The sequence below is a fragment of the Microbacterium ulmi genome, assembly GCF_011759705.1.
GTDB classification, from domain to species: domain Bacteria; phylum Actinomycetota; class Actinomycetes; order Actinomycetales; family Microbacteriaceae; genus Microbacterium; species Microbacterium ulmi.
Map to the genome: position 1 here is coordinate 2,288,175 of NZ_JAAOZF010000001.1, position 54,279 is coordinate 2,342,453.

A 54,279-nucleotide genomic window follows, 5' to 3' on the forward strand; every position below is an offset into this window, starting at 1 on the left:
CGAGCCGGCCAGGTATGCGCTGGAGGGGTCGATCGCGGTCACGGGGTCGCTCGTGCAGTGGCTGCGCGACAACCTCGGCATCATCCGGCGATCCGAGGAGGTCGAGGCGCTCGCCGAGACCGTGCCCGATGCGGGCGGCGCGTACTTCGTCCCGGCGTTCTCCGGTCTGTTCGCGCCGTACTGGCGACCCGATGCGCGCGGCGCACTCGTGGGCATGACGCGCTTCGTCAACCGTGCGCACATCGCGCGCGCGGCGCTCGAGTCGACGGCGTTCCAGACGCGCGACGTCATCGAGGCCGTCGTCGCCGACACGGGTCGCGCCCTCTCGGAGCTGCGCGTCGACGGTGGGATGACGCGCGACGACCTCCTCATGCGGTTCCAGGCCGACATCCTGGGCCTTCCCGTGGTGCGCCCCGAGGTCGTCGAGACGACGGCGCTCGGAGCGGCGTACGCGGCGGGACTCGCGACGGGGGTGTGGAGCGGGCGCGACGAGCTGCGGACGCACTGGCGCGAGGACGTGCGCTTCGAGCCCCGGATGCCGCAGGACGAGCGCGAGCGCCGCTACCGGCTGTGGAAGAAGGCCGTGTCGAAGTCGCTCGACTGGGTCGACGACGACGCCCGCATCCTCGCAGGCACCGCCGAGGAGTAGGACTCCACCGCGACCGCGCGGCCGCGCGGACAGGCCACGGCTGCGGCGCGGCTACTTCAGCAGTCGCGAGAGCCGCCGGTCGGCGAGGATCTTCCCGCCCGTCTGGCACGTCGGGCAGTACTCGAGCGAGTTGTCGGCGAAGAAGACGCTGCGCACGGTGTCTCCGCAGACCGGGCACGCCTCGCCGCGGCGCCCGTGCACCTGCATCCCGCGCCGCTTGGCGTCCTTGAGGTCGGCGGGAGGCTTGCCGGATGCCGCGGCCACCGCCTCGGCGAGCGTCGCCGTCAGGGCGGCGAAGAGCCGGTCGACATCGGCATCCGTCAGGTTCGACGCGAGCGCGTACGGCGACATCCTGGCCGCGTGCAGGATCTCGTCGGAGTACGCGTTGCCGACTCCGGCGATGATCGTCTGGTCGCGGAGCACCCCCTTGATCTGCGTGCGACGACCCGCGAGCAGCCCTGCGAAGGTCTCGCGTGCGAACCCCGGGTCGAGGGGATCGGGGCCGAGCCGCGCGATCCCGGGCACGTCCTGGGGGAGGCGCACGACGTACACGGCGAGAGACTTCTTCGTGCCGGCTTCGGTGAGGTCGAACCCCGAGCCGTCGCTCAAGGCGACCCGCAGCGCGATCGGGGTCTTGCCCGGCCTGATGAGCGTCGTCGGCAGCTGGTCGTAGAAACGGAGCCACCCGGCCTTCGCGAGGTGGAACACGAGATGCGGACCCGACGTCGTCAGGTCGATGAACTTCCCGTGCCGTGCGGCCCCCGTGATCGTCGCGCCCTTGAGAGAGTCGATCGGAGGGTCGTACGTCTTCAGCGCCGCGATGTTCGCGACCGATGCGCGCGTGATCTCGAGACCCGTCACGCGTTCCCGGAGGAACTCGACGAGCCCCTGCACCTCGGGCATCTCGGGCATGCAGTCATCCTGCCATGCCCCGCCCACGTGCGGACGGGGTCGCACGAGAGGCGAAGCCTCCGCGAGCGACCCGTGCGCGCACGGACTCCGGTCAGTCCCCGAGCACGGGCCAGGGCTGCGGCCGCCGGTCGTCGGTCGCCAGCAGTGCGGCGCTCCATCCGTCGTCGCGGCGGCTCTGCCCGACGAGCGCCTGCCGTCGCAGACCTTCGTACCGGAAGCCGAGAGTGCGTGCGGCGCGCGCCGACGCCTCGTTGCCGACGACGGCGTGCCACTCGATGCGTGCGAGGCCCAGCCCGTCGGCGGCGAAGCCCCAGTCGAGAACCGGGGCGGAGGCCTCTGTCACGATGCCTCGCCCGCGCGCCCCGCGCGAGATCCAGTAGCCGAGCTCGCCGCTGCCGCGCCCGTCGAGCCGGTAGAGCCCGATCATCCCGGCGAGAGCGTCGCCGTGGCGGATCGCCCAGGTGGCGTGCGCGCCGGAGGTCCAGTCCGCCGCGACCTTCTCGACGAACTCCTCGGCGTGCCGATGCTCGTAGGGCGAGGGGACCGTCGTGAAGCGCTGGATGGCGGCATCCTGGCATGCCTCGAAGATCGCGTCGACATCGGCCGCGACGGGCCGCGAGAGCTCGAGCCTGGTCGTGCGCAGGATGACGGGTTCCACTCCACCACCGTAGCCGCGTCGCCGCGTACGGACCTCCGGCCCGGATGAGCCCCGGCCCGGATGCCGCGCCGCCGCGCGCTTCGCGGCATCCCGGTCGCGAGACGACGGCGGAGCAGCCCGATCACGCCCGACGACGGTGCCGGATCAGGCCCGGCGGAGCAGCCCGACCCTGTCGTAGACGTCGGCGAGGGTGCGGGTCGCGACGGCCTCGGCTCGCGCGGCGTTCGCCGCGAGCACGCGGTCGAGCTCGGCAGGGTCGGACAGCAGCGCGAGCGCGCGCTCGCGGACGGGCCCGAACTCGGCGACGACGACCTCGGCGAGGCCCTTCTTGAAGTCGCCGTAGCCGCGGCCCGCGTACTCGTCCTCGATCGAGGGGATCTGGCGGCCCGTCAGGGCGGCGTAGATCACGAGGAGGTTCGAGACGCCCGGCTTTTCCTCGCGGTCGTACCGCACGGAGCCCTCCGAGTCGGTCACGGCGCGCATGACCTTCTTCGCCGACACGGCCGGATCGTCGAGGAGCCACAGCACGCCGGCATCCGACTCCGCCGACTTCGACATCTTGGCCGTCGGGTTCTGCAGGTCGTAGATGCGGGCCGTGTCCTGCTGGATGACGGGCATCGGCACCGTGAACGTCGTGCCGTAGCGCGAGTTGAAGCGCTCCGCGAGGTCGCGCGTGAGCTCGACGTGCTGCTTCTGGTCGTCGCCGACGGGCACGATGTCGGCCTGGTACAGCAGGATGTCGGCCGCCATCAGGACGGGGTACGTGAACAGCCCGACCGACGTGGCGTCGGCGCCGTAGCGCTGCGACTTGTCCTTGAACTGCGTCATACGGCCCGCCTCGCCGAAGCCCGTGATCGTCGACAGGATCCACGACAGCTCTGCGTGCGCGGGGACGTGCGACTGCACGTACAGCGTCGACTTGGACGGCTCGATCCCCGCCGCGATGTACTGCGCGGCCGTGCGCCTCGTCTTCTCGCGAAGCTCGGCGGGGTCGTTCGGCTGTGTGAGCGCATGGAGGTCGACGACGGAGAAGAACGCGTCGTACGCCTCCTGCAGGTCGCGCCACTGCATGAGCGCCCCGATGTAGTTGCCGATCTGCAGGGAATCGGCCGAGGGCTGCATGCCGGAGTACAGGCGCGGTTTGCTCATCCGTCAAGTCTATTGAGCGGATGCCGGTGCCTCGTCCGCGCGATCGGCTGCGCGCACGATCGGCCGCTCAGCCGCCGAGGGCGTATTCGGCCACGACGGGGGCATGGTCGCTCCAGCGCGTGTCCCACGACGGGGCCCGCACGACGCGGTAGTCCGTCACGCGCGCGGCGAGCGCAGGCGTCGCCAGGTGGTAGTCGATGCGCCACCCGGTGTCGTTGTCGAACGCCTTGCCGCGGTTCGACCACCACGTGTACGGACCGTCGACCTCGCCCGCGAAGCGGCGGCCCACGTCGACCCAGCCGAGCCCTCGGCCCGTCGTGCCGTCGGCGCCCGTCACGTCGACGCCGGCGTCGCCGAGGAAGCGGTCGAAGTACGCGCGCTCGCGGGGGAGGAAGCCGGCCTTCTTGACATTGCCCCGCCAGTTGCGGATGTCGAGCTCGCGGTGCCCGACGTTGAGGTCGCCCATGATGAGCGCGAGCGGGCTCTCGGCCGCGAGCCGCGGCATCCGCTCCTCCATCGCGTCGAGGAAGGCGTACTTGGCGACCTGCTTGGGGGTGCCGGCCTCGCCCGTCGGCACGTAGGCGGAGACGATCGCGATGCGCTCGCCGTCGACGTCGAAGTCGACCTCGATCCAGCGGCCCGCCGAGTCGAGGGCGTCGTCGCCGAGGACGCGGCGCACCTCGACCCCGTCGTCGCGCGACGCGACGGCGACGCCCGCACGACCCTTCGCGAGCGCCTCGTCGTTGACGAAGGTCCAGTCCGGCAGTGCGGCTCGCAGCTCGGCCTCGGTCGCGCGCACCTCCTGCAGCGCCATGATGTCGACGCCGGCGTCGGCGAGCCATTCGAGCATTCCCTTGCGGGCGGCGGCGCGGATGCCGTTGACGTTGACGGAGGCGATGCGGACGGAGCGAGACACGACCGCCAGCCTAGCCGCGGCATCCGACACCTACTCGAAGAGGGACCCCTTCCGAACCGGTGCCGTCTGGAGCGTCGCCTCCACCTGCGCGAGCTCGTCCTCGGCGTCGCGCACGGCCCGCTCGGCGCTCCAGCGGCGGTACCACGGTGCCGCGTCGCGCGCCTCCTGCGCCGTGCGCACCCGGACATGGGCCGCCGTCACGAGCGCGCGGTGCTCGGCCGCGAGCCGCTCCGCTTCGCTCACCGCCGCGATCGGGATGTCGCGATCGCGCGCGGCGACGGCGATCCACGACGCGGCGACCAGGATGACGATGCCGATGAGGCGGAACCACAGGAGGAATCCCACGAGCACCGAGAACGTCGCCAGCAGCGGGTTCGAGGGCGTGTAGAGGAAGAGCAGGCCGACGCCGACCTGCAGGACGGCGATCGCCGCGCCGCCGAGGAGGGAGCCCGGCCAGATCGTCCGCCACGTGAGGGTCGTGCCGGTGAGGAAGCGGAACAGGCCCGCGAGGGCCGCGGAGTTGATCGCGAAGGCGACGGCGAACGACAGGAGCTTGATGAGCACCTGGAACCAGAACGACCGGTCCGTGAGACCGAGGACCGTCAGGACGAAGTCGAGGGCGCCGCTCGCGGTGTAGCCGAGCAGCGCGCCGAGCACCAGCGCGACCCCGAACGCGAGGGCGGCGACGAAGTCCCGGGTCTTCAGGATGAAGTAGTTGCGCCGGTCGAAGGGCAGGCCGAAGATGTCTCGCACCGCCCGCCGCGTGAACGTGACGAACCCGATCGCGGTCCAGATCGCGACGACGAAGGCGATGGCACCCGTGATGGCGAGCACGCCGCTGCTGCCGGTCGCGACCGCCGTCACCTGGTCTGGATGGACGAGCCCGTCGTCGCTGATGAGCCCCGGGATGTAGCGGTTGATGAGGTCGATGAGGCCGGTGATGGCAGCCTCGCTCGCGCCGAGCCAGATCCCGACCGCCGCGAACGCGAAGTAGATGACGGCGAAGATCGCGAACAGCGACTGGTAGCTGATGCTCGCGGCGAGCAGGAACCCGTTGTGCTGCAGGAAGTGCCGCCACACCCGGATGGGGAACCACGCGAGCGTCTTCTGCGTGATCTCGGTCGCGAGCACGATCGGCGCGTCGAACCGTTCGCGGAGGGCGAGCTGCGTCGCCTCCCAGCGCTCGCGGAGCGTCTCCTCCTCCGCACGTGCCGCTGCGGCCTCGTCGCGCGGCTTGCGCGCCTCTCCCGGGCTCTGGCTCACGGTCACAGATTAGCGATGTGCGGATGCCGCTTCCCGCCGCGGCTCACCCTGCGCGGCCGAGCGGAACCTCGGAACGACGAACAGCGCCGCCGCGAGCACGACTGCGGGGACGAGGAACGCGGGTCCGAGGCCGGACCGGTCGGCGAGGAGGCCGACGACGACGGCGCCGAGGATCGCGCCGGCGTAGTTGAAGATATTGACGCGCGCGATGACCTGGTCGCTGTGCTCGGGGGAGAGCTCCCCGGCCGCGCCGAAGGTCACGGGCACGAGCACGCCGACGGCGACGCCCGCGAGGGCGAACCCGGCGATCGCGACCGCCGTGAAGGGCAGCGTCGCCACGACGAGGCACCCGGCGACCGAGACGATCGTCGCGATGGTCACGAGACGTCGCCTGCTCATGACGACCAGCAGGCGGTCGGTGGCGAGCCTCGTCGCGAGAATGCACGCCTGGTACACGGCGTAGCCGAGCGGCGCGAGTGCGGGCAGGGCCGCCAGGTCGTCCTGGAGATAGACGGCGCTCCAGGTGCTGACGGCCGAGTCGACGACGAAGACCGCAAGGATCACGAGGCCGAACGCGAGGATGCCGGCACGCGGGAGGTTCGCGCGCTCGGCCGCGGGAAGCGCCGCCTCGACGGGGCGGTCGGCCGCGAACAGGCGCGAGCCGACGGCCGCCACGACGAGTGCCGGGACGGCGGCCGTCGCGATGGCGACGCCCGCCGCCGTGGCGGACGCGGCGACGAGAGACACGAGCAGGGCGCCCGCGATCGCGGCGGCCGTGTACGTCGCGAAGAACCCGCCGATGATGGGGCGTCCGTAGGCGCGCTGCACCGTGATGGCCTGCATCGCCTGCGAGGCGTCGACGCACCCGAGCCCCACGCCGTACAGCGCGAACACCACCGCGAACGCGGTGAGGGGCGTGGGCACGGCGATGAGGGGGAGCGCCGCCGCCTGCACCGCGAGGCCGAGCACGAGGGCCGCGCGGCTCCCGAAGCGCACGGCCACGGCGTTCGCGACGACGGAGCCGACCGCCGCCATCACGCACACGCCGAGCACGATGAGCGAGACGACCGTGTCGTCGACGTGCTGTCGCTCCTTGAGCGCCGGCAGCGACGTGACGACGACCGCGTAGCCGATCGCCTGCGCAGCGTACGAGGCGCTGACGCAGAGGCGGGCTCGCCGAGGCATCCGTCCTTCGGAGGTGCTGGTCTCGCTCCGTCGCGAGGCGGTCGTCACGGGCGCGGGCTCAGCGTCCGCCGCGCAGGACGGCCTGCTTGACCTCGGCGATCGCCTTCGTGACCTCGATGCCCCGGGGGCACGCCTCCGTGCAGTTGAAGGTCGTGCGGCAGCGCCACACGCCTTCCTTGTCGTTGAGGATGTCGAGTCGCACGTCGCCCGCATCGTCGCGCGAGTCGAAGATGAAGCGGTGCGCGTTGACGATCGCGGCGGGGCCGAAGTACTGGCCGTCGGTCCAGAAGACGGGGCACGACGACGTGCACGCGGCGCACAGGATGCACTTCGTCGTGTCGTCGAAGATCTCGCGATCCTTGATCGACTGGATGCGCTCCTTGCCCTCCGGCGGCGTCGAGCTCGCGATCAGGAAGGGCTGCACCTCGCGGTAGGAGGCGAAGAACGGCTCCATGTCGACGATGAGGTCCTTCTCGAGCGGAAGGCCCTTGATCGCCTCGACGTAGATCGGCTGCGAGATGTCGAGGTCCTTGATGAGGGTCTTGCACGCGAGCCGGTTGCGGCCGTTGATGCGCATCGCGTCGGACCCGCAGATGCCGTGCGCGCACGAGCGCCGGAACGACAGCGAGCCGTCGACCTCCCACTTGATCTTGTGCAGGGCGTCGAGCACGCGGTCGGTCGAGAACAGCTCGACGTCGTAGTCCACCCAGCGCGGCTCCTCGTCGACCTCGGGGTCGAAGCGGCGGATGATGAAGGTGACGAGGAACGACTGGATGCCGGTGTCCGCGGTCTCCTCGACGGCGGCTTCCTCCACGGCGACGAGCGTCGACATCCCTAGTACTTCCTCTCCATCGGCTGATACCGCGTGACGACGACGGGCTTCCAGTCGAGCCGGATGTGGTCCTCGGGGTGCGAGGAGTGCGCGTCGCCGGACAGGTACGCCATCGTGTGCTGCATGTAGTTCTCGTCGTCGCGCTTGGGGAAGTCGTCGCGCATGTGGCCGCCTCGGCTCTCCTTGCGGTTGCGGGCCGTCACGACCACGACCTCCGCGAGGTCGAGGAGGAAGCCGAGCTCGACCGCCTCGAGCAGGTCGGTGTTGTACCGCTTGCCCTTGTCGTCGACGTGCACGTTGCGATACCGCTCACGCAGGTCTGCGATGACGTCCATGACCTCGCCCAGCGACTGGTCGGTGCGGAACACCTGCGCCTTGCGGTCCATCTCGTCCTGCAGCGTCTTGCGCAGCACCGCGATGCGCTCGGTGCCCTGGTTGGCGCGCAGGCCCTCGATGAGCTCGCGGACCTCCTTCGAGGGGTCGTCGGGGAGCGGGACGAACTCCGCGGTCTTGACGTACTCGACCGCGTTGCGGCCGGCGCGCTTGCCGAACACGTTGATGTCGAGCAGCGAGTTGGTGCCGAGGCGGTTCGAGCCGTGCACCGAGACGCACGCGCACTCGCCGGCCGCGTACAGGCCCGGGACGACGGTCGTGTTGTCGCTGAGGACCTCCGCGTCGTTGTTCGTGGGGATGCCGCCCATCGCGTAGTGCGCCGTCGGCATGACAGGCACGGGCTCGACGACGGGATCCACGCCGAGATATGTGCGGGCGAACTCGGTGATGTCGGGGAGCTTCGTCTCGAGCACCTCCGCGCCCAGGTGCGTGCAGTCCAGCAGCACGTAGTCGCGGTGGGGACCCGCGCCGCGGCCCTCCGCGACCTCCTGGACCATGCATCGGCTCACGATGTCGCGGGGAGCGAGGTCTTTGATCGTGGGCGCGTAGCGCTCCATGAAGCGCTCGCCGCTCACGTTGCGAAGGATCGCGCCCTCGCCTCGTGCGCCCTCCGTGAGCAGGATGCCGAGCCCCGCGAGACCCGTCGGGTGGAACTGGAAGAACTCCATGTCCTCCAGCGGCAGGCCCTTGCGCCAGATGATCCCCACGCCGTCGCCCGTGAGCGTGTGGGCGTTCGAGGTGGTCTTGAAGATCTTGCCGAAGCCGCCCGTCGCGAAGATGACGGCCTTGGACTGGAAGACGTGCAGGTCGCCCGTCGCGAGCTCGTAGGCGACGACGCCGGCGACCTGGGTGGAGCCGTCCTCGGCCGTGACCGTGATCAGGTCGAGGACGTAGAACTCGTTGAAGAAGTTGATGCCGAGCTTGACGCAGTTCTGGAAGAGCGTCTGCAGGATCATGTGGCCGGTGCGGTCGGCCGCGTAGCACGCGCGGCGGACGGGCGTCTTGCCGTGGTCGGCCGTGTGGCCGCCGAAGCGGCGCTGGTCGATCTTGCCCTCGGGCGTGCGGTTGAAGGGCAGGCCCATGTTCTCGAGGTCGATGACGGCGTCGATCGCCTCTTTCGCGAGGATCTCGGCGGCATCCTGGTCGACGAGGTAGTCGCCTCCCTTGACGGTGTCGAAGGTGTGCCACTCCCACGAGTCCTCTTCGACGTTCGCGAGGGCCGCCGCCATGCCGCCCTGCGCCGCGCCCGTGTGCGAGCGTGTCGGGTACAGCTTGGAGATGACGGCGGTCTTGGCCCCGGGGCCCGCCTCGATCGCCGCGCGCATGCCGGCTCCGCCGGCACCCACGATGACGATGTCGAACTGGTGGTAGTGGACGCCGTCCTTGACGTAGCTGTCGCTGGTCTGAGTGCTCACGCGTGGATGCCTTCGGTCTCTGTCGTCTTCGTGTCCGGGTCGCTCGTCACGGCGCGCAGATCCCGATGATGAGGTCGGATGCCGTGTCGGGGTCGAACCCGAGACACGCGTCGAACGTGAAGACGACGAGCGTGCCGAGCACGATGAGGAATCCCGCGGCGAGCCACAGCGCCCACACGAGCACGCGGCGCGCGGTGCCGTGCGTGACGTAGTCGTTGACGATCGTGCGCATGCCGTTGGCGCCGTGGATGAGGGCGAGCCACAGCATCAGCACGTCCCACCACTGCCAGAACGGGGTGGCGTACTTGCCTGCGACGAAGGCGAAGTCGATGCCGTGGATGCCCTCGCCGACCAGGAGGTTGACGAAGAGGTGTCCGAAGATGAGGATCACCAGCAGCACGCCCGAGACGCGCATATAGATCCAGCCCCACTTCTCGAGGTTGGGACCCTTGCGGCGGGCAGCCGAGTGCGGCGCGCGGGGATCGGCGATGACGCTGGTCATGTCAGTTGCCACCTCCGAACGCGAGCATGAGGTGACGCGGTGCGAAGCCCGCCATCGTGACGACCCACACGGCCAGGACGCCCCACCACAGCTGGCGCTGGTGACGCGTCGCCCACGGCCAGATGTCGACCGAGATGATGCGCAGCCCGTTGAACGCGTGGTAGGCGATCGCGGCCACGAGCACGACCTCGCCGAGCGCCATGATCGGGTTCTTGTACGTGCCGATGACGGCGTCGTACGCCCCGGGCGCGACGCGGATCAGCGCCGTGTCGAGCACGTGCACGAGGAGGAAGAAGAAGATCGCGACGCCCGTGATGCGGTGCAGGACCCACGACCACATGCCTTCGCGACCGCGGTAGAGCGTTCCCCGCGGGGCTCTCGACGTGGTCTCCGACACCGACGGTGTGACGCGTGCTGGTGCAGACACGTTCCGTCCTCCCTGATTCGAACACATGGCCCGCCGGAGCCTCTCCGAAGAGGGGGGAGGCGGCGGAACCGGCGTCATGCGGGCGCCTCGCCCATCCTATTCCCGTCGTCGCGCACGGGGCGATTAGGCCAGCCTAAGTATCTCGATGTCAAGAGAAATCATGGTGCCGGACGTGCGCGGATACTCTGGAGCCATGGCCCACTCCGTTCCGGACTTCTACGCCGTCATCCCCGCCGGAGGGATCGGCAGCCGCCTCTGGCCGCTGTCGCGCGCAGACGCGCCGAAGTTCCTCCACGACCTCACGGGATCGGGCCGCTCGCTCCTGCGCGACACGTGGGATCGGCTCGAGCCGCTCGCGGGCCCCGACCGGATCTCGGTCGTGACGGGGCGCGCGCACCGTGCGGCCGTCGAGCGCGAGCTGCCCGGCATCCCCGACAGGAACGTCTTCCTCGAGTCCGAGCCGCGGGACTCGACCGCCGCGATCGGCCTCGCCGCCGCGATCCTGTCCCGGCGCGAGCCCGACGTCATCATCGGCTCGTTCGCGGCCGATCACGTCATCCGCGGCACGCAGGTGTTCGAGTGGGCCGTGCAGCAGGCCGTCGCCGTCGCGCGGGAGGGGTACATCTGCACGATCGGCATCCCGCCCATCGAGCCCTCGATCGGCTTCGGCTACATCAAGAAGGCGGGGGAGCTCGTCGTGACAGGCGCTCCCGAGGCCGCCCTCGTCGAGCGGTTCGTCGAGAAGCCCGACCTCGAGACCGCGCGCACATACGTCGCGGACCGCTCGTACCTGTGGAACGCCGGCATGTTCATCTCGCGTGCGGACGTGCTGCTCGCCGAGATCGCCGCGAGCCAGCCGGAGCTGCACGCGGGGCTCATGGAGCTCGCCGAGGCGTGGGACGACAGGGAGGCCCGCGGTCCCGTGGTCGATCGCGTGTGGCCGACGCTCACCAAGATCGCGATCGACTACTCGGTCGCCGAGCCCGCCGCGGGGAAGGGCCGGCTCGCCGTCATCCCGGGTCACTTCGACTGGGACGACGTCGGCGACTTCGCGAGCCTCGCGAAGCTCAACTCGGGCGGCCGGCTCAACGACCTCGCGATCCTCGGCGAGAACGCGCGGATCCTGTCGGATGCCGCGAGCGGCATCGTCGTGAGCCAGACGAAGCGCATCATCAGCCTCATCGGCGTCAAGGACATCGTCGTCGTCGACACGGAGGACGCGCTCCTGGTCACGACGAGCGAGCATGCGCAGCGCGTCAAGGGAGTCGTGGACGCGCTCAAGCTGTCAGGCCGAGGCGAGGTCCTCTGAGCAACATGCGAATCGAAGCATCCACATAACGGCACTGTTGCGTCTTTGTAACCATTCGCCGCAGCATGCGGTTTCCGAGTGCGACGAGGGCGCCGCACTCTGTACGTTCTACAGTGCCCCCGCGAAGTCCGCGGGGTCTCCTGCTTTTGGAGGCGTGAGTTGACTATCACCACCACCAAGAAGCTCGTGGGAATCACTGCTGCTGCCGGGCTGCTCATCGCCCTGTCCGGCTGCGGCGCCGCCCCCGAGACATCTGCAACCGACGGAGGCGGCGGCGCCGCCGACGGCTTCCTGCCCTGCATCGTCTCCGACGACGGCGGCTGGAACGACAAGTCGTTCAACCAGTCCGCGAAGGCGGGCCTCGACAAGGCCGCCGCAGAGCTCGGCGTCGAGTCGATCGACGTCGAGTCCGCATCGGCCAACGACTACGCGCCGAACCTCGAGAACCTCGTCGCCGAAGGCTGCACCTTCATCGTCGCGGTCGGGTTCAAGCTCGCCGCCGACACGGTCGCGTCGGCCAAGGCCAACCCCGAGATCAACTACGCGATCATCGACGACTGGGCCGACATCGACGGAGACGGCGAGACGGACGCCCCGAACATCAAGCCGCTCCTGTTCGACACGGTCCAGGCCGCCTACCTGGGCGGCTACGCGGCGGCCTCGTGGTCGGCCGCCTCGGGCACGAACAAGGTCGGCACGTTCGGCGGCCTGCAGATCCCGCCCGTCACGATCTTCATGGACGGCTTCATCGACGGCGTCCAGAAGTACAACGAGGACAAGGGCGCGAGCGTCGCCACCTTCGGCTGGGATGTCGCAGGACAGACCGGTGCGTTCACCGGCGGCTTCACCGCCAACGACACGGCGCGCCAGACGGCCCAGGGCATCCTCGACCAGGGTGTCGACGTCATCCTCCCCGTCGGCGGCCCGATCTTCCAGAGCGCCGCTGCCGCGATCAAGGACGGCGGCAAGGACATCGCACTCATGGGCGTCGACTCCGACCTCGTCGAGACCTCGCCCGACATCGCGGACCTCGTGTTCGTGTCGATCCTCAAGCGCATCGACAACGCCGTGTACGCGGCCGCGATGGACGCCGGCGCGGGCAACTTCGACCCGACGCCCTACGTCGGAACGCTCGAGAACGAGGGCGTCGGACTCTCGTCGTTCCACAGCTTCGAGGACCGTCTGCCCGCCGGTCTGACCGACGAGCTCGACGCTCTGCGCGAGCAGATCATCGACGGCTCGCTCGAGGTCACCTCGCCCAGCTCGCCGTAAGGCGCGCCGGGTTCCGGTCGCGGCCGGGGACGCTTCGGCGTCTCCGGCCGCGTTCCTTTCTGGTCCCTGACCTTTGTGGATAGTGTGCTCACTATGAAGCTCGAGCTCCGTGGAATCACGAAGCGTTTCGGCAGCCTTGTCGCGAACGATCACATCGATCTCGTGGTCCAGCCGGGGGAGGTGCACGCGCTCCTCGGCGAGAACGGCGCAGGCAAGTCGACGCTCATGAACGTGCTCTACGGCCTGTACCAGGCCGACGAGGGAGAGATCGTCCTGGACGACGTGGTCCAGAACTTCCGGGGCCCCGGCGACGCCATGGCCGCCGGCATCGGCATGGTCCACCAGCACTTCATGCTCATCCCCGTCTTCACGGTGGCCGAGAACGTCATGCTCGGGCACGAGGACACCACCTCGCTCGGCGCCCTCGACCTCGCGAAGGCCCGCGCGCACGTGCGGGCCGTCGCCGACCGGTTCGGGTTCGAGGTCGACCCCGACGCGATCGTGGGCGACCTGCCCGTCGGCGTGCAGCAGCGCGTCGAGATCATCAAGGCGCTCTCGCGCGACGCGAAGGTGCTCGTGTTCGACGAGCCGACGGCGGTGCTCACGCCCCAGGAGACCGACGAGCTCATGGGCATCATGCGCCAGCTGCGCGACCAGGGCACCTCGATCGTGTTCATCACCCACAAGCTGCGCGAGGTCCGCGCGATCGCCGACAAGATCACCGTCATCCGCCTCGGGCGGGTCGTCGGCGAGGCGAGCCCCTCCGCGTCGAGCGCGGAGCTCGCCTCGCTCATGGTCGGCCGCGCCGTCGAGCTGACCGTGCACAAGGGCCCTCCTCAGCTCGGCGAGGGCGGACTCGTCGTGCGCGACCTCCGCGTGCTGACGCCCGCAGGCGCCGTCGTGGTGGACGGCGTGAGCTTCGACGTGAGACCCGGTGAGGTGCTCGCGATCGCGGGAGTCCAGGGCAACGGTCAGACCGAGCTCACGGAGGCCCTCATCGGCCTCCAGGACAGGGTCACCGGCTCCATCATCCTCGAGGGCACGGAGCTCGTCGGCACGAGCGTGCGCGGCGTGCTCGACGAGGGCGTCGGCTTCGTCCCCGAGGATCGCACGGAGGACGGGCTCGTGGGCTCGTTCACGGTCGCCGAGAACCTGATCCTCGACCGCTCGTCCGACTCGGCGTTCTCCCGCTTCGGCACGATCGATCGCGGAGTCCTCGAGGAGTTCGCGAGAGCGCGCATCGAGGAGTTCGACATCCGCACGCAGGGTCCGTCCAGCCGTGCAGGCGCGCTGTCGGGCGGCAATCAGCAGAAGGTCGTCATCGCCCGCGAGCTCACCCGAGAGCTGCGGCTGCTCATCGCGTCGCAGCCGACCCGCGGCGTCGACGTCGGCTCGATCGAGTTCATCCACAAGCGCATCGTCGAGACGCGGGATGCCGGCATCCCGGTGGTCGTGATCAGCACCGAGCTCGACGAGGTGGCGGCGCTGGCCGACCGGATCGCGGTCATGTACCGCGGCGGGATCGTCGGCATCGTCCCCGGCGACACGTCGCGCGACGTCCTCGGCCTCATGATGGCCGGCGAGCACCCGACGGAGGACGCAGCATGACCGATCGCTCGGACGACGGGCTGCCCCCCGAGCAGCTCCCGCCGGTGTCCGGCCCGCTGACGGGGCAGGACGCCGCGCCCGCTCCGGCACCGGCACCGGCACCGGCAGACGAGATCCCGCCGCCGCCGCGGTCGAACCAGATCATGCGCGAGATCCTCCGAGGCAGCGTCGTCACGACGATCCTCGCCATCGTGCTCGCGATGGTGGTCGGCGGCATCCTGATCGCCGTCACGAACCCTCGCGTGCAGGAGACGGCGGGGTGGTTCTTCGCCCGGCCGGCCGACTTTTTCGGTGCCGTGTGGGATGCCGTGTTCGGGGCGTACGAGGCCCTGTTCCGCGGGTCGATCTTCAACGAGCGGGCCAACGGGTTCGCGGTGCAGATCCGGCCGCTGACGAACACGCTCGGATTCGCGGCTCCTCTCATCGCGGCGGGCCTCGGCGTCGCGCTCGCGTTCCGCGTGGGCCTGTTCAACATCGGCGCGCGCGGCCAGATGCTCATCGCGTGCGCGGCCACTGCGCTGTTCACCTTCAGCTTCGACCTCCCCGCTGCGATCCACCTGCCGCTCGCCGTGCTCGTCGGCATCGCCGGCGGCGCGCTGTGGGGCGGCCTCGCAGGCCTGCTGAAGGCCCGCACGGGCGCACATGAGGTCATCCTGACGATCATGCTCAACTACGTCGCGTTCTACCTCGTGACGTGGATGGTGCGCACGCAGGGGCTCCTGCAGCGGCCGGGGTCGAACCAGCCGATCTCGATGGCGACGCCCGCCAGCGCACAGTTCCCCTCCCTGTTCGGACCGCAGTTCCCGCTGCTGAACTGGGGCTTCGTCGTCGTGATCCTCGCGACGCTGTTCGTCTGGTGGCTCATCGAGCGGTCGAGCCTCGGCTTCCGCATGCGGGCCGTCGGCGAGAACCCCCATGCGGCACGCGCTGCGGGCATCAGCGTCTCGCGCATGTACGTCTACGCCATGCTGTTCGCGGGCGGGCTCGCCGGCCTCGCAGGCATGAACCAGGTGCTGGGGTCCGTCACGAGCGGCTTCGACGGCCTCATCGACGCGGGAATCGGCTTCGACGCGATCACGGTCGCGCTCCTGGGCCGCAGCCGCGCATGGGGGACCTTCGTCGCGGGGCTCCTGTTCGGCGCGCTCAAGGCGGGCTCGTTCACGATGCAGGCGTCGCAGGGCATCCCGGTCGACATCGTGCTCGTCGTGCAGTCCCTCATCGTCCTGTTCATCGCGGCACCGCCCCTCGTGCGCACGATCTTCTTCCTGCCCAAGGACGAGTCCGAGAAGTCGGCCAGGGCGCGAGCCCGCGCGGCGAAGAAGGCGGTGGCGTGATGTCGACCCTGGCTCCCGAGGTCGCCCCCGACGGCACGATCCACCTCGCGACGGTCAAGACGCGGCACTGGAAGGTCGCGGTGACCCTCGGCATCGTGACGATCGGGCTGGGCCTGCTGTTCCTGCTCGTTCCGCGCAGCGGCACGAGCAGGTTCCGCCTGAGCGACGCGACCGCCGCGATCGGCCTCGGCGATGTCGAGGTCCCCACGGCGTCGACGTCGTGGATCGTGTGGGTGCTGCTCGTCCTGCTGACGGCGTGGGCGCTGTGGGATGCCTGGTCCTACCGGGCGACGGGCCTGTGGCTGCCGATCGTCTATGCGGTGCTGGCGATGTTCGCGTTCCTCACGTGGGCCGCGGCAGGCGGGCTCGTGCCCGTGCCGGGGCTGCTGTTCGGCGCCGTGTCGCTGTCCGTGCCCCTCGTCTTCGGCGCGATGGGCGGCGTCATCGGCGAGCGCGTCGGCGTCGTCAACGTCGCGATCGAAGGACAGCTCCTGCTCGGGGCGTTCACGGCCGTCATTCTGTCGAGCCTCACCGACAACCCGTTCGCCGGCCTCATCGGCGCCATGATCGGCGGCATGTTCGTCGCGTTCATCCTCGCGGCGTTCTCGATCAAGTACCTCGTCGACCAGGTCATCGTCGGTGTCGTGCTGAACGTGCTCGTGACGGGTCTGACGGGCTTCCTCTTCGGCGTCCTGCTCGCCCCCAACCAGTCGGCGCTCAACAACGCGACCCGCTTCACGCGCATCAAGATCCCCCTGCTGGGCGACATCCCGATCATCGGCCCCGTCCTGTTCAACCAGACGTTCATCGGATACCTCATGTACGTCACGGTCGCCGTCGTCGCGTGGGCGCTGTACCGCTCGCGCTGGGGCCTGCGGCTGCGGTCTGTGGGGGAGCACCCGCAGGCGGCAGACACGGTCGGGATCAAGGTCAACCCGACGCGGTTCTGGAACGTCCTGCTCGCGGGTGCCATCGCGGGGATCGGCGGTGCGTACTTCACGCTCGTCTCGGTGCCGCAGTTCACGAGGGAGATGACCGCGGGGCTCGGCTTCATCGCCCTCGCGGCCGTCATCTTCGGCCGGTGGGATCCCGTGCGCGCGGCGCTCGCGGCTCTCCTGTTCGGGTTCGCGACGAACCTGCAGAACCTCCTGACAGTGCTGAAGACCCCGATCCCGAGCGAGTTCATGCTCATGCTCCCGTACGTCGTCACGATCCTCGCGGTCGCGGGCTTCGCGGGGCAGATCCGCGGCCCCGCGGCGGCGGGGAAGCCGTACCTGAAGGGATGACGATGCCGACGCGCCGCGGGACGCGCGCCGCGGCATCCGACCCCGCCGAACCGCACAGACGAAAGGGCCGCTCGTGACCGACATCGACTGGGACGAGCTGCGTGCCGTCGCGACCGAGGCGATGCATCGCGCCTACGCGCCGTACTCGCGGTTCAAGGTGGGGGCAGCGGCCCTCGTGTCGGACGGGCGCATCGTGCAGGGCTGCAACGTCGAGAACGCGTCGTACGGCGTGACGCTCTGCGCCGAGTGCGGACTCGTGTCCGACCTCGCGATGTCGGGCGGCGGGCAGCTCGTCGCGTTCGTGTGCGTCAACGGCAAGGGCGAGACGATCATGCCGTGCGGCCGCTGCCGCCAGCTGCTGTACGAGTTCGCCATCCCCGGCATGCTGCTCGAGACGGTGTCGGGCATCCGCACGATCGACGAGGTGCTGCCCGATGCCTTCGGCCCGCGGGATCTCGAGGAGGCGGCTCGATGAGCGACGACCAGGCGACCGGCATCGAGCCGTTCGACGCCGTGGACGTCATCCGCGCCAAGCGCGACGGCGGGGCCGTCGCCGAGGCCCCGCTGCGCTGGATGATCGACGCGTACACCCGCGGATACGTGACCGACTCGCAGATGGCCGCCTTCGCGATGGCCGTGCTCCTGAACGGCATGGAGCGCGACGAGATCCGCGTCATGACCGACGCGATGATCGCGTCGGGGGAGCGGATGAGCTTCGCGGGGCTGGGCAAGCGCACCGTCGACAAGCACTCGACGGGTGGCGTGGGCGACAAGATCACGCTGCCGCTCGCCCCGCTCGTCGCAGCGTTCGGCGTCGCGGTGCCGCAGCTGTCGGGTCGCGGCCTCGGCCACACGGGCGGCACGCTCGACAAGCTCGAGGCGATCCCCGGATGGCGCGCGGCGCTGTCCAACGACGAGATGTTCACCCAGCTGCGCGACGTCGGCGCCGTCATCTGCGCGGCGGGATCCGGGCTCGCGCCCGCAGACAAGAAGCTCTACGCCCTGCGCGATGTCACGGGGACGGTCGAGGCGATCCCGCTCATCGCCTCGAGCATCATGTCGAAGAAGATCGCGGAGGGCACGGACTCCCTCGTCCTCGACGTCAAGTTCGGCTCAGGCGCCTTCATGAAGGACGTCGACCTCGCCCGCGAGCTCGCGCGCACGATGGTCGCGCTCGGCACGGACTCCGGCGTCTCGACGACGGCGCTGCTCACGAACATGAGCACGCCCCTCGGGCTCGCGATCGGCAACGCGAATGAGGTGCGCGAGGCCGTCGAGGTGCTCGCGGGAGGAGGCCCGGCCGACATCGTCGAGCTCACGGTCGCGCTCGCCCGCGAGATGCTGACGCTCGCCGGACAGCCCGACGCCGACGTCGACGCGGCACTCCGGGACGGCAGGGCGATGGACGTGTGGCGCGCCATGGTGCGGGCGCAGGACGGGGATCCGGATGCGCCCCTCCCCAAGCCGCGAGAGACCCACACTGTCTTCGCCGACGCGGCGGGAATCGTCACGCGCATGGATGCGCTTCCCTTCGGCGTCGCCGCCTGGCGGCTCGGAGCGGGGCGTGCGCGCCCGCAGGATCCCGTCGTCCATTCGGCGGGCGTCGACCTCCACGCCAAGCCGGGCGATAGGGTTGCGGTTGGTCAGCCGCTGTTCACCTTGTCGGCGGAGGATGGGTCACGGTTCGCCCGCGCGATCGAGGCCCTCGAGGGCGCATGGGAGATCGGGGCGGAGGCCCCGGCATCCGTCCCCCTCGTGCTCGAGCGCATCACGGCCTGAGCAGGCCCCCACGACCGCACGCCATCACGACCTCTCGACCTCGAGGAGCCCCGACATGCCCATCGATCAGCACGGCGACGCGGTCGTCCAGGGAGTCTCGATCCGGAGCCTGCCGAAAGTCTCGCTCCACGACCACCTCGACGGCGGCGTGCGGCCCGCGACGATCATCGAGCTCGCGGACCGTATCGGCCTCGAGGTGCCCTCGACGGACGCGGACGACCTCGCCGACTGGTTCGCCGAGAAGAGCGACTCGGGCTCGCTCGTCGAGTACCTCAAGACGTTCGACCTCACGACGGCAGTCATGCAGACCGCCGACGGACTGCGTCGCGTCGCACGCGAGTTCGTCGAGGATCTCGCGGCAGACGGCGTGATCTACGGCGAGGTCCGCTGGGCCCCCGAGCAGCACGTGACGGCCGGCCTCTCGCTGGAGGAGGCGGTCGAGGCCGTGCAGGAGGGCATCGAGGAGGGCGAGGACGCCGCGGAGCGTTCGGGCCGCGACATCCGCGTCGGTCAGCTCATCACCGCGATGCGTCACACCGACCGGTCGCTCGAGATCGCACGCCTCGCCGTCGCGTTCCGCAACAACGGCGCCGTCGGCTTCGACATCGCCGGGCCCGAGGAGGGGTTCCCGCCGTCGAACCACCGCGCGGCGTTCGACTACCTCGCGTCGGAGTTCTTCCCCACGACGGTGCACGCGGGCGAAGCGGCCGGCCTCGACTCGATCCGTTCGGCGCTCATCGACGGGCGCGCGCTGCGCCTGGGGCACGGCGTGCGGATCGCAGAGGATCTCGACGTCGTCTCGCGCTCGGGCGAGGAGGTGCTCGTGCAGTTCGGCGACCTCGCGCGGTGGGTGCGCGACCGTGAGATCCCGCTCGAGCTCTCGCCGTCGTCGAACCTGCAGACGGGCGCGATCGAGCGATGGGGGACGACGCTCGAAGACCACCCGTTCGACCTGCTCTATCAGCTCGGCTTCTCTGTCACGGTCAACGTCGACAACCGCACGATGAGCCGCACCTCGCTCACCCGCGAGCTGGCCCTCCTCGCCGAGACGTTCGAGTACGACCTCGACGACCTCGAGGCGTTCCAGCTCAACGCCGCGGCGGGCGCGTTCCTGCCGATCGAGGAGCGCGAAGAGCTCATCGAGCTCATCGCCGACGGCTTCGAGCGGTAGGCCGCCCCTGCGCGGCGCCGCGCCGGGCCGGGCCGGCAGAACTCCACGGATCGCTCGCGATCAGCGCCGCGATCGGCGCCGGTCACCCGCGGGTCGGGTCGATCGTGTGGAGTTCTGCGGCGTGCCATGCGAGAGAACCGACTTCATGGTCTCCAGAACACGCTCCGTGCGGTACAGAATGTCCTCGGCGATGGGGCGCACAGTCGTATAGCCGAGTGCCGCGGCAGCAAGATCCCGAGCGCGGTCGCGCTTCTGCGCATCCCACCCTTTGTGGTAGGCCCTGCTGTCGCACTCGACGATGAGCCAGCCGTTCACGACGAAGTCCACACGACCGACCCCCGGGATCCGCACCTGCAGCTCGACGTCCGCGCCGAGACCGCGCAGGATCAGCCGCATGAGGCTCTCCGCCCCCGACTCGCTGCGTCTGTCGAGCAGCGGGCGCAGCGCGCGATAGCGGCGCGGCAGCATCGCGAAGACCGCGGCCAGGCCGTCCTCGTCGACGAGCCCGAGGTGCCACGCGCTGTCGAGGGTCGCCACGGCATCGCGGGCGCCCTGGCAGCGGCTCGCCTGCGCGAGCGCTTCGACCACCGTCGTGGACAAGTGCTCGCGCGACCGACCCGTCGGACGCCAGTGGGCGACGACCCCGTTGGGTCGCGGAGGCAGCCGAGCCGTCGCGGGGGTGAACTGCAGATGCGGCCCGGAGGTCTCGCGGACGAAGACGCCGAGGGTGCTCAACAGGGACACGCAGTCGAGGCGCCCGCCGAGCAGGCCCGCCCGCACGAGCTCCGGGTGCATGTCGGAGCGGACATACCGGCCGTTCCGCAGGCGGACGAGCCTGCCTGCGGAGACGAGCCTGGTCACCTGATGGCGCGTGAGCCCGAGCCTTCTCAGGTCGTCGGGGCTGAGAAAGGCCGCGGGGAGGATCTGCGACGCGAAGCGAGTGGAGTCGTCCATCCCCTCACCCAAAGCGCGGCCGACGGCGCCTTCGCACTCGCCCGGCCGGGATGTGGATGCGGCAAGCTCCGAGGGGAGGAGGGGAGGAGCAGGCACCGCGGTGCCCGCGCTCTGCTCGGTCTGCAGAACTCCACGGAGATGGCGCTACACGCCGCGGACACGCCGGGCGGAGCGCGTGTCGAGCGCAGAGATGTGGAGTTCTGCCGACGTCGCTGCAACGCCCCCCGGGGCGCCCGGGGGTCAGCGTGCGAGCTCGGCCTGCCGCTCCTCGACGATCGCCTGCACCCGGGGGAACAGCGGATGCTCCGGCTCGAGACCCGTGACGGATGCCGTGAAGGCCGCGGCATCCTGCTCCCGCAGCTGCGCCTGCAGCTGCACCGCCTGTTCGTCCTCGGCGTCCTCGAACGCGAGCGCGGCTCCCATCGCGGCGACGAGTGCATCGACGGAGAGCCCGCGCTCGGCCGCCTCGGCCGCGGGGCCGACGAACCGCTCGTGGCGGGACAGCTTGCGCAGCGGCTGGCGTCCGACGCGCCACACCGTGTCGGGGAGCGCCGGGTTGCGGAAGCGGCCGAGGATCGTCGCGCGGTAGCCCGCGAGCTCACCCGGGTCGAGGCCGTGCTTGGCCGCGAGCAGCGCGGAGGTCTCTTCGAGGGTCGCGGCGACCCCGGCGGCGATCGTGGGGTCGGCGAGGGCATCCGAGATGCGCTCGATCCCCGCGCGTGCGCCGAAGTAGGCCGTCGTGGCGTGCCCCGTGTTGACGGTGAAGAGCTTGCGCTCGATGTACGGCGCGAGGTCGTCGACGAAGTGCGCGCCGGGGATGATCGGCGGGTCGTCGCCGAACGGCGGCCGCTCGATCGCCCACTCGAAGAACGGCTCGACCGTGACGTCGACGCCCGCGCCCTCGGGCTGCCCCGGCACGATGCGGTCGACCGCGGTGTTGGCGAAGACGGCGCGGGACGACAGCGCATCCCACGCGTCGCCCGCGAGCGCCGTGATCTCGTCCCGCAGGATGTCGGTCGCGTTGATGGCGTTCTCGCACGCCATGATCTGCAGCGGGGGAGAGGACGGGTCGCGCAGCGCGAGCGCCGCGACGACCGGCGGTGCGACGAACTTCAGGATCGTCGGGCCGACGGCCGTCGTGACGACGTTGGCGCCGGCGATCTCGTCGATGAGCTCGTCGGGGTGCTCCGCGCTGTTGATGGCGCGGAAGCCCGTCACGACGGTGTCGCCCCCGCCGTCGCCGACCGCGTGCACCGTGTAGGAGGAGGCGCCGTTGATCGCGTCGACGAGCGGGGCCGCGACATCGGAGAACACGAGCTCGTAGCCCCCCTCGTGCAGGAGGAGCCCGACGAATCCGCGCCCGATGTTGCCGGCGCCGAAGTGGACGGCCTTCATGAGTCGTTGACGGTCGACAGGATGGTGAACAGCTCCTCCGGCGACTGCGCCGACTTGAGCGTCGCGACCTCGTCCTCGTCCGAGAACAGCAGCGCGATCTGCGACAGGATCTCGAGGTGCTCGTCGCCCTTGCCCGCGATGCCGATGACGAAGGTCACGGGATTTCCGTCCCAGTCGACTCCGCCGTCGTACCGCACGACCGAGAGCGCCGACGAGAGGATCGTCTCCTTCGTCTCGTTCGTGCCGTGCGGGATCGCGAGCTCATTGCCCATGTAGGTCGAGACCGTCTGCTCGCGCTGCTGCATCGCGTCGAAGTAGGCGCTCGTGACGGCGCCGGCCGCCTCGAGGATGTCGGCTGCCTCCTTCATCGCGTCTTCGCGGCTGACGCTGCCGGGGTGGATGCGCACCTGACCGATCTGGAGGACCTCGCGTGCCATGTTCTGCGCCTTTCTCTTGTCAACGGATGCCGGTGCCTGCGCCGGCTCGTGGAGCCGTCCGGCCGAGGCCACAGGGCCGGGGGCATCTCGCCGGCCCGGCCCTGCAGCGGTATGAGGGGCTACGCGCCGCCGTGATGCTGCTCGCGCACCAGGTCGACCACTTCGTCGTACTTCGGCGAGTTCATGAAGTTGTCGACCGACACGTGGATCGCGTTCGGCGCCTGTCCTCGCGCGCGGTCCGTCAGCTGGTTCTGCGTGATGATCAGGTCGGCCGTGGCATCCAGGTTCGCGATCGCCTTGTTGACGACCGTCACGCCTTCGATGCCCGCCTTCTTGATCTTGTTGCGCAGGACGCTGGCCCCCATCGCCGACGAGCCCATGCCCGCGTCGCACGCGAACACGATGTTGTTCACCTGCTTGCCGGTGAGGACGGATGCCGCTCCCACCCCCGCGGCTGCGACGTCGTCGACCGACTCAGAGCGGAGCCCCGCCAGTGCGGCGGACGACTTCCCCTTGTTGGCCTCCGTCTGGCTCACCGCGGACTCGAACGTGTCGAGACCGGCCTCCTCCGCCGCGAGGTCGCGCTTGCGCGAGGCCCGCAGGATGATCGACGCGATGACGAAGGTGACGGCGGCCGACAGGACGACGGACAGGATGACGGCGACGTAGCTGTCTCTCGCCGTCTGGAAGAGCACCGCGAAGATGCTGCCCGGAGCCGCCGGGGCGACCAGCCCGCCGCCCAGGAGCATGTTCGTCGTGACACCGGTCATGCCGCCCGCGATGAGCGCGAGGATCAGGATCGGCTTCATGAGCGCGTACGGGAAGTACACCTCGTGGATGCCGCCGAGGAACTGGATGACGGCGGCGCCGGGTGCCGACGCTCGCGCTGCGCCGATGCCGAAGATCGTGAAGGCGAGGAGCAGCCCGACGCCGGGGCCGGGGTTGGCCTCGAGGAGGAACAGGATCGACTTGCCCTCCTCCGCCGCCTGCTGCGTCCCGAGGGGCGTGAGCACCCCGTGGTTGATCGCGTTGTTCAGGAAGAACACCTTCGCCGGCTCGATCAGGATGCTCGTGAGCGGGAGCAGGTTCGTCTCGACGAGCCACTTCACGGCGTTGCCGAGCACGGTCATGATGCCGTTGACGAGCCATGCGACGGGGTAGAACCCCACGACGACCATCACGAAGCCCCAGATGCCGGCCGAGAACATGTTGACGAGCATCTCGAAGCCGGCCTTGATCCTGCCGTCCCAGAGACGGTCGAGCCACTTCATCGTGTAGGCCGCGAGCGGACCCATGATCATCGCGCCGATGAACATGTGGATCTGGCCGAGCTGGTTGTCGGCGGGCTGCGTCTCGTTGAACTGCGCGATCAGCAGATCGGAGCCGGCGATCGCACCGAGGACCGCGATCGCGCCGACGACCCCGCCCCGGACCCCGTAGACCATGTGTCCCGCCGTGTAGGCGATGAGGATCGGCAGGAGGTAATGGATCATCGGGCCGACGAGCGTCGCGAGATCCGCGTTCGGGGTCCACCCCACGGGGATGAAGAACGCGGTGATGATGCCCCACGCGATGAGCGCGGGGATGTTCGGCATGATCATGCCGGAGAGGAACGTGCCGAATCGCTGCACCGCGACTCGTGTGCCACGTCCCTGCGTGGGTGTCGACGCCGTTGTCATGAGGCGGTCTCCTTTTCTCGGGTCGCGGCGGCTCGCGCCGCCGCTCGTGCCCCGGCCGCGTCATCCGCGGTGAGGGCGGCTTCGGCGATGACTCGTGCATCGTCGAGCGTGTATTCCAGCAGGGACGCCCGCACGTCGGCGAGCGCCGTCGGCGCCATCGACAGGCTCGTCGCGCCGAGGCCCACGAGCACGACGGCGAGCAGCGGGTCGGCCGCGGCCTCGCCGCAGATGCCCACGGGCTTGCCGTTGACGCGCCCCGCGTCGCCGACCTCGCGGATGAGCCGCAGAACGGCGGGATGCCACGGATCCTGGAACGACGCGACCGACCCGAGCAGGCGGTCGGCGGCGAGCGTGTACTGCGTCAGGTCGTTCGTGCCGATCGAGGCGAAGTCCGCGATCGCGAGCACGCGGTCGGCCATGAGGGCCGACGACGGCACCTCGACCATGACGCCGGCGGTCTTGATGCCGTAGTCGCGCGCGAGCGCCGTGAAGTACTCGGTCTCCTCGACGGTCGAGACCATAGGCGCCATGACCCACAGGTCGGCGTCGGTCGCGGCATCCGCCTGTGCGAGAGCCGTCAGCTGCTCACGGAGGATGTCCTCGCTCGCGCGCAGCGCGCGCAGGCCCCGCAGCCCCAGGGCGGGGTTCTCCTCGTGCGCGTCGTTGAGGAAGGCGAGCGGCTTGTCGGCGCCCGCATCGAGCGCCCGCACGACGACCTTCTTGCCCGGGAACGTCTGGAGCAGCTCGGTGTACGCCTCGCGCTGCTGCTCGACCGTCGGCGCCTGGTGTGCGCTCAGGAAGAGGAACTCCGTGCGGAACAGGCCGACGCCCTCCGCGCCGAGCTCGACCGCCTCGGCCGCCCCGCCGGGCTTGCCGAGGTTGGCGAGCAGGGGCACGGGGGTGCCGTCGGCGAGTGCGCCGGGCGTCAGGGGAGCGGATGCCGCGGCCGCGCGCGCGGCCGCGCGGTTCGACGCGCGATCGAGCTCTTCGGCTGTCGGCCGGGTCGTCACGACGCCGGCGGCGGCATCCACGATCACCGTCTCGCCGTCGACGAGCTCCTTCGCCGCGGCTGCGCCCACGACCGCGACGATCGACTTCTCGCGCGCGAGGATCGCCGTGTGCGAGGTCGGGCCGCCCTCCGTCGTCACGAGCGCGAGGACCTTGTCGAGATCGAGCAGCGCCGTGTCGGCGGGGGCGAGGTCCTTCGCGACGAGGACGAAGGGATGCCCTGGGTCGGGCACACCTGGAGCGGGCACGCCGCGCAGGTGTGCGATGACCCGCTGCGCGACGTCGTCGAGGTCGGCGGCGCGCTCGCCGAGGTAGCCGCCCATCGCGGTGAGCTGGTCGCGGAACGACGCGAACGCGTCGAACACGGCCCATTCGCCCGTCCTGCCCTGTGCGACGCGGGACTCGACCTCGGCCTCGAGCGTCGGGTCCTCCGCCATCATGGCCTGCGCCTCGAGGACGTCGCGTGCCGCTCCTCCCGCCTGCGCCCCCCGCGCCTCCAGCTCGCGCGCGACGACGCCGACGGCCTCGCGCACGCGCGCCGTCTCGTCCTCCGGGGCGAGGCTGCTCGGGGCGTCGCTCGGGGCGGGCAGGGGCTCCGACATCCGTGCGACGGGTCCCTGCGCGACCCCGAGGCCGATGCCGACTCCACGCACCTCGCTCATCTCAGCCCTCCGCGTCGTGGTCGGTCGCCAGCAGCTCGGCGAGAACGTCCAGGACCTCTTCTGCGCCGTCGCCGTCCGCCGTGAGCGTGACGTAGTCGCCCTGCTCGATCCCGAGCGAGATGACGCCGAGGATGCTCGCCGCGTTCACAGGGCTGCCGGCATCCTTCGCGATCGTGATCGGGATGCCGGCATCCTTCGCAGCCGCCGCGAAGAGCTTCGCGGGGCGCGCGTGCAGGCCGTGGGATGAGCCGATGCGCACCGTGCGTGTCGTGGGGGGCATGTCGAGGTCCTCTCTGTCTGACGTTGCGTGTCGCCTGCCTCCAGCGTCGTCGCCTGCGGCGTGTTCGTCTAGAGCGGTGACGAGCGGTGCAGTGCCGCCCGCGGCCGGAAGGTTCCCCCCGGAGCCTCCGACCGCGTCGCGGACGAGCGCGAGCGTCCGCGTGCCGTCCAGATCCTGGAAGATGTCGGACGGCAGCAGCACCACCGTCGTCCCTCGGAAGGCCGCGTCGCGTTCGATGCGATCGAGCGCATGCGCGAGGTGCGGTCCCACGAGGACGACGTCGGCGGCATCGAGGTCTATCGGCAGCGACAGCTCGGTGCCGGCGAAGGCGGAGTAGTCGAGGCCGCGCTCGTGCGCCGCCCGTCGCACGCGCTGCGCGACGAACGTGCTGGACGCGCCTGCGCCGCAGACCACGAGAATCCTCATCGACCCCGCCTCCTCACCGCCATTCTTGTGAAAACGCTGAGAGGCGACAACCAGGTCTGCTTCCGCCCCCGCGGAATGATGCATGCGCTTCGGCGCCGGCGGGCGGTCGCCGTGGTTGACTGGTCAAATACGTGCGACGGCGCGCGCACCAGAGGAGGATCGTGACCAGGGCACGCCAGGATCGTGTGCTCGCGCTCCTCGTGCGCGAGAACGACTGGGTCACGGCAGCGACTCTCGCCGACGTGCTCGGGGTGACGCCGCGCAGCATCCGCACGTACGTCACTGCGGTCAACGCACGCGTCGCCGCGGGCGTCGCGATCGAGTCGGGCCCCCTCGGGTACCGCGCCGGCACGGAGGCGGCGTCCGCGCAGCGTGCAGCGACGGCGACGGATGCCGGAACCCCCCGCGACCGGCTGCACACCCTCGTGCGGCTGCTCCTCGACTCGCCCGACGGCATCGACGTCTTCGAGGCGGCCGACGCCCTGCACGTGAGCTCGGCGACCCTCGATGCCGATCTCGCGCGCGTGCGCGGTCTTCTCGGCGGCACGGAGCTGACCCTCGAGCGGTCTTCGTCACGTGCGCGGCTGCGCGGCACCGAGATGGCGCAGCGGCGCCTGCTGAGCCGGCTCGCGCACGACGAGATGGACGCGGGGTCGTTCGATCTCGTCGCTCTTCGCCGCACCCTCGGCACGGGCTCGATCGGGGCCCGCGCGTTCGGACCGTTCAAGTCCGATCTCGTGGGGGAGCTCGGAGCGCTGGGCTACTACGTCAACGAGTACGGCATCTCCGACGTCGTCATGCACATCGCGATCGCGGCCGACCGCGTCGCTCGCGACCGGGGGCTCGGCGCCGCCGTGGGCGACACGAAGCCCGCGCAGGCGGAGATCGTCGGCATTCTCGCGCGGCTCACGGCGGAGCACCTCGGCGTGCGGCTCGGCGCTGGCGACCTGCAGCATCTCGCGACGCTCGTCCTGACGCGCGTCGTCGCCCCGGGGGCCTCGCCCGCGGCGGCCGCGCGAGAGCGGCTCGACCCCGACATCGAGGTCGTCGTGCGCGAGGTCGTGGGGCTTGCGGCATCCGAGTTCCTCGTCGACCTCGTGCACGAGGACTTCATCCTGCGCCTCGCCCTCCACGTGCAGAACCTCGTGCAGCGGGCGCGCGCGCAGGCGTGGTCGCGCAACCCGCTGACGCGCTCCCTCAAGTCGACCTACCCGATGATCTTCGAGGTCGCCGTGTTCATCGCGTCCGGGCTGCAGGAGCGCCTCGGCATCCCGATCCTCGACGACGAGATCGCCTACATCGCGATGCACGTCGGCGGACGCCTCGAACGCAGCCGCCGCGCCGACCAGCTGCTGACGGCGACCATCGTCTGCCCCGGCTACTACGAGCTGCACGAACTGCTGCGCTCTTCGGTGGACCGGTCGCTCGGCCAGGCGATCGAGGTCGTCGGCGTCGAGACGCGCGTCGACCCCGACTGGGGCTCGATCGACTCGGATCTCGTGCTCACGACGATCGACCCCGCCGTCGCGGGCGACCGGATCGTGCGGATCCAGCCGTTCCTGACGGATGCCGACGTCGAGCGGGTCCAGCAGGCCGCCGCGCGGATCCGCCGGACGCGGCGCCTCGCGCGGCTGCGCGCCGAGCTCGAGCGGTACTTCGCGCCGGACGCGTTCGTGCGAGGCCTCGACGGGCTGACGGAGGATGCCGTCATCCGGCGTCTGGGCGCGCTCCTTGTCGCGCGCGGCGTCATCGACGACGACTACGTCGAGCGTGCGATCGAGCGCGAGCAGCTGTCGTCGACGGCGTTCACGGACGCCCTCGCCGTGCCGCATGCGCTCGGCATGACCGCGACCCGGACCGAGATCGCGATCGGGATCGCGGAGCCGTCGATCCCCTGGGGCGAGGGGCGCGTGCAGGTCGTCGCGCTCGTGGCGTTCTCCGAGGCCGACCGCGAGGCGTTCCAGACGGTGTTCGAGCAGTTCGTCGAGGTGTTCAGCGAGCGCGACAGCGTGCAGCGGATCGTCCGCCGCGGCACGGGGTTCGCGGCGTTCCTCGACGAGCTCGTCGCCGTCGTCGACGGCTGAGCCGCGTCCTCGGGTGGCGCCGAATCGCGAAAGTGTCGCATGTTGCCGCGTCGGCAGCGGGGATACGGCGATTCGTGAGACATCGAGGCGCCGCACGACGGCGCGAGACGGATGTCGCGGCGTCCGTCAGCCGCGGGCGAGGCGCTCCTCGAGGCCGCGCCGGGCGGCAGGCCACTCGTGCGGGAGGAGCGAGAACACGACGGTGTCGCGCAGCGAGCCGTCGGGGCCGATGCGGTGGTTGCGCAGGACGCCGTCCTGCTTCGCGCCGAGCCGTGCGATCGCGGCGCGCGACTGGCGGTTGTGCCAGTGCGTGCGGAACTCGACGGCGACCGCGTCGCACTCCTCGAACGCATGCGTCAGCAGAAGGAGCTTGGATGCCGTGTTCACGGCGGTGCGCTGCGCCTCGACCGAGATCCAGGTGTGGCCGATCTCGACGTGCCGGTTCGGCTGGTCGATGTTGCAGAACGTCGTCTCGCCGACGACGCCGCCCGTCTCGAGATCGCGGATCGCCCACGGGTTCATCGCGCCGGCATCGCGCCACGCGAGGCGCTGGGCGATGTCGGCCGCGACCGTCGTGGGGGTGGGCACGGAGGTGTACCACGCGTGCTCGAGGCCTGCGGTCGCCGCGGCGAGGCCGGCGGCATGGTCGACCGAGAGGGGCTCGAGCAGGACGTGGGCGTTCTCGAGGACGACGGGTTCTGTCAGCAGCACCGTACGAGCCTACGATCCGGCGCGGCATCCGTCCGTCGCGCGACCGCCCGGCGGCGCGGCATCCGTCCTCGCCCGCCCGCCCGGAGTGCGGCACCGTCCCGTCCCGTGTTCGCCCGGAACGCCGCTCACTCGAGCTCGTCGAGGAGCGCCCGCACGCCCTCGGCGGCGGCCCGGAGACGCTCATCCGCGTCGTCTGCCGAGTCGCCGCGGACATCGAGGTAGACCTTGAGCTTCGGCTCGGTGCCGCTCGGGCGGACGACGACGCGCGAGCCGTCGTCGAGCCAGAAGCGCAGGACATCGCCCGGCGGCAGCTCGTCGGCTCCTTCGAGCAGGTCGTCGACTTGCGACACCGCGACCTCTCCGATGCGCTCGGGATGCCGTGCCCGCAGCGCGCCCATGATCCTGCCGATGACGGAGAGATCGTCGACGCGCACCGAGATCTGATCGCTCGCGAAGAACCCGAACGTGCTCTCGAACTCCGCGACGAGGTCGGAGACCGACGCGCCCCGCCCGCGCGCCTCCGCGACGAGTCCGAGCATGGCGACGGCTGCCGAGACCCCGTCCTTGTCGCGCACCGTCTCGGGGTTGACGAGGTATCCGAGCGCCTCCTCGAACCCGAAGACGAGCCCGGGCGCCCGCGAGATCCACTTGAAGCCGGTCAGGGTCGCGTGGAAGTCGAGGCCATAGTGCCGTGCGACGACCTCGAGCGCCGGGGACGACACGAGGGAGCATGCGAGCGACCCGCCGGGCTCGAACCCGCGCTCGGTCGCCCGGCGCGCGGCGCGCCACCCCAGGAGAAGCCCCGTCTGGTTCCCCGTGAGCCTGCGCCACCCGCCTTCGACGGCGTCGTCGGGGATCGCGACGGCGAGGCGATCGGCATCCGGGTCGTTCGCGATGACGAGGTCGGCGCCCGCGTCGCGCGCTGCCGCGAACGCGAGGTCCATGGCCCCCGGCTCCTCGGGGTTGGGGAACGAGACGGTGGGGAACGCGCCGTCAGGCTCGATCTGCTCCGACACGAGCGTCGGCGCAGGGTAGCCCGCGACCTCGAGGATGCGCGAGAGGGTCTCCCAGCCGACGCCGTGCATCGCCGTGTAGACCCACTTCAGATCGGCCGCGCCCTCGGGCGCGGGGGCGATGGCGGCCGTCTCGTCGATGTACGCGTCGATGAGCGACTCGGGGGCGATCTCGTAGCCGAGCAAGCGCGGGAGCGCCGCGACGTCTCCGGCGTCTGCGATGCGCTGGATGTGCGCCGCGATCTCGGCATCCGCCGGCGACACGATCTGCGAGCCGTCGTCCGCACCACCGAGGTACACCTTGTACCCGTTGTCATTGGGCGGATTGTGGGATGCCGTCACCATGACTCCCGCGGCGGCCCCGAGGTGCCTCACGGCGAAGGCGAGCACGGGCGTCGGCAGCAGCCGCGGCATGAGCACGGCACGAAGACCCGCGCCGGCGAACAGCTCCGCCGAGTCCCGTGCGAAGACGTCGGAGTTGCGGCGCCCGTCGTATCCCACGACGACGAGGGGCGCGTGCAGCGGGTCGGCAGCGGCATCCGTCCCCGCCCTCTCGAGCACGTACGCCGCGAGCCCCGCAGCGGCCTGCGCGACGAGCACGCGGTTCATGCGGGTGCTGCCGGCACCGAGCTCGCCGCGCAGGCCCGCCGTGCCGAACGCGAGCCGGCCGGCGAACCGTTCGTCGAGGTCGGCCGCGGCATCCGCGTCGCCCGCCTCGGCGCGCTCGATGAGCTCGCGCAGCTCGGCGCGGGTCTCGGCATCCGGATCCTGCGCGAGCCATGCGTGCGCCAGCTCGATCGCGGTGCTCACAGCGCTCCGATCACTCGTGCCAGCAGCGACGCGATGACGGGCTCGGCCTCGCGCCCCGCGTCGATCACCTCTTGATGACTGAGCGGCGTCGTCTGGATCCCTGCGGCCATGTTGGTCACGAGCGTGAACCCGAGGATCTCCATGCCGGCCTGTCGTGCGGCGATCGCCTCGAGCGCCGTCGACATGCCCACGATGTGGCCCCCGATCGTCTTGGCCATGCGCACCTCGGCGGGCGTCTCGTACTGCGGACCGCGGAACTGGCAGTAGACGCCCTCGTCGAGCGTCGGGTCGATCGTCCGCGCGAGGTCGCGCAGCCGCAGCGAGTACAGGTCGGTGAGGTCGATGAACGTCGCGCCCTCGAGCGGCGAGTCTCCCGTGAGGTTGATGTGGTCGCTGATGAGCACCGGCTGGCCCGGCTTCCACGTCGTCTTGATGCCCCCTGCGCCGTTGGTCAGCACCATGACCTTCGCGCCGGCCGCCGCGGCCGTCCGCACGCTGTGCACGACGCGCCGGACGCCGTGACCCTCGTAGTAGTGCGTGCGCGCCCCGATGGCGAGCACGCGCCTGCCCTTCGGGGTCAGGATGCTGCGCAACGACCCGACGTGACCCTCGAGCGCGGGGCTGCTGAACCCCGTGACCTCGGTCGCAGGGATCGTCGCCGTCGTCTGGCCGATGATCTCGGCGGCCCTGCCCCAGCCGCTGCCGAGCGTGAGAGCGATGTCGTGGCGGTCGACCCCCGTGAGCCTCGCGATGTCGTCGGCGGCCTCGGCCGCGATCTCGAACGGGTCGGCCGTGGGGTCGTCGAGCGGATTGTCGATGGCGTCTGACATGCCCCCACCTTAGGGAAGGGGTGCAGTCGAGGCCAGACGGCGTCATGGCGGTCGTGTCCTTCCCGCCCCCCGCGGCCTGGGAGAATGGAGGCATGTCCGTGAGCTTCGAGCGCACTCAGAGCGTCGCCATCCTCGGCGGCGGCCCCGGCGGTTACGAAGCGGCGATCGCCGCCGCGCAACTCGGAGCCGAGGTGACGCTCGTCGAGCGCGCGGGCGTGGGCGGCTCGGCCGTCATCACCGACGTCGTGCCGTCGAAGTCGCTCATCGCGACCGCCGACGCCGCCGTCGCGATCGCGGGGGCGAGCGAGCTCGGCGTGCAGCTGTTCGCGAAGGGCAAGGACGGCAAGCCCCTCACGCCCGAGATCGCGATCAACCTGGCCGCCGTCAACAGGCGGCTCCTCTCGCTGGCCCGTCAGCAGTCCGACGACATGCGGGCCTCGCTCGTCGAGATGGGCGTGCGCATCATCTCGGGCCACGGCAGGCTCGAGGGCGAGAACGCCGTCGTCGTCTCGACGGGACCCGATGGCACCGACTTCGATCGCGTCGAGGCCGACACGCTCGTCGTGTCGGTGGGGGCCTCGCCGCGCGAGCTGCCGAGCGCCCGCCCCGACGGCGAGCGGATCCTCACGTGGACGCAGCTGTACGACATGAAGGCGCTTCCCGAGCACCTCATCGTCGTCGGGTCCGGTGTCACGGGCGCCGAGTTCGCGGGCGCGTACATGAACCTCGGCGCGAAGGTCACACTCATCTCGAGCCGCGACCAGGTGCTCCCCGGTGAGGATGCCGATGCTGCGGCGGTCCTCGAGAAGGTCTTCAAGCGCGGCGGCATGACGGTGCTCTCGAAGTCGCGCGCCGCCAAGGTCGAGCGCATCGGCGACGGCGTCGTCGTGACGCTGTCGGACGGACGCTCGGTCGAAGGCAGCCATTGCCTCATGGCGGTGGGCTCGATCCCGAACACGCGCGGGATCGGCCTGGAGGAGGCCGGCATCCAGATGACGGATGCCGGACACATCCAGGTCAACCGCGTCGCGCGCACGTCGGTGCCGAACATCTACGCCGCGGGGGACTGCACGACCTTCGTGCCGCTCGCGTCCGTGGCGTCCATGCAGGGCCGCACGGCCGTGTTCCACGCGCTCGGCGACGTCGTGATCCCGCTGGAGCGGGGCCGCATCACGTCGAACATCTTCACGGCGCCCGAGATCGCGACGGTCGGCTGGCAGGAGCACGACGTCGTCGCGGGCGAGATCAACGGCGTCGTGCACAAGCTGCCGCTCGCGGCCAACCCGCGAGCCAAGATGATGGGCGTCAAGGACGGCTTCGTCAAGCTCATCGCGCACCAGAGCTCGGGCACCGTCATCGGCGGCGTCATCGTCGCGCCGCGCGCGTCCGAGCTCATCTATCCCATCGCGATCGCCGTCGAGCGGCGTCTCACGGTCGATCAGCTCTCGCGCGTGTTCGCCGTGTACCCCTCGCTGACGGGCAGCATCACGGACGCCGCGCGGGCGATGCACATCGTGGATCGGACGGCCGTCGCCGACGCCTGAGTCCGGCCTCCACGCCCTCCCGTCGGGCCGTGGAAACCCCATAGCCATGGCCGCTTCGTGACCTCGACCGTGCTGCGGATGGGACGTCTGCGGTAGTTCAGTCATGCGTCCGCGGTCGTCCCGTGCGTGCCTCCGCGGTCGTTCTGTCACACGTCCGCGGTCGTTCCGTGCATCCGCTGCGCATTCATGTGGCGCGGTTGCATGAAACGACCGCAGTCGCGGGTCGCATCAGCGCGGATGGGGCGCTGTCGAGTGCGCGGGTCGGGTACCGCGCCCGACGGCGTCAACTGATCGTGAGCAGCTGGTGGCCCGCCGCAACCGTCGAGCCGGGGTTCGCGTCGATCGCGCCGATGACGCCGTCCTTGTGCGCCTGGATCGGCTGCTCCATCTTCATGGCCTCGAGCACGACGACGAGGTCGCCCTTGACGACGTGCTGGCCGTCCTCGACGGCGACCTTGACGATCGTGGCCTGCATGGGCGCCTTGACGGCGTCGCCGGAGGCGCCCGCGACGACGGTCGGCGCGTGCGAGCGCCGCGACGGCGGCACGGCGGCGGGGCGTCCGATCTTCGACGGGGCCGCGACGATCCGATCGGGAAGGCTCACCTCGAGGCGCTTGCCCGACACCTCGACCACGACGGTATGCCGCGTCTCGACGGGCGCCGCTTCGCCGACCTCGCCGTCCCACGGCGGGATGTCGTTGACGAACTCCGTCTCGATCCACCGCGTGAACACGCCGAACCGGCCGTTCTCCGCCGTGAAGGCGGGATCGCGCACGACCTTGCGATGGAACGGCAGCACCGTGGGCATGCCCGACACGACGAACTCGTCGAGTGCGCGGCGCGACCGGGCGAGGGCCTCTTCGCGGGTGCGGCCGGTCACGATGATCTTGCCGAGAAGGGAGTCGAACGCGCCGCTCACGGTGTCGTTCGCCGTAACCCCCGAGTCGAGACGGATGCCGGGGCCGCCGAACGTCTTGAACTGCTGGATGCGCCCCGGCTGCGGGAGGAAGCCGCGGCCCGGGTCCTCGCCGTTGACGCGGAACTCGATCGAGTGCCCCTCGGGGGCCGGGTCGTCGTAGTCGATGAGCCCGCCCTCCGCGATGCGGAACTGCTCGCGGACGAGATCGATGCCCGTGACCTCCTCCGAGACCGGGTGCTCGACCTGCAGGCGCGTGTTGACCTCGAGGAACGAGATCGTGCCGTCGGCGCCGATGAGGAACTCGCACGTGCCCGCCCCCACGTAGCCGACCTCGCGCAGGATCGCCTTCGACGAGCCGTACAGGGCCTTGTTCTGCTCGTCCGTCAGGAACGGCGCGGGCGCCTCCTCGACGAGCTTCTGGTGGCGCCGCTGCAGCGAGCAGTCGCGCGTGGAGATGACGACGACGTTGCCCGCGGCATCCGCGAGACACTGCGTCTCGACGTGACGCGGCTTGTCGAGGTACTTCTCGACGAAGCACTCTCCGCGCCCGAAGGCCGTGACGGCTTCGCGCGTCGCCGACTCGAACAGCTCGGGGATCTCGTCCGCCGTGCGGGCGACCTTCAGTCCCCGCCCGCCGCCGCCGTACGCGGCCTTGATCGCGATGGGCAGGCCGTGGACCTCGGCGAACGCGACGACCTCGTCGGCTCCGCTGACCGGCCCGGGGGTTCCGGGGGCCAGCGGCGCGCCGACCTTCTCGGCGACGTGGCGGGCCGTGACCTTGTCGCCCAGGGCCTCGATCGCCTCGGGCGACGGGCCGATCCACACGAGGCCCGCGTCGATGACGGCGCGCGCGAACTCGGCGTTCTCCGCGAGGAAGCCGTAGCCGGGGTGCACGGCATCGGCGCCGGAGCGGCGGGCGACGGAGAGGATCTTCTCGATCGAGAGGTACGTGTCTGCGCTCGTGTCGCCGTTGAGGGCGTAGGCCTCGTCGGCGAGCTTCGCGTGCATCGCGTCGCGGTCCTGGTCGGCGTAGACGGCGACGGACGCCTTGCCGGAGTCGCGCGCGGCGCGGATGACACGGACGGCGATCTCGCCGCGGTTCGCGATGAGCACCTTGGCGATCTGGGGCATGGATGTCAGCCTACCCAGCGGCATGCGGCCCCTTTTGAGCGGTCCCCACAAGAAACCAGCGGAATCGTGTGAGGAGTCTACGAGCCGTTCCAGAGGTCGGTCCACGCGATGCCGAGCTCGCCCGTGAGACGGCGCAGCGTCGAGAGCGACATCCCGACCACCGTCGACGGGTCCCCCTCGACTCGCTCGATGAACGGCCCGCCCAGGCTGTCGATCGTGAAGGCCCCCGCGACGTGAAGGGGCTCGCCGGAGGCGACGTACGCGTCGATCTCGGCATCCGTCACATCCGCGGCGAACGACACGGATGCCTGCGCCACCGCATGCGCCTCCCTCGGGGCGAGTCCGGGCGTCAGCCGGTACACGCTGTGCCCCGAGTGCAGAACGCCCGTGCGTCCCCGCATCGCACGCCACCGGGCCGTCGCGATCTCGGCGGTGCGGGGCTTGCCGAGGACCTCTCCGTCGAGCTCGAACATCGAGTCGCCGCCGATCACGATCCCGTCGAAGCCGAGCGACCCGAGTCGCGCCGCCACCTCGGCGGCCTTGCGGCGCGCGAGCAGCAGCACGTGCTCGTCGGGCTCGAGCCTGCGACGCTCCGACGTCTCGACGGCCGCGACGACGGCGTCCTCGTCGACGTCGGGCGAGGCCGTCTCGGGCTCGATGCCGGCCTGCCGCAGGAGCATGAGGCGGGCGGGAGAGGTCGAGGCGAGGCACACGCGCATGACCCCCACGCTAGCGTCGAGGGTATGGAACCCGGAGACCTCATCGACCTCGACGTGACCGGAGTCGCCCACGGCGGCGTGTTCGTCGGACGGCACGAGGGCCGCGTCGTCTTCGTCCCCGACGCGATCCCCGGCGAGCGGGTGCGGGTGCGGCTGACGGATGTCGGCAAGGCGTCGTTCTGGCGCGGCGAGACGCTCGAGATCCTGGATGCCTCGCCTCACCGCCGCCCCCACGTGTGGTCGCAGGCGGACGTGGACGTCGCGCCGGAGCACCGCCCAGGCGGCGCCGACTTCGGGCACATCGACCTCGCGCATCAGCGTGGGCTCAAACTGCGGGTCGTGCTCGACGCGCTGCAGCGGATCGGCGGGATGACGCACGCGGCGGTGGGGATCACGGCCGCGCTGCCCCTCCTCGGCGACGCGCCGGACGTGCTCGCGGAGGTGCTTGACGAGGAGACGGACGACGGCACCAGGTGGCGGACTCGAGTGAGCCTGCACGTCGATGCGGACGGCCGCGTCGGCCCGTACGCGGCGCGCAGCCACAGGGTCGTCGAGGTCGACGACCACCCCCTCGCGACGTGGGAGATCGAGCAGGCGGCGCTCTCCCTCGCACGCGGCGACGGGACGCATGCCGCACCCGGGCGGGTGGACCTCGTGCAGCCCGCGGACGGCCGCGTGCGGGTCATCCCGCGACCGGACTCGCGGCGCGGCGCGCGCACGGGCAGCTCTCGCCGGGGAGGTGCCGCACGACCCGCCGCGGCGACGCGGAAGAGCGACCCGTCGCGCGACGTCGTCGTCGAGCGGGTCGCCGGGCGCGACTTCCGCGTCGACGCCGGCGGGTTCTGGCAGGTGCACCGCCTCGCGGCGAGCTCGCTCACGCAGACCGTCAAGAGCGCGATCCAGAGCTCGCGGCCCGACGGCCCGATCCGGCGCGACGGCGGGCTGTGGATCGATCCCGACGCGTGGCATCTCGACCTCTACGGAGGCGTGGGGCTCTTCGCCGCGGCGCTCGGCGATCTCGGCGGCGCGGCGACCCGGGTCACGAGCGTCGAGTCCGACCCGCGCGCCACCGAGCACGCGGGCGAGAACCTCGCCGAGTGGGTCGGCGCACGAGCCGAGACCGCTCGCGTGGACCGATGGATCGCGCGGCTCGCGGCCGAGGCGTCACCGTCTGAGCGCGAGCGTCTGTCGCGCGGCGTCGTGCTGCTCGACCCGCCCCGATCGGGAGCCGGACGTGAGGTCGTCGAAGGGATCGCCTCGCTCGCCCCCGCGACCGTCGTCTACGTCGCGTGCGACCCCGTCGCCCTCGCGCGCGACCTCGCGACCTTCCGCGCCGCCGGGTACGAGAGCGCGGCCATCGAGGCGCTCGACCTCTTCCCGAACTCGCATCACGTGGAGGCCGTCGCGACGCTCATCCGCTCGGCGTCGCCGCGCTAGCCTGGGCCCATGACGCGCGTCGCCCTCATCGACGACCACGAGTCCGTGCGGCTCGGGCTCGAGGCCGCGTGCCTGCGCGCCGGCACGAAGCAGGTCGTCTTCTCGGGAAGCACCGTGACGGCCTACCTCGACTGGCGCGCGTTCAGCCAGGCGCGTCCTGCCGACGTCGTCGTGCTCGACCTGACGCTCGGCGACGGGACGACCGTCACGGAGAACGTCCGCGCCCTCGTCTCGGACGGGTCGAGCGTCATCATCCACAGCGTCGCCGACCGGCCGGCGGCCGTGCGCGAGGCGCTCGCTGCGGGAGCCGCCGGCGTCGTGAGCAAGGCATCGCGCATCGACGACGTCATCGCGGCGATCCGCACCGTCGCGAGGGGCGAGCCGCTCAACAACGTGGAATGGGCCAGCGCGGTGGAGGGAGACCGCGCGTTCGCCGACGCGCAGCTGTCCGCTCGCGAGCGCGACGTCCTCCGGCTCTACGCGGCCGGGCTCCCGCTCAAGGCGGTCGCGGAGCGCCTCGGCGTGGCCTATTCGACCGCGAAGGAGAACATCACGCGCGTGCGCGTCAAGTACGTCGAAGTCGGGCGCCCGGCCCCCACGAAGGTCGACCTCCTGCGCAGGGCGATGGAGGACGGAATCCTCGCGCAGGCCGCGCCCGACCCCGGATCCGGCGATGAATGATGGAGCGCGGTGACGGCTGAGACGCCGCAGAGCATCCTCGACGAGGCGTGGGGACACATCCCGCAGACGCACGAGACGACGGCGGGGATGGGGTCGTTCACGCGCATCCGCGTCGAGCGCATCATCTCGGTCGCGGCGGGCCTCGGATCGCTCGTGCTCGGCGCACAGGCGCTCGTCACGGCGCTCGGGCCGTCCGAGGAGCTGCCCGCGTGGCACCTCCCCCTCCTCGTCGCGACGTTCGCGCCGCTGGCCGCGATGATCCTCGCCTGCCTCGTCGGGCGCGGCGTCCGGTTCACGGCGGGGACGTTCGCGATCGTCTACATCGCGGCGCTCGCGGTGTGGCCGCTCGCGACGCAGGGGTCGACGCCCGCGCCCACCGACGAACCCTGGATCTGGTACCTCGTCAACATCGCGACGCTCGCCGCCGTGCTGGCGTTCCCGCTGCCCCTGCAGCTCGTGTGGACGATCGTCGCCCCGCTCCTGTTCGGACTCGTCCGCCTGATCCAGGGCGGTTTCGGCCCGGAGGACCTGTGGATCGCGGTCGCGCTCGACGTCTCTTTCGCCCTCATCCTCGGCGGGGTGCTGCTGAGCCTGGGCTGGGTCTTCCGCTCGGTCGCCGCCAACGTCGACCGCACACGGGCGCGCGCGGTCGACTCGTACGCCGCCGCCGCGGCCGCCGACGCCGCAGAGGCGGAGCGCGTCGCCGTCGCGGCGCTCATGCACGACAGCGTGCTCGCGGCTCTCATCGCGGCCGAGCGCGCAGAGACGCCCCGCGAGCGGTCGCTCGCCGTCGGGATGGCGCGCGAAGCGCTCACGCGACTGGCGAACACGGAGCAGGACGCGAGCGAGGGCAGCGACGAGCCGACGGATGCCGCGACCGTCGCCGACGAGATCGAGCGGTCGTCGCGGGAGCTCGGCATCCGGCTCGTCGCCGAGCGCACGATCGATCCGGAGGGCGCGGCCATCCCCGGCAGAGTCGGGCGCGCTCTCGCCCTCGCCGCGGCGCAGGCGATCGCCAACGCCGTGCAGCACGCCGACGGACGCGGCCTCGCGGTCGCGGTGCGGGGGGTCTCCCACCCCGCGGCCGTCCGCATCGACGTGCGGGACACGGGCGGAGGGTTCGCGCTGGAAGAGGTGCCCGACGACAGGCTCGGCATCCGGGGCTCCATCATCGCGCGCGTCGCCGCCGTCGGCGGCACGGCGCGCATCGACGCGGGCGAGGTCGGCACGACGGTCCGGCTCGAGTGGCGGGAGGAGGAGCCGTGATCAGCGTCCGCACCGTGCTCGTGGGGCTCGGACTGGCCTTCACCGCCTACCTCGCCGCCCGCGGACTGTGGTGGACGAGCCCCGTCGGGCGGCCGCTGCTGGTCATCCTCGCGCTCGGGCTGTATCTCGTGACGACGTGGCTGTGCCTGTTCTGGGAGCGGCGGCCCTCGCGCAGATCCGGCGACCGCGATCCGGCGCCTCGGCAGCCGACCGTGCTGCCCGTGTGGGCGGCCGTCCTGGCGCTCGCGTGCGCCGTGATCGTGCCGAGCGCCATCTCGGTCGCCGTCGGCCCGCAGTCGCGGACGGAGCTGTTCGCCACCTGGTACCTGGGCGGCATCGGCGTGCTCATGACGATCGTCATGGTGCGGCGGCGGCCGTGGGTCGCGTGGAGCGGGATGGTCGCGCTCGCGGTCGCGTCGATCCTGTGGATGGGGGTTGGCGCGGCCCTCGCCCTCGGCCTCGTGGGGTCGATCGTGTGGGTCGCCTCGGCGCAGCTGCTCGTCGCCTCGATGAACCGCGCGGCGCGCGACACGAGCAGGCTCGCCCAGCTCCAGCGGGCGGCCTCGGCCTGGCAGGCGTCCCAGTCCGGTCGCCAGCGCGAGCGTCGCGTCCAGGTGCAGCGCGCGCTCGCCGTCGCAGGCCCCGTGCTCGCGCGGACGATCGCGACGGGCGGCGAGCTCGACGACGAGGAGCGGCTGAGCGCCCGCGTCGCGGAGGGCACGCTCCGCGACGAGCTGCGGGGCCCGCGTCTGCTCGACGACGACGTCCGCACGGAGCTCGCGGCCGCACGGCGCCGCGGCGCGACCGTCACGGTGCTCGACGAAGGCGGGCTCGAGGGGCTCGATGAGACGTCCCTCGCCGCGATCCGCGCTCAGCTCGCCGGCACGCTCCGCACGTCGCGCTCCGACCGGCTGTTCATCCGCACCGCGGCGCACGACACGGTCGCCGTCACGGTCGTGGGGCGCTCGGGTGCGAGCGACGGCATGTCGGACGAGGATGCCGTGGACCTGTGGAGCGAGATCCCGCGAGACCCGGAGCCGCCCGCGCCCTGACGTGAGTACGCTCCCCGTCCCGGTGGGGGAGGGGTACCGGGGCGGGGAGCGGAAAAGAAGAGGCGAGGGGCGGCGAAGCCGCCCGCCCCTCGCCTGGCGGACGGTTACCCGAAAACCGTCCGCATGGCCGAACCCGAGACCCGCAGTGCGGGGCAGGTCAGCCGAACGCGAGAGCGTTCCAGCAGTTCAAGTATGGAAGCCGTGCAAGTCCTCCGTCTGTAGGTATTTCGGGGGACAAAGTTGCCAGGGAGCACAAACCCGGCGTGGCGGCCATCGCGCCAGGGCGTCAGAGGACCCGGCATCCCGCCCCGCAGCGGCTCAGCCGCCGAAGCGGCCCCAGCCGACCTCGCGGCGCAGAGGCCCGCGCGTCGTCCTGGTCGACACGGCCCACGCCGTCCTCACCGGCTCGTCCTCGGCGAGAGCGGCGGCCGCCTCGCGCGCATACGCCTCGCTCACGACGGCGACGAGCGCGGCGAGTTCCTCATCCGTCGGGTTGCCGCGGAGCACCTCCACCGTGACGCGGTCGCCCGCGTCGATCTCCGCCCCCGTCATAGCGGGATGTTACCGTGCTTCTTCGGCGGCAGGCTGGCGCGCTTGCCGCGGAGCGACCGCAGCGCCTTGGCGACCGCGACGCGGGTCTGCGCAGGCTCGATGATGCCGTCCAGCTCGCCGCGCTCGGCGGCGAGGAACGGGGAGGCCACGTTGTAGGTGTACTCGTTCGCGAGGCGCGTGCGGACGGCCGCGACATCCTCGCCGTTCTCCTCGGCCTTCTTGATCTCGCCGCGGTAGAGGATGTTGACCGCGCCCTGACCGCCCATGACGGCGATCTCGGCGGTCGGCCATGCGAGGTTGACGTCGGCGCCGAGCTGCTTCGAGCCCATGACGATGTACGCGCCGCCGTACGCCTTGCGCAGGATCACCGTCACGAGCGGCACGGTCGCCTCGGCGTACGCGTAGAGGAGCTTGGCGCCGCGGCGGATGACGCCCGTCCACTCCTGATCCGTGCCCGGCAGATAGCCGGGCACGTCGACGAGGGTCAGGATCGGGATCGAGAACGCGTCGCAGAAGCGCACGAAGCGGCTCGCCTTCTCGCCGGCCTCGATGTTGAGCGTCCCGGCCATCTGCGACGGCTGGTTGGCGATGACGCCGACGGTGCGCCCCTCGATGCGGCCGAAGCCGATGACGATGTTGGGCGCGAACAGCGGCTGCACCTCGATGAAGTCGCCCGCGTCGACGAGCTCGCGGATGACGCCGTGGATGTCGTACGGCTGGTTGGGGGAGTCGGGGATGACGGTGTTCAGGGTGCGATCGGCATCCGTCGTCTCCCACTCGAACTCGGTCTCGTACGCGGGCAGCTCGGCCATGTTGTTGTCGGGGAGGAAGCCCAGGAGCGTGCGGACGTAGTCGATCGCGTCGTCCTCGTCCTCCGCGAGGTAGTGCGCGACGCCGGAGCGGGTGTTGTGCGTGTACGCGCCGCCCAGCTCCTCCATGCCGACGTCCTCGCCCGTCACGGTCTTGATGACGTCGGGGCCCGTGACGAACATCTGGCTGGTCTTGTCGACCATGATGACGAAGTCGGTGAGGGCGGGGGAGTACACGGCGCCGCCTGCGGCGGGACCCATGATGATCGAGATCTGCGGGATCACCCCGGACGCGCGGGTGTTGAGACGGAAGATCTCGCCGTACTTGCCGAGCGCGACCACACCTTCCTGGATGCGCGCGCCGCCCGAGTCGAGGATGCCGACGATCGGGATGCCGCTGCGCTCCGCGAGCTCCATGACCTTGATGATCTTCTCGCCCGCCACTTCGCCGAGCGACCCGCCGAAGGTCGAGAAGTCCTGCGCGTAGACGGCGACCGTGCGGCCGTGGATCGTGCCGACGCCGGTCACGACGGAGTCTCCGTAGGGGCGCGAGCGGTCCATGCCGAACGCCGTCGTGCGGTGGCGGACGTACTCGTCGATCTCGACGAAGCTCCCGGGGTCGACGAGCAGCTGGATGCGCTCGCGGGCCGTGAGCTTGCCCTTCGCGTGCTGCTTGTCCCGCGCCCTCTCCTCCGCGTCGACGACGGCTTCCTGGTAGCGGGCGCGGAGGTCCGCGATCTTGCCGGCGGTCGTCGTGAGGTCGGGCGCATCGGTCACGTTCTCCACCCTAGCGGCGGGCCCTTTCCTGGCCTTGGAGAGTGCGTACAAGGGCTTGCGGCATCCGCTGTCGACTTCCGTGCGCTCTCGACGAGCCGGGATGCCGGAACCCGCCCCGCGTAGGGTGAGACCATGCCGATTCCCGCCGAAGGGTACCCTCGCGCCGCCGCCGTCAGCCCGCGCCTCCAGGTCACCGAGTCGACGGGGTCGACGAACGCCGATCTGGCGGCCGCAGCGGCCGCGGCACCCGCGGACTGGCCGAGCCTCTCCGTGCTGCTCACGGCGGATCAGCGCGCGGGACGGGGCCGCCTCGACCGCACGTGGACCGCGCCTCCGGGGACGGCGCTGGCCGTCTCGACCCTCGTCCGCGTCCCCGGGATCCCTCCGCACGCGCGCGGCTGGATCCCGCTCGCCGCGGGGGCCGCGATGACCCGCGCGGTCGCGTCGCAGGTGCGCGGCACGGGCCACTCGCCGGGGCTCAAGTGGCCCAACGACGTGCTCCTCGACGGCCTCAAGGTCTGCGGGATCCTCGCGGAGGTCGTGCCGGGGCATCCAGACGCCGTGGTCGTCGGTGCGGGCGTGAACACGCGGATGCCGCAGGCCGATCTCCCCGTCGCGACCGCGACATCCTTCGCGGCGCTCGGCCTCGAGTCCGACGACGATCGGCTCCTCGCCGACTACCTGGTCGCGCTCGGCGAGCACCTCGCGGCCCTCGCGGCGACCGACGGCGACGCCGCGGCCGCGGGTGTGCTCGGCGAGGTGGAGGCGCTGTGCACGACCGTCGGCAGCGACGTCGTCGTCTCGCTTCCCGACGGGGCGAAGCTCGCGGGCCGGGCGCAGCGCATCGATCCAGACGGGCGGCTCGTCGTCGTGACGGGCGACGCCGAGACCGCCGTCTCCGCCGGCGACGTGGTCCACGTGCGCTGACGCATTCCGACGCAATGCCGGGTGGGAGCAGGAATCTGCCGGCCGCGCGCTCCACAATGGGTGCATGAGCCAGCCGATGACGTACGGCGGACGGCCGCTGACGCCCGCGCCGGGCGCCCCGACGCCCGAGCTGCGCATCGCGCGGTTCCGCAGCCATGCGCGCCGGCTCGTGTGGCCGGCGCTGCTGCTCATCGCTGTCGCCGGCGCCGTGGGCTTCTTCTTCGGCAATCTCCCCGCCCCGTTCCACGACTGGATGCTCGTCGCCGCGGCCTGCCTCATCGTGTTCTTCCTCGTGCTCCTTCCGTTCCTGTCGTGGTGGTCGCACACCTACACGGTGACCACGCGACGCGTCATCGAGCGGAAGGGGATGCTCGCGGCGAAGCAGCGCGAGCTCGCGCACGTGCGGGGCTACACGATCCAGGTCCGGCGCGGCCCGGTGCAGCGACTGTGGGGCGCGGGAACGCTCGTGCTCTCCAACGGCGTCGACGGGCCGCTCCGGCTCGTGAACATCCCGAGCGCCGCGCTCGTGCACGAGGTCCTCGTCGACCAGGTCGAAGTCAGCCAGATCCTCGCGCATCGCGACGCTCAGGCCTTCACACCGCCTCCGCTGCCGTCCGCGTGACGCGGGGCCGCCGCCGCACCCGCGCGGACCGGGCTGCGGGTTTGGGATGATGGAGACGACGAAGGGAGCCCCATGGCGCTGCGTGTCGGAGTCGTCGGCGGAGGGCAGCTGGCCCGCATGATGATCGCCCCGGCCGTGGAGCTCGGCGTCGAGCTGCGCGTGCTGGCCGAGGAGCCCGGGATGGCGGCATCCCTCGCCGCGACGGCTGTGGGGGACTATCGCGACGCCGACACGGTGCTCGCGTTCGCCCGCGACGTCGACGTGCTGACCTTCGACCACGAGCACGTGCCGCAGGATGTCCTGAGTGCCCTGGTCGACGCCGGCGTCGCCGTGCGTCCGGGACCCGAGGCGCTGCGGCACGCGCAGGACAAGATCGTCATGCGCACGCGGCTGGCGCAGCTCGGGATGCCGCAGCCCGACTGGGCCGCGGTCTCGAGCCCCGACGGGCTGCAGGACTTCCTCGACGCGCACGGCGGGCGCGCCGTCGTCAAGACGCCGCGCGGCGGGTACGACGGCAAGGGCGTGCGGGTCGTGGGCGCCGCGACAGAGGCCGACGACTGGTTCGCGGCCCTCGCGGAGGACGCCCGCGGCGGCGCACTCCTCGTGGAGGAGCTGGTCGACTTCAGTCGCGAGCTCGCGCAGCAGGTCGCCCGTCGCCCGTCGGGTCAGATGCGCGCGTACCCCGTCGTCGAGACGGTGCAGCGCGGCGGGGTCTGCGCAGAGGTCATCGCCCCCGCGCCGCATGCGAGCGAGCGGTGCATGGAGCTCGCCGCGCAGATCGGCGTGACGATCGCACAGGGCCTCGACGTGACCGGGATGCTGGCGGTCGAGCTCTTCGAGACGACCGACGAGCGCATCCTCGTCAACGAGCTCGCGATGCGCCCGCACAACAGCGGCCACTGGAGTCAGGACGGCGCCGTCACTGGGCAGTTCGAGCAGCACCTGCGCGCCGTCCTCGACCTGCCGCTCGGCGACCCGTCGCCGCACGCGCCGTGGTCTGTCATGGTCAACATCCTCGGCGGGCCGGCGGAGGACTCCCTCGACGACCGCTTCGCGGCGGCGATGACGGAGCATCCGTCCGCGAAGGTGCACACGTATGGCAAGGCTCCTCGCCCCGGGCGCAAGGTCGGGCACGTCAACGTGTCGGGAGACGACCTCGACGACGTCGCCTACGAGGCCCGCGCCGCCGCGTCCTTCTTCGGAGACTGATCCTCCCTCCCTTTTCGCCTGTCACGTGTCGGGTGTCGGGTGTCCAGGACATCCGGATGCCGGCGCGGGGCGTCCGGGTGTCTTGGACATTCGGCTGCGGTGGGGTGCCGGGGCGCGGGCCCACCGGCGTCGGCAGCGGGGATGCGGGTGCGCGCCGTTGCGGGGTTCTCGCAGGGTCTCGGCCTAGCCTGGTCGGGTGACCCGGCCGCTGCATTCCTCCGACGCGCCCCTGGTCGGCGTCGTCATGGGCTCCGACTCGGACTGGCGCGTCATGAGCGACGCGTCCCAAGCGCTCACCGACTTCGGCATCCCGCACGAGGTCGAGGTCGTCTCCGCGCACCGCACGCCCGACAAGCTCGTCCGCTACGGGCGTGAAGCGCGGGCCCGCGGCATCCGCGTCATCATCGCGGGCGCCGGCGGGGCCGCGCACCTGCCGGGCATGCTCGCGTCCGTCACGGCGCTGCCCGTCATCGGCGTCCCCGTGCCGCTCGCGCTCCTGGACGGCATGGACTCGCTCCTGAGCATCGTGCAGATGCCCGCGGGCATCCCGGTCGCGACGGTCTCGATCGGCGGGGCGAAGAACGCGGGGCTTCTCGCGGCTCGCATCCTCGGGACGACGGATGCCGAGATCGGCGATCGCGTCGAGGAGTACGCGCGCGAGCTCGAAGCCGCCGTGGAGGAGAAGAACCGGCGGCTGAAGGACTCCCTGTGAGCGTCATGAGCCCGCCCCGGCCCGGCGAGGCGACCGGCTACTCCGCGCCCCACGTCGTCGAGAAGAAGCCCCTGCGTCACCCCGACGGGACGCGCGAGACGATGACGCGCCGCGGCTGGTGGCTCGTCATCCTGAACTTCCTCCTGCCCGGGTCGGCTCAGGCGGTCGCGGGGAATCGCCGGCTCGGAAAGGTCGGCCTCGGCGCGACTCTGGCGATGTGGGCCCTCGCGATCCTCAACCTGGTGGCGCTGCTCCTGTGGCGCACGGCGCTCGTGTCGTTCTACACGGGCGCATGGATCCCCGACCCGCTCTCGTGGTTCCGCCCCGTCCCGCTGCTCCTGCTCCAGGGACTGCTCATCGCGTACGCGGTCCTGTGGGTCGTGCTCACGATCGACACGCTCCGGCTCGTCAGGCTCGTGCGCACAGGACCCGGCGCCCGCTTCGGCATCGCGGGGCTCTCCGTCGCCCTCCTCGTCGTCGCGGGGGGAGGGGCCGTCTCGGCATCGCAATACGTCGGAACGACGCGCGACACGCTCGGCGCCGTGTTCGGGCAGAGCGGCCCATCGGTGCCGCCGTCCGACGGCTACTACAACGTCCTGCTGCTCGGCGCCGACAGCGGTGCCGGTCGCGATTCCATGCGCTTCGACAGCATCTCGGTCGTCTCGGTCAACGCCGACACGGGCGCTGTCACGATCACCGGCATCCCGCGCGACATGCCGCACGCGCCGTTCCCCGAGGACAGCCCCATGCACGCGGCGTACCCCGAGGGGCTCACGGGGCACGACTCGCCGACGTGCGCCTGGGGCTCGGGCATCAACCAGCTGATGAACGCCGTCGAGGTGTGCAGCGACGACCGCGGCGCGAGCCTGTACCCGGATGCCGCGGCGAACGGCTCGCGCCCCGCCGTCGAGGCGACGAAGGATGCCGCGGAGGGCATCCTCGGCATCGAGATCCCGTACTACGTCTTCCTCGACATGAAGGGCTTCGCCGACCTCGTCGACGCGCTCGGCGGCGTCGACATCACTGTCGAGCAGCGCCTTCCGAAGGGCGGCGGTCCGTCGTACCAGGGTCAGCCCGCGGAGGACTGGGCGATCGGCTGGATCGAGGCGGGTCCTCAGCACATGGACGGCGACACGGCCCAGTGGTATGCGCGCTCGCGCTACACGACGAACGACTGGGACCGCATGAAGCGCCAGCGGCAGCTGCAGGAGGCGATCCTGCAGCAGTTCACGCCGGCGAACGTCCTGACGCACTTCAACGCGGTCGCGGCGGCCGGCGTCGACATCGTGCAGACGGATCTTCCGCAGTCGCTGCTTCCGTACTTCCTCGAGCTCGCGATGAAGTCGAAGGAGCTGCCCCTCACGAAGATCGAGCTCACTCCCGAGGGCGGCATCGACGACCAGCAGCCCGACTTCGCGTACATCCGCGACCTTGTCCGCAACGCACTGCATCCGCCGACGCCGACGCCGGAGGGCTGAGCCGGGCCTGGGTCGGCGCCCTGGCGGCCGAGCGAGGCCGGAGCCCCGGCGGCCGAGCCGAGGGGCGAACGCGTCTCCGTGCAGGACTGCGGGTGCCTCGGCATCCGTCGTCGTCCCCTCGCTAGGCTCGACAGCATGACGACGACGCTCCGGGTCGTGCTCGACCAGCTCGTGGCTCCTACCGACCCCGATCTGCGGACGGCGTCGCGAGAGCTTGCGCAGGCGCTCGTGCAGACGGCTCCGCGTGGGTGCGTCGTCGAGGCGGTCGTGCCGTCCGCGTCCGAGGCGACGGATGTCGGCGACCTCGTCGCAGGACTCGCCGACGTCCGCAAGACGGCGCTCGCGCGGCGCGAGCTCGCGGCCGCCGTGCAGCTCGGCGCTCCGACGGGCATCGGCGGCGGGATGATCCACTCGCCGTCGCTGTTCGCGCCCCTCGTGCGGCACGACCGCGTCCACGACAACGATCAGACGGTCGTGACGCTGTGGGATCTGCGCCCCTGGGAGGCGCCGGACGAACTGCCGAGGGCTACGGCGATGTGGCACAGGGCGATGCTCAAGCGTGCGGTCAAGTATGCCGACGCGGTCGTCGTGCCGACGCACGCCGTCGCCTCGCGGCTCGCGGAGCTCGCGCCGAAGCTCGGCGATCGCGTGCGGGTCATCGCGGGGGCGGCACCCGCCGGCTTCTCCGTGCCGCGAGACGACGTGGGCCGCCGTCGGGCGCTCGGCCTCCCCGAGGGCTTCATCCTGCTCTCCGGCGGCATGGCCCCCTCGGACGGACTGGAGCGCGGCTTCGCGGCCATCGCCGCCTCCGGCCTCGACGTCCCCGTCGTCGTCATCGACGCGGCGGAAGGCGAAGAGCCCGCGATCGCCGAGCTCGCGTCGGCCTCCGGCATCCCCGAGACCCACGTCCACGTGCGCTGCGCGCTCGACACGGCCGACCGCGCGGCCGTCTTCGGCGCCGCCGTCGTGTTCGGCGCGCCGTCCCGCCGGACGGCCTTCCCCTGGCGGGTGGTCGAGGCGCTCGCGCTCGGCGTCCCGGTCGTCGCGGCCGACTCCGCCGTGCACGTCGAGGTCATCGTCGACGGCGGCATCCTCGTCGAGGACCGGGATGCCGCGGCCGCCGCCCTCGTCTCGGCTCTGGGCTCCACCTCGGCCGCCGAACGCCTCGCGGTGCTCGCATCCGACCGCGGCAGGGCGTTCTCGTGGCGTGAGGCGGCGACCCGGGTGTGGGAGCTGCACGCGGAGCTGTAGCGGGGATGCCGGCTCCCGGAGGGCGCCAGTACCGCAGCGCTACTGCCTGCGCATGTAAGCGACGGCGTCCTTGCTGGGGCCGTCGAATGCGACCTTTCCGTTGCGCAAGAGGATGCCGCGCTCGCACAGCTCGGACACCATGTTGAGATCGTGGCTTACGACGACGAGGGTCTTTCCTGCGGCGTGCAGCTCCCGGATACGGGCGAGGCACTTCTTCTGGAACGGCTCATCGCCCACCGACAAGATCTCGTCGATCAGAAGCACGTCGACCTCGGTGTGGATTGCGACAGAGAACGCGAGGCGCAAGAACATACCAGACGAGTAGTGCTTCACCTCGGTGTCGATGAATTGCTCGATCTCGCTGAACGCGACGATCTCGTCGAATCGGTCCTCGGTCTCCTGCTTCGTCATGCCGAGGATCGCCGCGTTGAGGTAGATGTTCTCGCGGCCGGACAGATCGGGATGGAATCCCGCACCCACCTCGATGAGGCCGGCAACCCGTCCTCGCGTGAGAACGCGGCCACTGTCCGGACGCAACACTCCCGAGATCATTTTGAGGGTCGTCGACTTGCCGGACCCGTTGAACCCCAGCAGCGCCACGGCCTCGCCTTCGGCGATGTCGAACGAGACGCCGTCGAGCGCATGGAAGTCGGTTGTGAGTTGCTTGCGACGGATGGCCGCGACAAACGTCTCCTTGATGGAATGCGTGTGGCGCAGTTTGAAGCTCTTGTGGATGTCGTCCACCACGATGCGCGGTGCAATGAGCTCAGAGGTCCTGGGCAAATCGACCCTCCAGACGGCGGAACACGGACTGGCCGAGTACGAGGATGATCGCCGACATGAGAAGCGCGATCACGGAAAACAGTGCGAGATTCGGCAGGGTCTGAGCGCCTGTGGGATCGAGGGGAAACCAGATGCCGTAGTGGAAGAGCTCGACGGCGGGCGTCAGCGGGTTCAGCCGATAGAGGGTGAAGAGCCAGTGAGGCAGTCTGCTGCTGACCATCTCCCACTGGTACATGACGGGCGACGCCCACACCGCGGTCATGATGATGATCTCGACGAAGCTCTGGGCGTCACGGAAGGTCACGTTGATCGCGCCGAAAAGCAAGCCGAGTCCGGTTGCGAGCAGTGCGACAATCACAAGACCCAGGAGGATCGCCCCGACCTGCAGCAGTGAGGGTGCCCATCCGAAGAACAGCGAGATCGCGATGACGACGATGATCTGGGGGATCGTGTTCACTGCCGCGATGAGCATGCTGGAGACGGGAAACATCTCGCGCGGAAGGTAGATCTTCTTGATGAGCGCCGCGTTGTCGACGAGGGAGCGGGTCCCGTTCGAGAATGCCTCGTTGAAGAAGGAGATGATCGTGGTACCCGCGAGAAGGTAGATAGGGAAGAACTCGACACGGTCGTTCTGCCCAAGGAAATACCCGATGGCGACGAAGAACACGACGAACTGAACGAGCGGCTTGACGTAAGACCAGAGCCACCCCAGCAGCGAGCCGCGATAGCGGATCTGCACTTCTTTGCGCACGATGAGCGAAAGAAGGTAACGACGCCGGAACACGTCGAACAAACCGACGCTGCGGCCGGGTGAACCGAGAGCCTGCCCGTTGGACATCATGCGCGACAGAGCCTTCGATCTCGAACTGCTGGGAACCTGCCCTGAACGGGCTGTTACATCATAGTCAGCAGCTCGCTGTCGGGTTGCTGAGAGGGGCCGCTGGTAAGCTCATTTGGTTCCCCGCCAGCCACCCGAGAGACGCCCGCGCATCGTGACACCTGAGATCGTCCTTGGCCAGCCAGCCCTGTTTCGCGTGATCCATCCCGAAGCACTTCCCGACGATCTCTCGGATCGCGAGTCCCGTCTGCTTGTCGGTGCATTCAACTTCCACGCCCTCATGGCTCCCGGCCGCACGCTCACCGTCAATGCGTACGACGGCGGAGGAGAGTCGCTGCCCAGGCTGACAGACGATGCAACGTTCGACGGTCACTCACGCGCGTTCCGCAGGCGCGAGTTCACGGTCGAGATCGAGAGCGGCGTATCTCCGGAGGAGCGAGAAGCGACCGCTGCCGAGGCCTCGGCTGCGCGACTTCCCGTCAGCGACGTTCGGCACGTGCATGTGTCACGCGACGATGTCCTTCGATACGACCCGCCGCGGCGCGTCCCGAGTGACGGAGTCAGGAAGATGCTCAGCGTGCTGCGCGCCAAGTGGCCGCTCATCTATGACGACCTGCGCGACCTGGAGCTGCTGAGGCACCGTAAGGGCCTTGTGAATCCGCAGCCACGCCGGAATTACGAGGCAGAGTTCATGGAGGGCGGCATCCACGCGGGGAACGAGATCGTCGTCGCCGAGTCGGCATCGGGCGACGCTCCGCGGGCGGTGCTCCTCGGGCTGCACTGGTTCGAGCTCGGGGGAGCAGAACGTTGGGCATTCGAGACGGTTCGCATCGTGAGAGATGCCGGGCTCCTCCCGATCGTGCTCACGAACCGGGACTCGCATCATGCTTGGATCGCGAGATCTGAACTCGACGGGGCCGTCGTCATCCCGTTCTCCGAGCCGACCGTCGCATCGCAGACACCTGGTGTGGAGGAGTTGATCCGCGCCATTCTTCGCTCTTTCGATGTGCGCGGTGTCGTCGTGCACCACAATCAATGGCTCTACGATCGTCTCCACTGGATCGTGGCGTCTCGCCCCGGCATCCCGATCATCGACTCGACGCACATCGTCGAGTACAGAGGCGGCGGATACCCGGGGAGCAGCGTCATGGTGGATGGGGCGATCACGAAACATCACGTGATCTCGCCTTCGCTCGCTCGGTGGATGATCGATGTTCAAGAGGTTCCGGCCGAGAAGGTCGTTCTCGCGCCGCTGGGCGGGCTGACCGTCGCGCCAAAGGACGCGCGCTTTCGCCCGCGCGGGGATGAGCCGTTCACGGTGGCGTTCATAGGGCGCATGGCGCGCCAGAAGGCGCCCGAAGTCTTCATCGAGACGGCGAAGTCGTTGTCCCGTCTCGATCGCCCGTTCCGGTTCGTCATGCACGGCGACGGCGACATGGCGACGTGGGTCGATGACCTCATCCGCTCGCATGGACTCGAGGGTCGGATTGTGCGTCGCGACTCGTCGACTCCGGTCGACGTCACCCTCGATGAAGCGCACGTGCTCGTGGTGACGTCCCACAACGAGGGCCTGACGCTCACAACGCTCGAGGCCATCGCGCATGGCGTGCCCGTCATCTCGACGGATGTCGGTGCGCAGTCGGACATCATCCCGTCTGAGGCGCTCGTTCCACGGAATCCCCATCGGGCCGTTCGTGAGCTGGCTCGCAAGCTCGCGGAACTGGACGACGACGAGGAGCGACGCCACGAGCTCTGGCGCGTGGAGCGGAAGGCCGAGAAGCACCTGCTGTCACTGCCGTCCGCCACAGAATGGTTTGAAGGAGAAGTGAGCGCATGGTGAATGTCGCTGCGGTCGTGGTGACGTTCAACCGGCTCGAGAAGCTCAAGAAGGTCATCGCGTCGATTGAGGCCCAGACTCGCCCGGTCGCGAGCATCATCGTCATCGACAATGCGTCGACAGACGGCACGGCGGACTTCCTCGCTGCGCTCGAGACGAACGTGCCGCACGAGATCGTGCGGATGGACACGAACACCGGCGGTGCCGGTGGGTTCGCCGAGGGCATGCTGCGGGGGTACTCCGCAGGAGCCGATCACGTCTGGATCATGGACGACGACTGCTACCCGCAGCCGGAGGCTCTCGACAGGCTTGTGCGCGGCTTTGACGACGCCGTCGCCGAGCTCGGCGCGGATGTGCCATTCGCGTGCTCAGTCGTGGAGTTCACGGACGGCAACATCTGTGAGATGAACAATCCCGTTCCCACGTGGGATTGGGCGCGTCTGCTCGTCAAAGGCCAGCGCAGCGTCATGGTCACAGCGTGCTCGTTCGTGTCGGTCCTCATTCCGCGCTGGGTCATCGCCGAGTACGGACTTCCGTACGTCGAGTACTTCATCTGGTTCGATGACCGTGAGTACACCCTCAGGCTGACGGCGCGGTGCCCCGGCGTCCAGGTGCTGGACAGCGTCGTGATCCACGACATGGGGGACAACCGCGGCGTGAACTTCGCCATGGTCGACGAGAAGAGCCTGTGGAAGTTCGAGTACGGCGTACGCAATGAGGCGTCTTATCAGCTCCACCACCGCGGACTGCTCTACTACCTCGAGTTCGGCGCGCGACTGCTGGTCAGTCTGCACCGCGGGCGAGTTCCCTTCCTTCTTCGAGTGAGACTTGCGAAGAAGCTCCTCGAAGGGATCGGCTTCAATCCGGCGGTGAAGTTCCCCGACCGCGATGCGCGTTGAACATCGAGGATTCGGACGTCTCGGAACTTGTCTCTTGACAGCGACCACGTATGGGACTACTCGACGACGGTAGCTCCTGAGTCGTCCACGCGGATGACACCCCTCTCGAAGGACTGCTCGCACTTGCTCGTCTCGGAGTCGCAACGCTGTGAACTCGTGGGGTAGCCGAGGCCGCGTTCGTAGTCGTTGGCGTTCCACACCTGGCGGATGGGCCCGGTGATCGGGTATGTGCCGCTGGTGGAGGTGTAGATGACGCCGTTCTGGAAGTCCTGGTAGCAGGCGCCGCCGGCGAGTCCGCATCGGCGTGCGCTGATCGGGTAGCCGAGGCCGCGTTCGTAGTCGTTGGCGTTCCATACCTGGCGGATGGGCCCGGTGATCGCGTATGTGCCGCTGGTGGAGGCGTAGATGACGCCGTTCTGGAAGTCCTGGTAGCAGGCGCCGCCGGCGAGTCCGCATCGGACTGCGCTGATCGGGTAGCCGAGGCCGC

At 70.5% G+C, this 54,279-nt stretch carries 49 protein-coding genes and 1 pseudogene (1 of these 50 cut by a window edge); 23 read left to right on the top strand and 27 right to left on the bottom strand.

What is annotated here, in order from left to right; translation table 11 throughout:
- Positions 1–649, top strand: the 3' portion of a protein-coding gene (gene glpK, locus FHS08_RS10725) for a glycerol kinase GlpK (RefSeq protein WP_167038810.1). 890 nt of this gene lie to the left of the window's left edge; 649 of the gene's 1,539 nt are visible here — the last part of the coding sequence; its start codon lies off the left edge, out of view; it ends in the stop codon at positions 647–649.
- Positions 650–700: 51 nt separating this feature from the next.
- On the opposite strand, the gene FHS08_RS10730 is transcribed toward glpK, so the two are convergent.
- The 10 genes from FHS08_RS10730 to sdhC form a co-directional block, all read right to left on the bottom strand.
- Positions 701–1,561: a DNA-formamidopyrimidine glycosylase family protein gene (locus FHS08_RS10730; protein WP_167038812.1), complete on the bottom strand. Its 861-nt coding sequence runs from the start codon at positions 1,559–1,561 to the stop codon at positions 701–703.
- A 91-nt stretch (positions 1,562–1,652) separates the two neighbouring features.
- Positions 1,653–2,219 (bottom strand): GNAT family N-acetyltransferase, encoded by a 567-nt coding sequence (locus FHS08_RS10735; RefSeq protein WP_167038814.1) that lies wholly within the window; start codon positions 2,217–2,219, stop codon positions 1,653–1,655.
- A gap of 144 nt (positions 2,220–2,363) precedes the next feature.
- The gene (trpS, locus tag FHS08_RS10740) at positions 2,364–3,368 is read right to left on the bottom strand and encodes a tryptophan--tRNA ligase (protein WP_167038816.1); all 1,005 of its coding nucleotides are present in this window, start codon (positions 3,366–3,368) and stop codon (positions 2,364–2,366) included.
- A gap of 67 nt (positions 3,369–3,435) precedes the next feature.
- Entirely contained in the window at positions 3,436–4,284 is an 849-nt protein-coding gene (locus FHS08_RS10745; RefSeq protein ID WP_167038818.1) for an exodeoxyribonuclease III, read from the bottom strand.
- Between the two features lie 30 nt (positions 4,285–4,314).
- The gene (locus tag FHS08_RS10750; RefSeq protein WP_167038820.1) at positions 4,315–5,547 is read right to left on the bottom strand and encodes a YhjD/YihY/BrkB family envelope integrity protein; all 1,233 of its coding nucleotides are present in this window, start codon (positions 5,545–5,547) and stop codon (positions 4,315–4,317) included.
- Positions 5,548–5,556: 9 nt separating this feature from the next.
- Positions 5,557–6,732, bottom strand: a complete 1,176-nt coding sequence (locus FHS08_RS10755) for an MFS transporter (RefSeq protein ID WP_167038822.1) — start codon at positions 6,730–6,732, stop codon at positions 5,557–5,559.
- Between the two features lie 58 nt (positions 6,733–6,790).
- A complete protein-coding gene (locus FHS08_RS10760; protein ID WP_167038824.1) occupies positions 6,791–7,564 on the bottom strand; it encodes a succinate dehydrogenase iron-sulfur subunit in 774 nt (257 codons plus the stop codon).
- A 2-nt stretch (positions 7,565–7,566) separates the two neighbouring features.
- On the bottom strand, positions 7,567–9,372 hold the full coding sequence (sdhA, locus tag FHS08_RS10765; protein ID WP_167038826.1) for a succinate dehydrogenase flavoprotein subunit: 1,806 nt from the start codon (positions 9,370–9,372) through the stop codon (positions 7,567–7,569).
- 46 nt (positions 9,373–9,418) lie between these two features.
- Complete coding sequence (locus FHS08_RS10770; protein ID WP_167038828.1) at positions 9,419–9,874, bottom strand: succinate dehydrogenase hydrophobic membrane anchor subunit; 456 nt, start codon at positions 9,872–9,874, stop codon at positions 9,419–9,421.
- 1 nt (position 9,875) lies between these two features.
- On the bottom strand, positions 9,876–10,301 hold the full coding sequence (gene sdhC / locus FHS08_RS10775) for a succinate dehydrogenase, cytochrome b556 subunit (RefSeq protein WP_341800386.1): 426 nt from the start codon (positions 10,299–10,301) through the stop codon (positions 9,876–9,878).
- A gap of 193 nt (positions 10,302–10,494) precedes the next feature.
- Between sdhC and FHS08_RS10780 the strand changes: the two genes are divergently transcribed.
- From FHS08_RS10780 to FHS08_RS10815, 8 genes are all read left to right on the top strand, one after another.
- Positions 10,495–11,610, top strand: a complete 1,116-nt coding sequence (locus FHS08_RS10780) for a mannose-1-phosphate guanylyltransferase (RefSeq protein WP_167038832.1) — start codon at positions 10,495–10,497, stop codon at positions 11,608–11,610.
- Between the two features lie 159 nt (positions 11,611–11,769).
- The gene (locus FHS08_RS10785) at positions 11,770–12,882 is read left to right on the top strand and encodes a BMP family lipoprotein (RefSeq protein ID WP_167038834.1); all 1,113 of its coding nucleotides are present in this window, start codon (positions 11,770–11,772) and stop codon (positions 12,880–12,882) included.
- Between the two features lie 93 nt (positions 12,883–12,975).
- Complete coding sequence (locus tag FHS08_RS10790) at positions 12,976–14,490, top strand: ABC transporter ATP-binding protein (protein WP_167038836.1); 1,515 nt, start codon at positions 12,976–12,978, stop codon at positions 14,488–14,490.
- Complete coding sequence (locus FHS08_RS10795; protein ID WP_167038838.1) at positions 14,487–15,824, top strand: ABC transporter permease; 1,338 nt, start codon at positions 14,487–14,489, stop codon at positions 15,822–15,824. Before FHS08_RS10790 ends, FHS08_RS10795 begins: the two co-directional genes overlap by 4 nt.
- A complete protein-coding gene (locus tag FHS08_RS10800) occupies positions 15,824–17,110 on the top strand; it encodes an ABC transporter permease (protein WP_167039823.1) in 1,287 nt (428 codons plus the stop codon). Before FHS08_RS10795 ends, FHS08_RS10800 begins: the two co-directional genes overlap by 1 nt.
- Before the next feature lie 73 nt (positions 17,111–17,183).
- Positions 17,184–17,585 (top strand): cytidine deaminase, encoded by a 402-nt coding sequence (locus FHS08_RS10805; RefSeq protein ID WP_167038839.1) that lies wholly within the window; start codon positions 17,184–17,186, stop codon positions 17,583–17,585.
- Positions 17,582–18,889, top strand: coding sequence for a thymidine phosphorylase (locus FHS08_RS10810; RefSeq protein WP_167038841.1), 1,308 nt, complete (start codon positions 17,582–17,584; stop codon positions 18,887–18,889). The genes FHS08_RS10805 and FHS08_RS10810 overlap by 4 nt, the downstream gene beginning before the upstream one ends.
- 55 nt (positions 18,890–18,944) lie before the next feature.
- Positions 18,945–20,060, top strand: a complete 1,116-nt coding sequence (locus tag FHS08_RS10815; protein ID WP_167038844.1) for an adenosine deaminase — start codon at positions 18,945–18,947, stop codon at positions 20,058–20,060.
- Positions 20,061–20,120: 60 nt separating this feature from the next.
- Here the strand turns inward: FHS08_RS10815 and FHS08_RS10820 are convergent, their stop codons facing one another.
- The 7 genes and pseudogenes from FHS08_RS10820 to FHS08_RS10850 form a co-directional block, all read right to left on the bottom strand.
- Complete coding sequence (locus tag FHS08_RS10820) at positions 20,121–21,014, bottom strand: type IV toxin-antitoxin system AbiEi family antitoxin domain-containing protein (RefSeq protein WP_167038846.1); 894 nt, start codon at positions 21,012–21,014, stop codon at positions 20,121–20,123.
- Between the two features lie 240 nt (positions 21,015–21,254).
- Positions 21,255–22,409 (bottom strand): mannitol-1-phosphate 5-dehydrogenase, encoded by a 1,155-nt coding sequence (locus FHS08_RS10825; protein WP_167038848.1) that lies wholly within the window; start codon positions 22,407–22,409, stop codon positions 21,255–21,257.
- The gene (locus tag FHS08_RS10830; RefSeq protein WP_167038850.1) at positions 22,406–22,846 is read right to left on the bottom strand and encodes a PTS mannitol transporter subunit IIA; all 441 of its coding nucleotides are present in this window, start codon (positions 22,844–22,846) and stop codon (positions 22,406–22,408) included. Before FHS08_RS10830 ends, FHS08_RS10825 begins: the two co-directional genes overlap by 4 nt.
- A 119-nt stretch (positions 22,847–22,965) precedes the next feature.
- A complete protein-coding gene (locus FHS08_RS10835; RefSeq protein ID WP_167038852.1) occupies positions 22,966–24,525 on the bottom strand; it encodes a PTS mannitol transporter subunit IIBC in 1,560 nt (519 codons plus the stop codon).
- Positions 24,522–26,195, bottom strand: coding sequence for a phosphoenolpyruvate--protein phosphotransferase (gene ptsP / locus FHS08_RS10840; protein ID WP_167038853.1), 1,674 nt, complete (start codon positions 26,193–26,195; stop codon positions 24,522–24,524). Before ptsP ends, FHS08_RS10835 begins: the two co-directional genes overlap by 4 nt.
- A gap of 1 nt (position 26,196) precedes the next feature.
- Positions 26,197–26,475: an HPr family phosphocarrier protein gene (locus FHS08_RS10845; RefSeq protein WP_167039825.1), complete on the bottom strand. Its 279-nt coding sequence runs from the start codon at positions 26,473–26,475 to the stop codon at positions 26,197–26,199.
- 231 nt (positions 26,476–26,706) lie between these two features.
- Positions 26,707–26,985 (bottom strand): annotated as a pseudogene (locus FHS08_RS10850) (hypothetical protein); the annotation flags it as partial.
- Positions 26,986–27,062: 77 nt separating this feature from the next.
- Here FHS08_RS10850 and FHS08_RS10855 point away from each other — a divergent pair.
- Complete coding sequence (locus FHS08_RS10855) at positions 27,063–28,985, top strand: PTS sugar transporter subunit IIA (RefSeq protein WP_167038855.1); 1,923 nt, start codon at positions 27,063–27,065, stop codon at positions 28,983–28,985.
- A 126-nt stretch (positions 28,986–29,111) separates the two neighbouring features.
- On the opposite strand, the gene FHS08_RS10860 is transcribed toward FHS08_RS10855, so the two are convergent.
- The 3 genes from FHS08_RS10860 to FHS08_RS10870 form a co-directional block, all read right to left on the bottom strand.
- Complete coding sequence (locus FHS08_RS10860) at positions 29,112–29,696, bottom strand: GNAT family N-acetyltransferase (protein WP_167038857.1); 585 nt, start codon at positions 29,694–29,696, stop codon at positions 29,112–29,114.
- Between the two features lie 125 nt (positions 29,697–29,821).
- Positions 29,822–31,519 carry a phosphohexomutase domain-containing protein gene (locus FHS08_RS10865; RefSeq protein WP_167038859.1) on the bottom strand — a complete coding sequence of 566 codons (1,698 nt, stop codon included), beginning with the start codon at positions 31,517–31,519 and terminating at the stop codon, positions 29,822–29,824.
- The gene (locus tag FHS08_RS10870) at positions 31,516–32,349 is read right to left on the bottom strand and encodes a purine-nucleoside phosphorylase (RefSeq protein WP_167038861.1); all 834 of its coding nucleotides are present in this window, start codon (positions 32,347–32,349) and stop codon (positions 31,516–31,518) included. Before FHS08_RS10870 ends, FHS08_RS10865 begins: the two co-directional genes overlap by 4 nt.
- 92 nt (positions 32,350–32,441) lie before the next feature.
- Between FHS08_RS10870 and FHS08_RS10875 the strand changes: the two genes are divergently transcribed.
- Positions 32,442–33,893, top strand: coding sequence for an NAD(P)H-quinone dehydrogenase (locus FHS08_RS10875; RefSeq protein ID WP_167038863.1), 1,452 nt, complete (start codon positions 32,442–32,444; stop codon positions 33,891–33,893).
- A gap of 283 nt (positions 33,894–34,176) precedes the next feature.
- Here FHS08_RS10875 and FHS08_RS10880 read toward each other — a convergent pair whose 3' ends face one another.
- Positions 34,177–35,943, bottom strand: a complete 1,767-nt coding sequence (locus tag FHS08_RS10880) for an acetyl/propionyl/methylcrotonyl-CoA carboxylase subunit alpha (protein WP_167038865.1) — start codon at positions 35,941–35,943, stop codon at positions 34,177–34,179.
- 77 nt (positions 35,944–36,020) lie between these two features.
- Positions 36,021–36,662: a Maf family protein gene (locus FHS08_RS10885; protein ID WP_167038867.1), complete on the bottom strand. Its 642-nt coding sequence runs from the start codon at positions 36,660–36,662 to the stop codon at positions 36,021–36,023.
- A 24-nt stretch (positions 36,663–36,686) separates the two neighbouring features.
- Between FHS08_RS10885 and FHS08_RS10890 the strand changes: the two genes are divergently transcribed.
- From FHS08_RS10890 to FHS08_RS10905, 4 genes are read left to right on the top strand one after another with little or no spacing between them, the layout of a single operon-like run.
- The gene (locus tag FHS08_RS10890) at positions 36,687–38,099 is read left to right on the top strand and encodes a class I SAM-dependent RNA methyltransferase (protein ID WP_167038869.1); all 1,413 of its coding nucleotides are present in this window, start codon (positions 36,687–36,689) and stop codon (positions 38,097–38,099) included.
- A 9-nt stretch (positions 38,100–38,108) separates the two neighbouring features.
- Positions 38,109–38,780 carry a response regulator gene (locus FHS08_RS10895; protein ID WP_167038871.1) on the top strand — a complete coding sequence of 224 codons (672 nt, stop codon included), beginning with the start codon at positions 38,109–38,111 and terminating at the stop codon, positions 38,778–38,780.
- Between the two features lie 9 nt (positions 38,781–38,789).
- A complete protein-coding gene (locus FHS08_RS10900; RefSeq protein ID WP_170283193.1) occupies positions 38,790–40,046 on the top strand; it encodes a sensor histidine kinase in 1,257 nt (418 codons plus the stop codon).
- Positions 40,043–41,098, top strand: coding sequence for a hypothetical protein (locus FHS08_RS10905; protein WP_167038873.1), 1,056 nt, complete (start codon positions 40,043–40,045; stop codon positions 41,096–41,098). The genes FHS08_RS10900 and FHS08_RS10905 overlap by 4 nt, the downstream gene beginning before the upstream one ends.
- A 318-nt stretch (positions 41,099–41,416) precedes the next feature.
- Here FHS08_RS10905 and FHS08_RS10910 read toward each other — a convergent pair whose 3' ends face one another.
- Both FHS08_RS10910 and FHS08_RS10915 read right to left on the bottom strand, forming a co-directional pair.
- Positions 41,417–41,650, bottom strand: coding sequence for an acyl-CoA carboxylase subunit epsilon (locus FHS08_RS10910; protein WP_167038876.1), 234 nt, complete (start codon positions 41,648–41,650; stop codon positions 41,417–41,419).
- Positions 41,647–43,245: a carboxyl transferase domain-containing protein gene (locus FHS08_RS10915; RefSeq protein WP_167038878.1), complete on the bottom strand. Its 1,599-nt coding sequence runs from the start codon at positions 43,243–43,245 to the stop codon at positions 41,647–41,649. The genes FHS08_RS10910 and FHS08_RS10915 overlap by 4 nt, the downstream gene beginning before the upstream one ends.
- A gap of 123 nt (positions 43,246–43,368) precedes the next feature.
- Between FHS08_RS10915 and FHS08_RS10920 the strand changes: the two genes are divergently transcribed.
- From FHS08_RS10920 to FHS08_RS10945, 6 genes are all read left to right on the top strand, one after another.
- Positions 43,369–44,163 carry a biotin--[acetyl-CoA-carboxylase] ligase gene (locus FHS08_RS10920; protein WP_167038880.1) on the top strand — a complete coding sequence of 265 codons (795 nt, stop codon included), beginning with the start codon at positions 43,369–43,371 and terminating at the stop codon, positions 44,161–44,163.
- Between the two features lie 64 nt (positions 44,164–44,227).
- A complete protein-coding gene (locus FHS08_RS10925) occupies positions 44,228–44,785 on the top strand; it encodes a PH domain-containing protein (RefSeq protein WP_167038882.1) in 558 nt (185 codons plus the stop codon).
- 72 nt (positions 44,786–44,857) lie between these two features.
- On the top strand, positions 44,858–45,994 hold the full coding sequence (locus tag FHS08_RS10930) for a 5-(carboxyamino)imidazole ribonucleotide synthase (protein ID WP_167038885.1): 1,137 nt from the start codon (positions 44,858–44,860) through the stop codon (positions 45,992–45,994).
- A gap of 244 nt (positions 45,995–46,238) precedes the next feature.
- Positions 46,239–46,706, top strand: a complete 468-nt coding sequence (gene purE / locus FHS08_RS10935; protein ID WP_167039829.1) for a 5-(carboxyamino)imidazole ribonucleotide mutase — start codon at positions 46,239–46,241, stop codon at positions 46,704–46,706.
- Entirely contained in the window at positions 46,703–48,184 is a 1,482-nt protein-coding gene (locus tag FHS08_RS10940) for an LCP family protein (RefSeq protein ID WP_424960796.1), read from the top strand. The genes purE and FHS08_RS10940 overlap by 4 nt, the downstream gene beginning before the upstream one ends.
- A 135-nt stretch (positions 48,185–48,319) precedes the next feature.
- Positions 48,320–49,435, top strand: a complete 1,116-nt coding sequence (locus FHS08_RS10945; RefSeq protein ID WP_167038887.1) for a glycosyltransferase — start codon at positions 48,320–48,322, stop codon at positions 49,433–49,435.
- A gap of 39 nt (positions 49,436–49,474) precedes the next feature.
- Here FHS08_RS10945 and FHS08_RS10950 read toward each other — a convergent pair whose 3' ends face one another.
- On the bottom strand, positions 49,475–50,218 hold the full coding sequence (locus FHS08_RS10950; protein WP_167038889.1) for an ABC transporter ATP-binding protein: 744 nt from the start codon (positions 50,216–50,218) through the stop codon (positions 49,475–49,477).
- Positions 50,202–51,059, bottom strand: coding sequence for an ABC transporter permease (locus FHS08_RS10955; RefSeq protein ID WP_167038891.1), 858 nt, complete (start codon positions 51,057–51,059; stop codon positions 50,202–50,204). Before FHS08_RS10955 ends, FHS08_RS10950 begins: the two co-directional genes overlap by 17 nt.
- Before the next feature lie 151 nt (positions 51,060–51,210).
- Here FHS08_RS10955 and FHS08_RS17295 point away from each other — a divergent pair, with 151 nt between their 5' ends.
- Both FHS08_RS17295 and FHS08_RS10965 read left to right on the top strand, forming a co-directional pair.
- On the top strand, positions 51,211–52,896 hold the full coding sequence (locus FHS08_RS17295) for a glycosyltransferase (protein WP_167038893.1): 1,686 nt from the start codon (positions 51,211–51,213) through the stop codon (positions 52,894–52,896).
- Complete coding sequence (locus FHS08_RS10965; protein WP_167038894.1) at positions 52,890–53,792, top strand: glycosyltransferase family 2 protein; 903 nt, start codon at positions 52,890–52,892, stop codon at positions 53,790–53,792. The genes FHS08_RS17295 and FHS08_RS10965 overlap by 7 nt, the downstream gene beginning before the upstream one ends.
- Before the next feature lie 56 nt (positions 53,793–53,848).
- Here FHS08_RS10965 and FHS08_RS10970 read toward each other — a convergent pair.
- Positions 53,849–54,279 (bottom strand): LGFP repeat-containing protein (locus FHS08_RS10970; protein WP_424960797.1); only part of this gene is annotated, 431 nt, incomplete at its 5' end.

Excerpts from the sequence above, each read along its gene's own strand:
- FHS08_RS10730 (WP_167038812.1), bottom strand. The coding sequence starts at position 1,561 with ATGCCCGAGATGCCCGAGGTGCAGGGGCTCGTCGAGTTCCTCCGGGAA.
- trpS (WP_167038816.1), bottom strand. The coding sequence starts at position 3,368 with ATGAGCAAACCGCGCCTGTACTCCGGCATGCAGCCCTCGGCCGATTCC.
- FHS08_RS10755 (WP_167038822.1), bottom strand. The coding sequence starts at position 6,732 with ATGCCTCGGCGAGCCCGCCTCTGCGTCAGCGCCTCGTACGCTGCGCAG.
- FHS08_RS10760 (WP_167038824.1), bottom strand. The coding sequence starts at position 7,564 with ATGTCGACGCTCGTCGCCGTGGAGGAAGCCGCCGTCGAGGAGACCGCG.
- FHS08_RS10770 (WP_167038828.1), bottom strand. The coding sequence starts at position 9,874 with ATGACCAGCGTCATCGCCGATCCCCGCGCGCCGCACTCGGCTGCCCGC.
- FHS08_RS10780 (WP_167038832.1), top strand. The coding sequence starts at position 10,495 with ATGGCCCACTCCGTTCCGGACTTCTACGCCGTCATCCCCGCCGGAGGG.
- FHS08_RS10790 (WP_167038836.1), top strand. The coding sequence starts at position 12,976 with ATGAAGCTCGAGCTCCGTGGAATCACGAAGCGTTTCGGCAGCCTTGTC.
- FHS08_RS10795 (WP_167038838.1), top strand. The coding sequence starts at position 14,487 with ATGACCGATCGCTCGGACGACGGGCTGCCCCCCGAGCAGCTCCCGCCG.
- FHS08_RS10800 (WP_167039823.1), top strand. The coding sequence starts at position 15,824 with ATGTCGACCCTGGCTCCCGAGGTCGCCCCCGACGGCACGATCCACCTC.
- FHS08_RS10810 (WP_167038841.1), top strand. The coding sequence starts at position 17,582 with ATGAGCGACGACCAGGCGACCGGCATCGAGCCGTTCGACGCCGTGGAC.
- FHS08_RS10815 (WP_167038844.1), top strand. The coding sequence starts at position 18,945 with ATGCCCATCGATCAGCACGGCGACGCGGTCGTCCAGGGAGTCTCGATC.
- FHS08_RS10820 (WP_167038846.1), bottom strand. The coding sequence starts at position 21,014 with ATGGACGACTCCACTCGCTTCGCGTCGCAGATCCTCCCCGCGGCCTTT.
- FHS08_RS10825 (WP_167038848.1), bottom strand. The coding sequence starts at position 22,409 with ATGAAGGCCGTCCACTTCGGCGCCGGCAACATCGGGCGCGGATTCGTC.
- FHS08_RS10830 (WP_167038850.1), bottom strand. The coding sequence starts at position 22,846 with ATGGCACGCGAGGTCCTCCAGATCGGTCAGGTGCGCATCCACCCCGGC.
- FHS08_RS10835 (WP_167038852.1), bottom strand. The coding sequence starts at position 24,525 with ATGACAACGGCGTCGACACCCACGCAGGGACGTGGCACACGAGTCGCG.
- ptsP (WP_167038853.1), bottom strand. The coding sequence starts at position 26,195 with ATGAGCGAGGTGCGTGGAGTCGGCATCGGCCTCGGGGTCGCGCAGGGA.
- FHS08_RS10845 (WP_167039825.1), bottom strand. The coding sequence starts at position 26,475 with ATGCCCCCCACGACACGCACGGTGCGCATCGGCTCATCCCACGGCCTG.
- FHS08_RS10870 (WP_167038861.1), bottom strand. The coding sequence starts at position 32,349 with ATGTCAGACGCCATCGACAATCCGCTCGACGACCCCACGGCCGACCCG.
- FHS08_RS10875 (WP_167038863.1), top strand. The coding sequence starts at position 32,442 with ATGTCCGTGAGCTTCGAGCGCACTCAGAGCGTCGCCATCCTCGGCGGC.
- FHS08_RS10880 (WP_167038865.1), bottom strand. The coding sequence starts at position 35,943 with ATGCCCCAGATCGCCAAGGTGCTCATCGCGAACCGCGGCGAGATCGCC.
- FHS08_RS10885 (WP_167038867.1), bottom strand. The coding sequence starts at position 36,662 with ATGCGCGTGTGCCTCGCCTCGACCTCTCCCGCCCGCCTCATGCTCCTG.
- FHS08_RS10890 (WP_167038869.1), top strand. The coding sequence starts at position 36,687 with ATGGAACCCGGAGACCTCATCGACCTCGACGTGACCGGAGTCGCCCAC.
- FHS08_RS10895 (WP_167038871.1), top strand. The coding sequence starts at position 38,109 with ATGACGCGCGTCGCCCTCATCGACGACCACGAGTCCGTGCGGCTCGGG.
- FHS08_RS10910 (WP_167038876.1), bottom strand. The coding sequence starts at position 41,650 with ATGACGGGGGCGGAGATCGACGCGGGCGACCGCGTCACGGTGGAGGTG.
- FHS08_RS10920 (WP_167038880.1), top strand. The coding sequence starts at position 43,369 with ATGCCGATTCCCGCCGAAGGGTACCCTCGCGCCGCCGCCGTCAGCCCG.
- FHS08_RS10925 (WP_167038882.1), top strand. The coding sequence starts at position 44,228 with ATGAGCCAGCCGATGACGTACGGCGGACGGCCGCTGACGCCCGCGCCG.
- FHS08_RS10930 (WP_167038885.1), top strand. The coding sequence starts at position 44,858 with ATGGCGCTGCGTGTCGGAGTCGTCGGCGGAGGGCAGCTGGCCCGCATG.
- purE (WP_167039829.1), top strand. The coding sequence starts at position 46,239 with ATGGGCTCCGACTCGGACTGGCGCGTCATGAGCGACGCGTCCCAAGCG.
- FHS08_RS10945 (WP_167038887.1), top strand. The coding sequence starts at position 48,320 with ATGACGACGACGCTCCGGGTCGTGCTCGACCAGCTCGTGGCTCCTACC.
- FHS08_RS10955 (WP_167038891.1), bottom strand. The coding sequence starts at position 51,059 with ATGATGTCCAACGGGCAGGCTCTCGGTTCACCCGGCCGCAGCGTCGGT.
- FHS08_RS10965 (WP_167038894.1), top strand. The coding sequence starts at position 52,890 with ATGGTGAATGTCGCTGCGGTCGTGGTGACGTTCAACCGGCTCGAGAAG.